The organism is Mesorhizobium yinganensis, from assembly GCF_040081985.1.
Taxonomy (GTDB): Bacteria; Pseudomonadota; Alphaproteobacteria; order Rhizobiales; family Rhizobiaceae; genus Kumtagia; species Kumtagia yinganensis.
In genome coordinates, this window is the sequence record NZ_JBEBMH010000023.1 from 1 (window position 1) to 54,587 (window position 54,587).

The window sequence follows — 54,587 nt, forward strand, 5'->3', positions numbered from 1 at the left end:
TCGCCGACGTCCTGGCTCGTATCGCCGATCTTCCTGCCTCTCGTCTGTACGAATTGCTGCCCTGGGAGTGGGAGCGTCTGCGCCGAGCCGATGTGGTCGTCGATCAACAAGCCGCCTGACCTTCACGCAACACCATCATAGCTTCGGCACCGCTCGCGCCAGCCAGCATCTTCTGCGGTCCTCAGCGTATGCGTACTCCATAGCCGCGATCTCGGCGTCTGTAACGCCCAACAGGCGCAGGCTCCGTTCCACTTCTCGCACGATATCGGCATGAGCGTTCATACCCCCGGCCTGCTCGTTTGGGCCTTGAGCTTCTCTGCCTCGCGCTCGATCACGTCACGGTCGTTGCCGAAACGCTCAATTAGATCGCGCACTTGGTCGGTGGACAGGCCAAACTTGCTGGCAACGTACCCAACCTCCCATTCCTGATCGCCTGCCACCTGCGATCGGTCGCGGTTGTCCTGCTTACGGGGGTCATCTGACATCGTGTTCCTCCTGAGACCGGGAAAAACTGTCAGGTTCGAGGGAGGTTCCGTCTGCTCCGCTCTGGCCGCCGGGTGAACAGGCGAGATGATGGCCCTTGTCGAGCCATGTTGATTCCCTCTTACAGAACGATGAAGCGCTTATAGTGGCGCTGTTGCATCCGTAAGAATCTCACTGCCGCTTCAGTCGCCCATATCTCGTCAATCCGCATGGGTTTGTGTGTCCGATAGCTACACTCAACAAAGCCACGTTTGCGAAGTCGCTCGGTCGTGGTTGGACCAGCTCCCCTAACTTCATTTATGGAAAAGCGCTTGCCTTCGTTTGCTGCAATGAAGCTGAGGACTTGCTCCTCATATCTGCTCAACGGCTCATCCATCCCCTGAGCCTTTTTTAGTTCGTGCAAACTTTCCTGATAAAGTCCGTCGTCGAATTCGGGCACGTGTTCTCGGGAAAGGGGGCCGTCGTCAGGAACCAAACGCACCACCACTTCACCAATCTTGATCTCAGCGAGAAACCCGGCTTTCGCAGCGCCTTTGCAGATTGCTGTTACTTGGCGAGCAGAAATATTCAGCTTTCGGGTCATGGGAAGGCGTTGGTCAAGGGCTAGGTTCAGTTCCCATCCTTCATCGCGACTGGCCTGGGCCGTCCGTGCCGAAAATGATAGCTAGAGATGAAGTATTGCCGCCGGCCGACCCTCGAAAGCGCCAAATCAAGCTGTCGGTAATGATCCCCTGAGAACATCGAAACGACCGTATGCATCACGGTGTTCGGCACGACGATGACGCCTTCAAAACCACCTTTGATCCGCCATAGTTCACCAACGTGCTCCAATTGCAATTTTGGTGGAGGCACCGTCAAGCACCGTACCGTTATATCTAAAGGGGCTGTCGCTGGCTTTAGCAGCGTCGTCCCAAATAAGGAAAGCCCGTCATCTTCTGAAGCCGGTTCTGTCCCTTCAAACAGGGGCACCGAGAGATAATATTCCCACTCCCATCTCGTCAGCTCGACCTCTAACCATAAGTCTGGGTCAGGCCGTTTCCTGATCTTCGGAATTTCCCGTGTCATGATCTATTCGCCAGTCTGAGCGTTCGACGCAGCTTGGAAGCGCATTCGCGCCCGTCCCGCTTTACCTGGTACCGATCGCACAAGCCATCTTCCCCTTCGGGGAAGGTGCTTGACGTTTTCAGCGAACAGGAACAGCATGTCCGTGGGCGTGATAACCCGGACCGAGATAGACCGCATATTCCCTGGCAGGAATTGCCCTGGCGCCTGGCAGCGTTGGGCAGCGGTTGAATGAACGTGCGACTTGGCGGTCGCGCGTCCCGACCAATATGGCCGGGGGCGAACGCCATGTCCAGAGCCGCGAGGCTTAAAATCGTTCGGCCTGTCTCTCGGCAGGTTATCACCCCCCGGCTGTCGGTCCGCCACCGATGAAAGGCGCATAATTCCACACCAGAATTTTGCTCCGCCGGCCGTGATAAGCCGGTTCGAACCGAGAGAGACCAACATGACTATCGGAGGACAACTCACCCGGCGCGCTATGCTCGCCAGCACGCCCGCCCTGGCCGTGGCCGCAGCTACGCCTGCCATCGCTGTAGGGGATGCAGCGGAAAACTTTTCCGCCGCGCCTTCCACACATGCCGTGGCGGAGGCCAATCCACTTGATCGTGTCACCCGCATATCGCGGGAACTGTCGTATGCGCTCGCCGATTGGAACGACGCCCTAGAGGGCAGTGGGCCTTGGGTGGCGCGGATTTATCCGGCGGGGAGCCGGGAATATCCCATAGGGTTCGAGGACAGCAGCAGATGCGGCCCGTCGCCCGCGATCATGAAACTTTTCGAGGAGTGGGATGAGCTTCATCGGCATACCTGCAACCTCGAATGCTCCGACGAGGAAATGGACGGCTATACGCGCCGGTCGAGTGAACTTGAACGCCAGATGGTAGCGTTGCCGAGCACGACCATTATGGACCTCGCCGCGAAGATAATAGCCGTCACGGGTTACGGTGCCTATGAATTCTCACGCGACGCGAAGCCTAATGCGGAAATTTGGGCCGAACTGGATCTGCTCGTCGGTCGCAACCTGCGTGGTGTGTCATGAGCGACAAGCCTAAGCCGCTGGAACATGCACGACTTTATCTCGACGTACCTCCGCCGGGCTGGCACGCCCTTGGCCCGCACCCTGCCGGCAACGGCGAGCCGAAAGGGCAATGGTTGGTGTTGATGGTGGACGTTCCTTACGAGGAACTGAAAACCTGCATCTGCCGAACCGCTTGGCTGTTCGTCCATCCGAACGAATACAAGCCGCAATGGGGACGGATTGCGCAAGAGGCGTGGGTGCGCATCCCCGGCAAGCACCGAAGCGAAAAGTCAGCGTGGAAGGCGTTCAACGCCATGCTCCCCGACGACGAGCCTGCGGTCGAGGTGGCGGCTTGACCTACCTCGCCATCGCCGCCGGCATCGTCCTGGCCTTCGCCTTCGGCTTCCTTCTGGGCGACAGGCGCGGCGTGCAGCAGGCAAACGAGGGGCTGGACCACAATAACCGGGTGCTGTTGCAGGCGATCAGTGACAGCGTGAGGGCGCCTGCCGAGGGCGAGGAGGAGCGGCGGACGGTGCTGCACTAAACCTTCGCGCCGGCGGGAAATTTCATGGCCCGGACGCGTTGGAACCTCTCGCCGGCATCCTCGTTCAACGAATAAGTTCGAGCCGCGATCTTTCCTTCCTTCCATCGCGGTTCCAGAGAAGGCCCGTCGCAACCGGCGGGCCTTTCCTGTCGTGGAGACCAGGTGGTGGAATGGTTGCCGTTTATCGCAATCGTCTTGGCCCTGTGGGCCTTCCTGTTTTTGCTTTACTGGTTCGGGGGCGGGCGACACTAGAACCTCCCGCCGGCGGGAGGTTGGCCAGGCTGCGGCGACGTGGCCGGGCTTGTCATTGTTAATAGCCTACCGTACCGAACACGCTTACAACTATCGAGTCGCCGCCACTCCTGCACGGCAAGGGGCGCTTGAAAGAGTCTATCATGCTTTCGCCCAAACCACGGGAAATTGGCATGTCAGACCGTCATGGTTTCGTAACTCCTGCTGAACTTGCAGTCCTCACAACAGCGCTGGAGGATTATTGCGCCAGGCACGACCTATCTGGCCTCGATCGAGAAAGGGCCGCGCTGCGAGTGATCAGCCTGTTTCGGCAGGGTATCATCGATCCGACGGCACTAGCAGATCGGCTCGAAGGTATTGTTGGCCGGATAGCGCCGGCCTCAAAATCCATCCCGGTTGAGCGTGAGCCGCTGCTAGATAGTAGCGTTGCGGACAATATCGAAAAACGCCACGGCTCCTAGCGCGAGAATGAGGAGCGTCGCGATCACAAGATCCGCAGTTATGATGGGCGTGTCTTCCATGCTGGCGTCCTGGCTGGCGGAGAACCCGACCGGATTAGCAGGGGCATAGAAGCTGAAGCCTGCCGGGGCGGCCCACTCTGGAGTGAATGGAGCCACTGCGAGCTATCCCAAAAAGAAACTGCGGGTTGCAACTGAGAAGATTGCGTCAAAACGCAAAACGCCGGTAGTGCGGCACTTTAGCAACGGTTTGGCGGAAGTGACATTCCGTCACCCGCGCTGATTGAAATGTCTGCCACATCGCCTTTATCAGAAAGACTTTGAGGGACCACTGAAAGCATGATGGGTAGAGAGGATGTGGCTTCAGCTTACCAAAAATAACCAACCTTTTTTGATTAACCTAAAATGGGTTGCGGATGTTTTCCCCCGTGGCGAGGGGTCTTTGCTGGTCTTTGATAATTCTCTAGGCGAGAACCGGAAAGTCGCAGTTGAGGAAACCGTAGACGAGATCGGTGAATATCTTGGCGTGCCGACATCTGGTAAGCGCCCGCGAGGCTGACGGCTGAAAGGCAGGGCAGGGAGGAACATTAGCACGATCGGCATGTTGATTCAGAGCCCGCTACGATCGATCTGTGTGCCCACTCCAGATCGTAGCAACTGGCCGCCGATGCTTCCCCTGTCAGTCGGCGGCCCTTTTTCGAGAGATCGGGAACACGGCGCCTGATTAGCAGTTTGACGAAATCTGAGGCGAGCCGACACCCTCGCCAAAGTCAAGCCTGCCGCGTGGCGCGCCCTCAATCCGCGCGGCGGGCTGCCTATTTTGTAAGGAGTGGGAATGCAGGCGGGTGATTGGGTCAGCGGCGAAGTTAGGCGCCTGCTTGTAAAGCGTCTGGTGAAAGAGGCCGGCATCAGCGAGGCGCGTGCCAGCGAACTTATCGATATGCTCGGGCCGGATTGGTCATCGCTCATCCGCGAGGCGAGGAACCTTCAGCGCGGTGCGTAGCTGCCATCCGCAGAAGCCCGCCGCCGTGACAGCAGCGGCGGGCCTTTGCCGGATCATCCGCTGATGAAGAGAGAGGGAAATCAGCGCCATCCGACCAGCCGAGACAATCACTAACGCGTTGGCGGTGCATTACCATTTGATACTGCAACGACTCACCGGCTAGCGCATTGATCCGCCTGAGCCGAGTTGAGCGTTGTGCCATGGCTGCGCGTGGTTGGTGGGATAGTCCGGTGCCGGTGATGCTGCGAAACAGCGTGACGGTCATCCATGTGAACAACAATCTCCAGGCTGCCGATATCCTCTTGTACAAGTGGCCTACGAAGGGCGGTGCAAAGCAGCGGGCGGCACGCGAGGCGGTCATGGAAGCCATCGAGCATGCGAACGACCGGATGGCGCTCGCCAAGGCTCAGAAGGCGTTCGCCGAGGCAGCAAAAGAGGCCGACATCCTGATTGAGTGAATGACAGGAGACGCCTGAACATCACGAGAACACGCTGCTACCATTTTGCTACCGAACGCGGTAGCACGCAACGGGACGAAGCGGGACAGAAACGCCAGCCCCGTCCCTAACCCTTTGACGAGAAACCACTTGTAGGGACTGAGTGGGACAAGCCGGCACGGCTCTAACCGCATTTCGAGTGCGGTGCATTCAACCACTCTGCCACCTCTCCGCGGGGCGTGGTCCGCCTTTCGGCGCGGCACTAGATAACGGCAGGTCTTCGAGGTTACAAGGCCCTATCTGCGGCATTGCACCCAGCCGGCGCAGTATTTGCGACCGGCACGGAACGCACCGTTTCCTCATCCGGGCTTGAAAGAAAGCGTTCGCCCTTCGGCGGAACCGGTGACGCCGCGGGAAACTGAAGCAGAGACGCGAAGTTCGGCGCTCCGCCTTGACTCCATGTGACGGTTCGGTTACGGACGGACCAATTCCGGCGCGGGGTCTTCTCCGCGCTGGTTTTCGTTTGAACCCTCAAGACTGATAAAAAGACGGCCAGACCGCCCCGCGGCGTTCGAAAGGCCGGACCGAACAGCGAAAGGCTAAAAATGTTCGCAGTCATCAAGACGGGTGGCAAGCAGTATCGCGTTGCCGCCAATGACGTCATCAAGATCGACAAGCTCGACGGCAACGCCGGCGATATCGTGGAATTCGGCCAGGTCCTGGCTTTCGGCGAAGGCGAAAGCGCCACCTTCGGGGCTCCCTTCGTGGAGGGCGCCACGGTCACCGCGGAAGTGCTCAAGCAGGGTCGCGCCGCCACTGTCATCGCCTTCAAGAAGCGGCGTCGCCAGAACTCGCGCCGCAAGCGCGGCCAGCGCCAGCACGAGACGACCGTGCGCATCGCCGAGATCCTGACCGGCGGCGCCAAGCCGTCGAAGAAGGCCGTTGAGGCAAAGGCAGAGACGGCTCCGGCTGCCGTGCCGTTGTTCACCGCGCCGGCAGGCAAGGGCGACGACATCGAGGTGATCAAGGGCATCGGCCCGGTGGCCGCCGCCCAGCTCAAGGAACAGGGCATCACCACCTTCGCCCAGATCGCGGCCTTTACCGATGAGGACATCGCCCGCATCGATGCGGCCATGCCCTTCAGCGCCGAGCAGATCGGCGACTGGCGCGAGCAGGCCAAGGAACTGGCGAAGTAATCGCCAAAAAAAGCTTTCGGCGGCGCGGCAAGCGCCCTAGAATGAGATCAGGCGCTTCGAACGGGCGCAAAGGAGTTTGAAATGGCACACAAAAAGGCTGGCGGTTCGACGCGCAACGGTCGCGATTCGGAATCCAAGCGCCTCGGCGTGAAAAAGTTCGGCAGCGAATCCGTCATTGCCGGCAACATCATCGTGCGTCAGCGCGGCACCCAGTGGCATCCGGGCGTCAATGTCGGCATGGGCACCGATCATACGCTTTTTGCGCTGCAAGCCGGCGTGGTCGCTTTCAACAAAAAAGCCAACGGACGAACCTACGTATCGGTCAATCCGATCGCCGACGCCGCGGAATAGCCGGATCCGCACCACAACACCGGCGCCCCATCTCGGGAACCGGTGTCTGGCGCAGCCAGCAAAAGGATCAGGGGAGATGGGCCGCCATCTCCCCTTTTTCTTTGCCTGGAGGACTGACATGGTTGCCGAAAAGGAAGACTGCGAAGACGAAAGCCTGGCGATAGACCGTTCGATCCTGGTCACTGAGCGCCTCGTAATGCGCCGGCCGCGCGAGAGCGACGTTGCCGCGCTCGCCGCGCACGCCGATAACCGGCGTGTCGCCGAGATGCTGGCGCGCATGCCGCATCCCTATGGCGAGGCCGAGGCCCGCGCTTTCATCGCCGTGGAGGCGAGCCGCCGCTCCGGCGCCGCCTATGCACTGACGCTTGCCGGCACCGGCAGCTTCATCGGTTGCGCCGGCCTCAACGTGACCGACCGCGGGTTGGAACTCGGTTACTGGATCGGCGAGCCGTTCTGGAAGCAGGGTTTCGCCACCGAGGCGGCACACGCGCTGGTCGATCTCGCCTTCGAAGCGACCTCGATCAATGTGCTGCACGCCTCATGCCGGGTGATCAACCCGTCGTCGCGCCGCGTCATCCACAAATGCGGCTTCCAATATGCCGGCCAGGGAATGATGTTTTCGCTGGTCGCAGGCCAGGTGCCGATCGAGCGCTACCGGCTCGACCGGCGAACCTGGGCGAGTTTGCGGAGTTGGGGGCGGAACTGAGCCGGCCTTACGCTCCCCCTTGCGGGGAGGGTCGGTGAGCCGACGAAACGAAGTGAAGTAGGGCGAGACGGGGTGGGGTCGCTTCAGCTTGGCGCACCTCACAAGCTACCCCACCCCGCTTCAAAAACCTCGCGTGCCGCCAGGTTTTCTCCGCGACCCTCCCCGCAAGGGGGAGGGTTCGCCTATCGCCATCGTTTCCGCCCTCGCGCCCGACAAAACTTTCCGCTAGAGCAGGCGCTTCGTCAGACGCGACAAAACAAGAAAATGAAATTTCTCGACCAAGCCAAAGTCTACATCCGCTCCGGCGACGGCGGCGCCGGTGCGCTGTCGTTCCGGCGTGAAAAATTCATCGAGTTCGGCGGGCCGGACGGCGGCGACGGCGGACGTGGCGGCGATGTCTGGCTGGAAGCGGTCGACGGGCTGAACACGCTGATCGACTACCGTTATCAGCAGCATTTTCGTGCCAAGACCGGCGTGCACGGCATGGGGCGCAACATGACCGGCGCCAAGGGCGCCGACGTGACGCTGAAAGTGCCTGCGGGCACGCAGGTTTTCGAGGAGGACAACGAGACGCTGATCTGCGACCTGACGATCGTCGGCCAGCGCTTTCTCCTGGCTAAGGGCGGCAATGGCGGCTTCGGCAACCAGCATTTCAAGACCTCGACCAACCAGGCGCCGCGCCGCGCCAATCCTGGCCTGCCCGGCGAGGAACGCACCATCTGGCTGAGGTTGAAACTGATCGCCGATGCCGGCCTGGTCGGCCTGCCCAATGCCGGCAAGTCGACGTTTCTGGCGGCCGTCACCGCGGCAAAACCCAAGATCGCCGACTATCCCTTCACCACGCTTCATCCGGGCCTTGGCGTCGCGCGCATCGACGCGCGCGAATTCGTCATCGCCGACATTCCCGGCCTGATCGAGGGCGCGCATGAAGGCGTCGGCATCGGCGACCGGTTTCTCGGCCATGTCGAGCGCACGCGGGTGTTGCTGCATCTGGTCTCGGCGCAGGAGGAGCATCCCGGAAAAGCCTATAAGACGGTGCGCGGCGAGCTAGCCGCCTATGGCAACGGCCTAGCCGAGAAACCCGAGATCGTGGCGCTGAGCCAGGCCGACACGCTGGATGCGGGTACGCGCAAGAAGAAAGTCGCCGCGCTGAAGCGGGCGGCCGGCCGCGCGCCGCTGGTGATTTCCGCCGTCACCGGCGAGGGCGTCGAGGCGGCGCTGCGGGCGCTGATGGTGGAGATCGAGCGAGCCCGGGAGGCCGGCACACCGGCTGTGCTGGATGCGCGGTGGCAGGATTAGGCTTGCAGAATGTCAGCCGTGCCGTTCTACGTTGCCCCTCTCTGTCCTGCCGGACTGCCTGGCCCGCTGCCGTGGCGACTTTCGCCAATCGCCAACTTCGCAGGACGAGTGTCATCGAAGCGGCCGGCAAATCTCCCGCCTTTTGGGGGGTCTGAAGGACGGGCCGAGACCCGTGGCTCGTGCCAGGCAGTCCGGCAGGACAGAGAGGGGCAACGTAGGGCGCTAACCGTTGTGTCCTCCAGTGTTGCGAGGACCGCATGACCCTCTCCCTAAAATCCTACCGCCGCATTACCGTGAAAATTGGCTCTGCCCTGCTGGTCGACCGCGAGACGGGGCTGAAGCGCGGATGGCTGGACTCGCTCGCCGACGACGTCGCCGACCTTGCCAAAGGTGGCGCTGAAATCCTCGTCGTCTCCTCCGGCGCAATAGCGCTGGGCCGCACCATCCTGTCATTGGGAAAGCGCTTGCTGAAACTGGAAGAAAGCCAGGCGGCCGCCGCCGTCGGCCAGATCGCGCTGGCCAGCGCCTGGTCGGAGGCGCTTGGGCGCCACAACCTCCGATCGGGACAAATCCTGTTGACGCTGGGCGACACCGAGGAGCGCCGCCGCTACCTCAATGCCCGCGCCACCATCTCAAAACTGCTGGAATTCAAGGCGATCCCGGTCATCAACGAGAACGACACGGTCGCCACCACGGAGATCCGCTACGGCGACAACGACCGGTTGGCCGCGCGAGTCGCGACAATGATGGGCGGCGACCTGCTGGTACTGTTGTCCGACATAGACGGACTTTATACCGCGCCCCCTGCCCGCAACCCCAGCGCACAATTCATCCCGGTCGTCGACCGCATCACGCCGGAGATCGAAGCCATGGCGGGCGCGGCGGCCAGCGAACTGTCGCGCGGCGGCATGCGCACGAAACTCGACGCCGGCAAGATCGCGACGCTCGCCGGCACCGCGATGATCATCACGGCCGGCACACGGCAGAACCCATTGGCGGCAATCGAGCTTGGCGAACGCGCCACCTTCTTCCGGCCGAGCGCGAACCCGGTGAAAGGTTACAAGACCTGGATCGCCGGGCAGTTGGAGCCGGCCGGACGGCTCACCATCGACGCCGGCGCGGTCGGCGCGCTGCTGTCGGGGAAATCGCTGCTGCCAGCCGGTGTGAAACTGGTGAGCGGCGCCTTTTCGCGTGGGGACACGGTCGCCATCCTCGATCCGGACGGCCGCGAGATCGCGCGAGGGCTAGTCGCCTATGATGCTTCGGACGCTATCCGCATCGCTGGGCTGAAGACCGCCGAGATTGCCGAGCGCCTCGGCCACGAGGCGCGCTCAGCCATGGTGCATCGCGACGATCTGGTGATTTCGATGGCGCGAGCGGCCGCCAATTGATTTGTCCGAAAGATCCCTTTCGAACAAAACCGCGTCCCTATTGGCTGTATCTTTTCAGGACCTCCTGACGCTCTTTCAGCAAATCGGAGCATCCCCCAAGCTCTTTCTCCATGATCGTCACCACCTCTGGTTTCGAAAGAGACTTTATTTCAGGAAAAATGATCTCGAGAAATTCTTGCCGCTGTTTTGGGTCGGCAATTTGGCGCTCCTTTAATCCGGCCTCAGCTTCAAGCTTGGACCGAGGTCCGCATCCGTGAGCCAACTCGACCACCACGAACACTTTCGCCAGCGGCTCGGGTTTGGCTCCGCAGAATTCTTCGGCCAACAGATGCCTGGCGATCATTGACATCATCGTCATGACTTTGCCGTCCGGGCTTTCGCCAGGTTCGATCTCGTCGTCGCAATAATTTTGGCCTGCCGCCAGGCTTGGTGCCAGAACATGAGCCGCGGCCAGGCCAACTGCGAATATTTGTGCCTTGAGCATGCTGCCCCTCGACAACAACCGCATTGGAATTCCGTTGCCCCGCCAATGCCGCTAGTGTTACAGCCGCATCTATTGTCGGAATGACGGCTATGCTGAACAAGGCGGACAACAGCCAATCGGTGCAAGAAACCATGGCCGATATCGGCCGCAACGCGCGCGCCGCGGCGCGCCCGCTGGCGATCGCCCCGGCGGACCAGAAGAACCAGGCCCTGGTTGCCATGGCGGACGCCATCCTGCGCGACGAGCAGAAAATCCTCGACGCCAACGCGATTGACATGAAAAACGGCGAGGAATCAAAGCTTTCGCCGGCGATGATGGATCGCCTCAAGCTGACTTCGGCCCGCATCCGCGGCATGGCCGACGGCGTTCGGGCCATCGCCGACCTGCGCGACCCCGTGGGCGACGTGATCGCCGAGTGGGACCGGCCCAACGGCCTCCATATCGAACGGGTGCGCACGCCGCTCGGCGTCATCGGCGTGATCTACGAGAGCCGGCCCAATGTGACGGCCGACGCCGGCGCTTTGTGCCTGAAGGCAGGGAATCCGGTGGTTTTGCGAGGCGGTTCGGATTCGCTGAACTCTTCCGCCGCGATACATGCCGCTATGGCCGAGGGGCTGAAATCAGTCGGCCTGCCAGAGGAGGCGATCCAACTGGTGCCGGTGGCGGATCGGGCCGCTGTCGGTGAGATGTTGAAAGGGCTTTCCGGAAATCTCGACGTGATCGTACCGCGCGGCGGCAAGAGCCTGGTGGCGCGGGTTCAGTCGGAAGCGAGGGTTCCGGTGTTCGCGCATCTGGAAGGACTTTGCCATGTCTATGTCGACAAGTCGGCAAATCTCGACATGGCTATATCCTTGGTTGTAAACGCGAAAATGCGACGTACCGGCATCTGCGGCTCGGCCGAGACGCTTTTGATCGACCGCGCGGCGGCACAGACGCATGCCGTGCCGATCCTCGCCGCGTTGGCCGAGGCAGGCTGTGAGATCCGTGCGGATTCAGAGACTTGCGTGCTGTTTCCCGCTGCGAAGCCGGCGACCGAGCAGGATTGGGCGACCGAATATCTGGACGCGATCATTTCAGTGAAACTCGTCGATGGAATTTCCGGGGCGATCGAGCATATCGAAAAATGGTCGTCGCATCACACTGAAGCGGTGATTGCGGAGGATAATCAGGTAGTTGAGCGGTTCTTCAATGAGGTCGACTCGGCTATCCTGCTGCACAATGCCTCGACACAGTTCGCCGATGGCGGCGAGTTCGGCTTCGGCGGCGAGATCGGGATTTCGACCGGAAAAATGCATGCGCGCGGGCCGGTGGGCGTTGAACAGCTCACTTCGTTCAAATACCGCGTGCGCGGGACCGGCCAGCTAAGATCTTGATCGCAAAAGAAAATTGAACATCGCTTCGCACCCCTCTCTAGCGCCTGCCGGCCATCTCCCCAGCGAGGGAGCGACGGTTGCGGAAAACTATCTCCGAATGCCGCATGCCGAGAAAGGCATGCAGGTCGGATTGTTCGGGGGATCGTTCAATCCACCCCATGCCGGCCACGCGCTGGTCGCCGAGATTGCCCTTCGGAGGTTGGCGCTCGATCAGCTCTGGTGGCTGGTGACGCCCGGCAACCCATTGAAAAACAAGAACGAACTTCTGCCGCTCGGCGAACGGATCGCGCTGTCCGAAAGGGTTGCCGGCAACCCCAGGGTCAAGGTGACCGCGTTCGAGGCCCGACAGAATTTCCGCTACACCGCCGACACCCTGGCCTACATCAAGGCACGCAATCCGGGCATCGATTTCGTCTGGATCATGGGTGCCGACAATCTGCGCGACTTCCACCGCTGGCAACGCTGGCGGCAAATTGTCCTTACTTTTCCGATAGCTGTGGTCGACCGGCCGGGATCGACGCTGGCGTTCCTGTCGTCGGTGGTCGCAAAAACCTTCGACCATGCGCGCGTCGACGAAGCCGACGCGCCGCGGCTGGCTGGCATGAAAGCGCCGGCGTGGACCTTCATCCACGGTCCACGCTCATTGCTGTCGTCGACGGCGATCCGAGCCGGAAAAACCGAGCAAAAACAATAGGTCGTCTTTCTGAAGGAAGCTGCGGCAAGTTCGTAAAATAGAACGAAATCAGCATCTTGTCGGAGTTTCACACCGTTGAGTCGTCAAATAACCTGACGCAAGGCCCTCGCGGACTTGCCCAAGCGGCCAATTTCGCTGCCAAGCCGCTGCCGCACCCGCGCAATCGGCCGACGGGCTTGCATCGTCTGACTGCGACAGAGAACGCGCGATCGCCCCGCTGACCGCCGCCGGCCTCCGGCGCCTTCGAACGAGACGACGCTCAGTCTGTGGCGACCTCGTCGCCGGCTGCCTCGGATCACCAAAAATCCACCACGACGATCATCCGACGGTCAAACGTTGGCCCTGCTATTTCGCCGCAAGCACCTGCTTGTCCATCAGCCACTTCACGCCACGCGGCCAGGCATAGTTGGCGCCCATGCGCAGGTTGGTGAAGTTATTCGATACCTGCTCGCCGCTACGCGCGTCGAGGACGCGGATGAAAAGTGTGTATTCGGTGCGGTTGACACGGGTGACGACCCCGAGCATCGCCTGGTCGCCGCCCAGCTTCAGCGCGGCCGGCGCTTCGCATCCGCCGCAATTGCGGATGCCGAATTTCTTTGCCGCGTCGAGATCGGCACCCTTGGTGTCGACGATCGTGTAGCCGGCCGCGGACAGCATGTCCCGGGCCTTCTGGGTGGCTTCGGCCAGATATTTGGTATCGTGTTCGTCCTGGGCGATTATGCCGGCGCCGGCGCTCTTATCCTCCAGTTCGAAATCGAACACCGCAATCCTCACCGGCGGTCCGCTGCCCGCCTGCTGGGCATGCGCAGCGGCAGTCAGCGGCGGCGACAGCAGCAACAGGGTGCCGGCGAGCGGCCCCAGAACCCGTGACCTGGCAACGTCCATGGCCTCCTCCCGTTGGGTTGACCATACCGTCGAGGTTACAGCAGATGGCCTCGCCGCGCCATCGTGCTTTGGGCCAGATCAACGGCCCACTCGCCCCCATGCGACAGTAAATTGACCGACAGACTACTTCGCAAAACAGAACACAGGCATCGTCGCAGTTGGATGCGGCGTCTTCATTGCCGCGTCGGGCGCTGCGGGTCGCCCGGTTTCCTTCCCACCTCGTCAAAGTCCCGATCGGTTGCCGCCGCCGGTGCGGGATAGGGATCCGGAAAGCCCATGCCCTTGACGGCGAGCCTCGTGCGGGCAAGCTTGGTCAGATCGAGTTTGGTGCGGAAGAAATCCGTGTCCGAGGTCCAGTAGCGCAAAGTCATCTGCACGGAGGCGTCATTGAGCACGTTGACAAAGGCAAGCGGAGCCGGCTGCTTTTTCACACGCTGGTCGGAATTGGCGAGGTCGGTCAAGATACGCTGGGCGTTGTCGATGTCGTCTGTGTAGCGGATGTTTACCGCGATGTCGTTGCGGCGAACATGGTTGCGGCTGGAGTTGCGGACCGGCTCGTTCCATAGCTTCGAGTTGGGAGCGAGGATGTAGATGCCATCGGCGGCCCGCAGTTTTGTCGCGAACAGCCCCACTTCCTCGACCTCGCCGGCGATCGACCCGACCTCGATCTGCTCGCCGATGCGAAAAGGGCGGAGCACCAGAAGCATGATGCCGGCCGCAATGTTCTGCAGCGTGCCCTGCAGCGCCAGCCCGATGGCCAGCCCGATGGCGCCGATGGCCGCGATGATGGAGGCCGTCTGAACGCCGAACTGGCCGAGCACCATGACCACCACCAGGACCAGAACCGCATAACGCGCCGCGGTCGCGAAGAAATGGCGCAAAGTGCTGTCGAAGCCGGGCAACCGGGAGAGTCCGGCCGAAATGCCGCGCTCCACCAGGCCGGCGACGATATAACCCATGATGATGAGCACCACCGCGCCGAGCACGGAGAAGGAATAGGCTATCGCAAGGGCCCAGACGGCGCCGAAGCCCGTTCCGATCGTCGTCAATGCTTCCTGCGCCATGCCATCCATCATCCCGTCTCCGATTTGCTGCAATGCGACCGAAACTTGTGGGCGGCGGATGCGTTCCCTGGACGGCATTGTCTGCGCACCCACCGGCATACCCCATGACGCACCGCAAAAATGAGGAGGCGAAGGTGTCTTGAAACCTTCACCCTGCTGCGCCTATCTTCAAGGTGTCCGCTGATTTGGCGGATGATTTGGTTGTTCTTGTCGCGAAAGGAAAGACACTGAGAACAGCACTACGGAAGAAGGCATATCCAATGCCTTCGCCGGCCGGGATCAGCGGATATGACTCCGTGTCCCGCGCCCTTGAAACAGTCCTTGCCAGTCTTGACGACTCCAAGGCAGAAAACATCGTCTCAATCGACATTCAGGGAAAGTCCAGCCTCGCCGACCACATGGTCGTGGCGTCGGGGCGTTCGCACCGCCATGTGGCGGCCGTCGCGGACCACCTGCTGACGGCGCTCAAGGACGCCGGCTTCGGCAATGCCCGCGTCGAGGGCCTGGCCGGCGCCGACTGGGTGCTGATCGATTCGGGCGATATCATCGTGCATGTCTTCCGCCCCGAAGTCCGCGAATTCTACAATCTCGAAAAGATGTGGCAGACGCCGGATCTGGGTGACGAGACCCTGCACTGACGCCGCGGGTGGGCTTGCGCTCATGACCTGACGCAGCCTGGCGGCGAGCAGCTTTCGCCTGTAAGGCGGATGCGATGAAGATATCGATCCATGCCGTGGGCCGCATGAAGGCCGGCCCCGAGAAGGAATTGGCCGCGCGCTATCTCGACCGCTTCGCAAAGAGCGGGCCGGGGATCGGTCTCGAATTCTCCGGTTTGACCGAAATCGCCGAAAGCCGCGCGGTGAGTGCGGCCGAGCGTGGCCGCGAGGAAGCCGATCGGCTGCTTGCTTTCCTTGACGACAAGGCGGCGCTGATCCTGCTCGACGAGCGTGGCAGGAATTTCTCTTCGCCTCAGTTTGCCGAAAAACTCGGAGCACTGCGCGACGAGGGACGGCGCCAGTCGGTCTTCGCCATAGGCGGGCCGGACGGCCACGACGAACGCCTGCGCGATAGGGCGGCACTTGTGTGGTCGTTTGGCGCGCTGACCTGGCCGCACCAGATGGCGCGCATCATGCTCGCCGAGCAACTGTACCGCGCGACGACGATTCTATCGGGGCACCCGTATCATCGGGTTTAGCTGCACCGCAAAGAGATATCGACCTTGCGTCGCAACGGCTGCGAAAATGAAAGGCGAACAATGAACGCAGAGACCTACGAGAGCGTGTGGGACGCACTTGCCGATACGGAGCAGGAGGCCGCAAACCTGAAGGCACGATCGGCGCTGCTCTATGAAATCCGCAAGGCGGTAGAGAAATGGGCGGTGCCACAGGAGGAAGCCGCAAGGCGCCTCGGTCTGACGCGCCCCCGCACCAACGATCTGTTGCGTGGCAAGCTCGCGAAATTCTCGCCCGACGCGCTGGTCAACATTGCAGCATCGGCCCATTTGGAGATAGAGATCCGGGTGAAGGACGCAGCTTGACCGGGTCCAGTGCGAGAAACAGGCTCACTCTCGAAGTGAGCGGGCCTGTCGCACGGAATGTAAATCGGCACGGCTTTTTGATCTCGGACAATCCGAACCAAAAAGGTAATCGTCTCGCTTCAAGCCGCCAGGCGACTGCGGCTACTTGTCCAGATACACCCGGTGGAACCGGTGGCCGAAACCGGTCAGGACCTCATAGCCGATCGTTCCGGCCTGGGTCGCTACCTCGTCGACGCTCTGGTGCGGGCCGATGAGTTCGACAAGCGTGCCGGGCGCGAGCGAGCCGGGCGGCAGCGCGGAAATGTCGAGAATGATCGAATCCATCGACACGCGGCCGACGAAGGGAAGTCTTTTGCCGGCAAAGAATGCGAACGATGTGGCGCGGCGGTGCCATCCGTCGGCATAACCGAGCGAGATTGTCGCGAGCCGCATCGGCTCGAGAGCCTTGGCGGCGTGGCCGTAGCCGATGCCCGTGCCGGCTGGGACCTCGCGGGTCTGGATGACCTTTGCCTCGAGCTTGACCACCGGACGCATCGGATTTCGCCCGCCGGGCTGAGGATTGATGCCGTAGAGCGCGCAGCCCGGCCTCGCCAGGTCGAAATGGCGGCCGGCATCGAGGAAAATGCCTGGCGAATTGTCGAGCGCGCGCGGCGCCGGCGGGAGTTTTTGCGCGAGCGCCTCGAAAGCTGACCGCTGTTCGGCATTGGACGCTTCATGGGGTTCGTCGGCGCGGGCAAAATGGCTCATCACCAGTTTCAGCTCGATGCCGTCGAAGGCATGCGGATCGGCGGCGACCCGGTCGACCTCCTCGGGCGGCATGCCGAGCCGGGCCATGCCGCTGTCGACCTGCACCGCCGCCGGCAGGGTTTTTCCAGCACGCGACGCATGTTCCCGCCAGGCCGCAAGCTGCGCTTCGCTGTTGAGAACAGGCACGAGCCCCGCCGCCGCGCAAAATTCCTCTGAGCCCGGCGGCAGGCCGTTGAGCACGAAGATTTCCGGCAACGCGCCGAGGATTTTCCGCAGCGCGATGCCTTCGCCGAGATGCGCGACGAAGAAGGTATCACAGCCTTCCCTGGCCAGCGCCGGCGCGACTTTTTCCGCGCCGAGCCCGTAGGCGTCGGCCTTGACCACCGCTGCGCAGCGCCCGCCGCCGAGCCGCTCGCAGAGCAGTCGGTAGTTGGCACGGATCGCGCCGAGATCGATGGTCAGCACAGCGCCGGCGGCGGCAAGACCGGTCGACCCATCTTCAGCGGCGCAAGCTTGGAGATCAGTGCGATCGCCGTTCTGTATCCGTGCATTCGAAGACATAGGACGACCCAAATCCGCTCCTCGACCTCATGGGGGATGAGTAGCCGTGACAGCGTGTCTCCGCAATGCTCCGAGGCCAGACGCGGACAGCGCTCGCGTCACGTGGTCAGGTGCCGGAAGGCGGAGACCACCTCGACATAGGTATGCCGCTTGAACGGCACGATCAGGTCGGGAAGCTCGGCCATCGGCTTCCACGCCCATGCGTCGAATTCCGGCTCGTGGCCGCCGGGCGGAGGGTTGATGGCGATCTCGCGCTCATCGCCGGTGAAGCGCAGAGCGAACCATTTTTGCGTCTGGCCGCGGTATTTTCCCTTGAAGGCGACGCCGACAAGATTCTCCGGCAGATCGTATTTGATCCAGTAGGGCGCCTCGGCCAGCAGCGACACGGAGCGCATGCCGGTCTCCTCATAGAGTTCGCGCAGGGCCGCCGGATAGGGCTCCTCGCCCTTGTCGATGCCGCCCTGCGGCATCTGCCAGAGCATCGGCGTGCCGGCGAATTCGCTGTCCGGCTGGGCGATGCGGTGGCCGGTCCAGACCAGCCCTTCGGCGTTCAGCACCATGACGCCGACGCAGGGCCGATAAGGCAGGGATTCGGGGTCGACGGGTTTTTTCTGTTTGGGCATCGCAATGGTCCTTGGGCATTCGGCCGAGATCGTGACCTATACCCTCAATCTCGGAATTTTATGAACGGGCGCCAAAGACGGTCAAACGCCACGCCTGCCCTACCGTTCCGGGTCGCTCGCCAGCGCGGAGATCGGCACGATCTCGATGCCGCGCTTCTTGGCCTCATTGGCCCAGCTTGCAACCGCATCGACGGTGGAATCGAAGGCGAAGCCGGTGCCGATCGCATAACCCTTGGCGCGGGCGGTGCGCTCCAGCTCGTCAAGCTTCTTCAGGATCGCGCCGCGGTCGCGGTCGGTGTCGAGCGTCGCGTCGCCGGCGGCGAAGGGCACGCCGTTCTTCAGCGCAAGTTCCGGCGCGGCGCTGCGGGCCGACGAGCCGTCGTCGAGGTAGAGCAGGCCGCGCTTGCCGAGTTCGGCCAACATCGGTTGCATGGCCTCGCCATCGGCCGAGAAGCGGGCCCCCATGAAATTCATCACGCCGGTGTAGTTGGTGGTGCGCGAAAGCGCCCAGCGCAGATTCTTGATGTTCTCGTCGGCCGAGGCGTCGACCGTCAGCGTGTTGCGGCCGGGATCGACGTTCGGATAGTCGAACGGCTCCAGCGGCACCTGCATGACGATCTCATGGCCCTTCTGCCGTGCGGCCTGCATCCAACGGCCGATGCTGTTTCCCTGCGGCGAAAACGCGATGGTGATCTCCGCCGGCAGACGCTCGATCGCCGCCTGCGTGCCGGTCTGCGAGATGCCGAAGCCGCCGAGCACGATGGCAACCCGCGCGCCCCGCGCACCGGACCATGGCCGCGCATAGACGTCGAAGGGCCTTCTTCCGTCGGCTGCGCGGATCGGCAGCGGACCGACATCGGTGCGCTCGATCAGCGCCGGATCAGGCAAATGCGCGACGCGCAGGTTCTGTCCGATCGCTGACGGATCGCGGATCACCACGACGCCGCTATTCGCCGGCCTGTCGGCCGGGTCGACCTGGATGATCTTTGCGCCGCCGCTGGGCTGAGCGGTGGAGTTGGCTGGCCCGGTCGCATCGGCGGCGGAAGCCGCGACGTCCGGCGTCGTCGTCACGACCGGAGCAGGCGTCCGGAACGGACGCTCGCGCAGAGCGATCGAACCGGCAACGGCGATGACGGCGAGAACGGCAAGGCCGGAGGTGATGGCGCCCGTGGTGAGGCGTCCCGTGGTGGAACCGGCGGGCGCAAGGCCCTGCCCCAGCGGACGTTCGATTTCCCTCTGCGTGACCGACAAACCGCACCCCTTTGCCGAATATCAGGCAAATCCCGTCGGCTGCACCGTGCCATCGGAAGCTTGCGGCAGCCTTTCGTGGGGGCTACCGAAGCCAAATCCAATTCGCACGCGCTGCGGCGGATACGCTTCGCCGATGGAAAAGGCGGCGAAGATTTCTCTTCGCCGCCTTTTTCGGAACGCTTACTGGTTGAGGACAGCCTTGTCCGGGTTCGGCGGGAAGGCGGGATCGGTCTTGGTGCCGCGCAGAAGCTCGAGCGCATAGGACAACTGCACGTCGTCCTTCGGATCCGGCGGCACATAAGCGGCCGAGCCGGAACCCTGGTCGCTCTCGTCGGCGCCCTTGATGTGGCCCTTCAGATCCGACTCGCCGCGCGTCGTGTCGACATTCTTCAAATCCTCGGGCAGCGGCTGGTCGACCTTGATGTCTGGCGTGATGCCCTTGCCCTGGATCGATTTGCCGGACGGCGTGTAATAGAGCGCCGTGGTCAGGCGCAGCGCGCCGTTCTCGCCGAGCGGGATGATGGTCTGCACCGAGCCCTTGCCGAAGGACTGCGTGCCGACCACGGTGGCGCGGCGATGGTCCTGCAGGGCGCCGGCAACGATCTCCGAGGCGCTGGCCGAGCCGCCGTTGACGAGCACCACCACCGGCTTGCCGTCGATGTCGTCGCCGGGTCGCGAGTCGAAGCGGGTCACGTCCTTGGGGTCGCGGCCGCGCGTCGAGACGATCTCGCCGCGGTCGAGGAAGGCGTCGGACACGCTGACCGCCTGGTCGAGCAGGCCGCCCGGGTTGAGGCGCAGGTCGAGCACATAGCCCTTCAGCTTGTCGTCCGGCACCTGCTTCTTGATCGCCGCGATTGCGGCTTCCAAATCGTCGTAGGTCTTCTCGGTGAAGGAGGTGATCTTCATGTAGCCGACGTCGTTCTCGACCCGGTACTTGACCGCCTTGACCTTGATGATGTCGCGCACGATCGTGATGTCGAGCGGCTTGTCGGCGCCTTCGCGCAAAATGGTCAGCTTGATCGGCGTGTTGACGAGCCCGCGCATCTTCTCGACCGCGTCGTTCAGCGTCATGCCGCGCACCTCGTCGCCGTCAATGGCCGAGATGAAGTCGCCGGCGCGCACGCCCGCCTTGGCGGCAGGCGTATCGTCGATCGGCGTGATCACCTTGACCAGTTCGTTTTCCATGGTGACCTCGATGCCGAGGCCGCCGAACTCGCCCTTGGTCTGGACGCGCATGTCCTTCGCAGCTTCCGGATTCATGTAGGACGAATGCGGATCGAGCGATGTCAGCATGCCGTTGATGGCGCTTTCGACCAGCGCCTTCTCGTCGGGCGGCGTAACGTATTGGCCGCGCACCCGCTCGAAGATGTCGCCGAAGATGGCGAGCTGCTTGTAGGTATCCGATCCTGCCGCGTTCGCCGTCGTTCCGACGTTGCCGTAGACGAGGCTCATGGCGGACGCGCCCATCAACGCACCGGCAATCAGAAGCGACAATTTACGTACCATTTCCTGTCCTTCCAGAAAGACGCTCCGCCCACCAGGGAGACGGATCGACGGGTTTTCCATCCTTGCGGAACTCGACATAGAGTTCCGGTGCATCAGCCGCATTCTCTGCCAGAGTGCTCGCCACCCTGGCCTCTCCCATCGCACCGACCGGTTCCCCGGCCAGAACCGAACGCCCGAGCGCGACGGTGATTCTATCCATCCCTGCCAGAACGACATGATAACCGTCGCCCGCATCAAGGATCAAGAGTTGTCCATATGAGCGGAATGGCCCCGCATAGAGCACATTTCCATCGGCAGGAGCGGTGACGATGGCGCCCGATTGTGTCGCAACCGTGTCGCCCTGCATCACGCCGCCGTTATCGTCCTTCCCCCCGAAACGCCGCTTGAACCTGCCATTGACGGGTATTGCCAACTGGCCGCGCAACGCTTCGAACGGAAGTGCCGCGATGGTGCGGTTGTTTTCCGGCAAGGCGGCGATCTCGGCATCGCGGGCCAGCAGCTTCTCCTTGGCGGCGCGCGCCGCATCGGCCAGGGCCTTGTCCTTCTCCGCCTGCTTGTCGAGCGCGGCGATCAGTTCCTTGAGGCTGCCTGCCTTGGCGGCAAGCTCCTCGGCGCGCAGGCGCTCGGCGGTAAGTTCGGTCTCAGTCTCGCTCTGCAGCTTCTGCTTGGCCTCCAGCAGAAGGCTGAGCCGCCGCTGCTCCGCCAGTTGATCGGTGACGGAAGCGGTCAGCCGTCCGCGCTCGGCCTCGATCGAACCGGTGAGCCGTGACAGTTCGGCCATGTCGGCCATCAGAATCTCGGTCTCGTGCCTCAGTTCCGGCACCACGGCGCCGAGCAGGATGGCGCTGCGCACCGACGACAGCGCGTCATCCGGCTTCACCAGGATCGCCGGCGGCGGGTTCAGGCCCATGCGCTGCAAAGCGCCGAGCACTTCCGCCAGCACGCCGCGGCGCTCGGCAAGCGAGGCGCGCACGATATCGGCCTGGCCTTTCAACCCATCCAGCCGGCCGGTGATCTCCTCGATGTCCTGGCCGAGCTTCTTCTCGGTCTTTGCCGCCTGGATCAGCGCCGCCGTGATCGAGGCATAATCCTGCTTCACCCCGGCGATCTCGGCCGCGAGCTTTTCGACGCGGTCGGCGGAAAGCTCGATCTCCCGGTTGACGGTTTCGTATTCGGCGCGTTTTGCCTCCGCCTGGGGAGCGGCCGCCTGCGCGTCCTGACCCGACGCAGGCGTGGCCGAGGTCTGCTGGCCCGAAGCCGGCATAGAGGCGGCCAGCAGCATGGCAGCGCTTGCCAAGCCGCGGCAAAGCCTCTCCGCAATGCGTCTCGTCCTGTCAGCCATGGTCCCGGCATTGGGTTCGCAAGGACGGAAGTCTACACCCGCCTTTGTTAACGAACCATCAACCATAATCCCGACCCGCATCACTCAAATTCGGATAGCAATTTGTCGAAAATTCGCCGGGGTAAGGGCCCAGGCAGCGCTTGCACCGTATCTCAATTGAGATACAAGTTGATGTAGGAAGCATGGAGAACGAGGATGACCAATAAGACCTCGATTAAGACCTCGATGCTGCACGTCCGCGTCGATGAGGAATTGAAGTCAACTGCGTCGGAGACATTGGCCGGCGTTGGGCTGACCATATCCGACGCGGTGCGCATCCTTCTGACCCGCGTCGCCCAGGAAGGCGGCCTGCCTGCCGGCCTCGCATCGGACCCTGCGGTCTACGACCGCTGGTTTCGCGCCAAGGTAGACGAAGCCCTTGCGGACAAAAGACCTTCCGTTCCGCACCAGCAGGTGATGGATGAGGCCCAAGCGCGGATTGACAGGAAAATCCGTGCCCGGACCGGCGCCTGAGTGGAAGGCTACGGCGCGCGGCGGCCTCCTGTCGATCATCGACTACATTTCCGACGACAATCCCAGAGCCGCGCAGCCTCGCAAGAACGACATCGAAGCCAAGGTGGCGCGGCGGCCGGAGCACCCAAGGCTTTGTCGCCCAGGCCTAATTGGCCGGCACACGCGAGATGAACGTGCGGACCAACTTTGTGGTTGTCTACGCTGAGGACTTTCGCGCCGTGACAATCTTGCGGGCGCTGCACGCCGCCCAGCAATGGCCGCCAGTGGAATGAACGTCGGCAACACAAGAAGCTTCGGTGATCCTTGATAGCCGCCCCACATTGTCGTCCGGAAGTCTGCCCGGCCGACAAAGTCGTTGCCATTCCGGTACGTTCAGCCTCACATGGCAGCGCCACATTGAAGGGGTCAAATGCGAGGGGCGACGATGAAGATTCTTGTTCTCGGCAGCGGCGTGATCGGCGTGACGGCGGCGCATTACCTGGCCGAGGCCGGCCATGAGGTTACGGTGGTCGACCGACAGAGCGGGCCGGCGCTGGAGACAAGTTTCGCCAATGCGGGCGAAGTGTCGCCCGGCTATTCCTCGCCGTGGGCCGGCCCGGGCATCCCGGTCAAGGCGGTCAAATGGCTGCTGATGAAGCATGGCCCGCTGGTTATCCGCCCGCTGGTCGACCCGGCCATGTGGTCGTGGGTGTTCAAGATGCTCATGAACTGCAATTCGAAGAGCTATGCGGTCAACAAGGCGCGCATGGTGCCGATCGCCGAATATGCCCGCGACTGCCTGCGCGACCTGCGCGCCTCGGCCGGCATAAGTTATGACGAGCGCAGCCAGGGCACGCTGCAACTTTTCCGCACGCAGAAGCAGCTTGACGGGACCGGCGGCGATATAGAGGTGCTGAAACAATTCGGCGTTCCCTTCGAGGTGCTGGACCCCGCCGGCTGCATCGTCGTCGAGCCGGCGCTGGCCAAGGTGAAGGGGAAGTTCGTCGGCGGGCTGCGCCTGCCGGGCGACGAGACTGGTGACTGCCAGATGTTCACCGAGCGGCTGGCCTCGCATGTGGCGAGCCGCGGCGTCACCTTCAAATTCGGCACGACGATCGAGCGGATCGTCGCCGAGGGCGGGAAGATCACGGGCGTGGCCACCAGCGCCGGGCTTCTCACTGCTGACGCCTATGTCCTGGCGTTGGGCAGCTATTCGCCGATCATGGTGAAACCACTCGGCCTGTCGCTGCCGGTCTATCCGATCAAGGGCTATTCGATCACCGTGCCGATCAAGGACGAGGCCGGCGCGCCGCAATCGACGGTCATGGACGAGACCTACAAGGTTGCAATCACCCGGCTCGGCAGCCGCATCCGCGCCGGCGGGACGGCGGAGATTTCCGGCTACGATTTGCGCTTGCACGACGGGCGCAAGGCGACCCTGACGCATTCGGTCGGCGACCTGTTCCCGGCTGGCGCGGACCTGGAAGGCGCCAAATTCTGGTGCGGCCTGAGGCCGATGACGCCGGATGGCCCGCCGATCATCGGCGGCACGCGCTATCCCAACCTCTACCTCAGCACCGGTCACGGCACGCTGGGCTGGACCATGTCCTGCGGTTCCGGCCGCGTACTGGCCGACATCATTTCGGGCAGGAAGCCGGACATCGACGCGCGGGAACTGGCGCTGAGCCGCTATCGATGATCTGGAACGACGAGAGCCTGATCGCCGGTTTCATCTTCCTCGGGCTCGCCGGAGGCGGAATAGCAGCACATAGGAGGCTTGGCTGTTGCAAATATTTGCAGAAGGGAAGGCATCGGCTTGGTCGAAACGGCGAGCCGCCGTGAACAATCCAGTCGAAACCGTCGGTCCCCTCGACTGGATAAGAACTCCGCCGGGCGCTGTTTGACTTTCTCCCTCGCAAACCCTATGTATCTTGAATCGATGTTGCTAGCCGATTTTGTCTATCAAGCGCTGCAGAAGCGCGCTCTGGCGAATTCTTCTCCAAAATCGATCAAAAATAATCCGGCGTGCGTTTGCCCGCCGGACCATTTCACGAACGATTGAAAGGAATCGTCATGAGCACAGGTACGGTCAAGTGGTTCAACGGAACCAAGGGTTTCGGCTTCATTCAGCCTGATGAAGGCGGTGCGGACGTGTTCGTCCACATCTCCGCCGTCGAACGCGCCGGAATGCGCAGCCTCAACGAAGGCCAGAAGGTCGGCTACGAACTCGTTCGCGACCGCAAGTCCGGCAAAATGTCGGCGGACAGCCTGACGGCTGCCTAAATATCCCATCTCGCAACGGTGACCGATGAAGTATCGGCACCGAAGCGACAGGGAACGGGAGGGTCGGCTCGTCCGGCCCTTTTTTGTTTTCGGCTGGCAGCGCCGAACGCTGCCGGAGGCCAGGACCATGAGCCAGAAAGACAATCAGGATCGCGCGGCCCGCACCAATATGGCGGCCAGGACGATTACCGAGGCCGAAACCAAGGCCCGCGACGCCAAGACGGATCGCCTGCGCAAACTGCGCTTGGCTCAGGAAGCCGTGGCCGCGCCGGAAGCCAATCAGGCGACCAAGCCGGCGACAAGCCGCCGGCGCTCGAAATAACGCCTGGTCACGATGCCCGTCAGCGAACCAAACTTCACACGAACAGCGCCCTCTCCCGTTCCACCGCCTTGGTGATGAAGCCGGCGACCGCCTGGATGCGGCGCAGCGGCCGCACCGATTCATGATAGACCAGCCAATAGGCGCGGCGGATCGGCGGGATCGACGCGACGGCGAGCAACTCGGGCATGGCGCGGGCGACGAAGGTGTGCAGGATGCCTATGCCGGCGCCCGATCGCACCGCCTCGGCCTGGCCGAGGGCGGAAGAAATCATGAAGCCGGCGCTCCAGCCGGGGCTGAACTCGGCGGCGTAGTCGAGCGTCGGATTGATGACGAGGTCGGGCACGTAGCCGACGAGGCGATGAGCGGCGAGCTCGGCCGGAGACGCCGGCAGGCCATTGGCCTCCGCATAGGTTTTCGAGGCGAACAGGCCGAGCGTATAGTCCACCAGTTTCAACGCCACCAGGCGGCCCTCGCTCGGGCGCTCGGTGGTGATGGCGATGTCGGCCTCGCGCCGCGACAGCGAGAAGGAACGCGGCACCGGCACGAGCTGGATCTTGAGTTCTTGATGTAGCGCGGTAAGCGCGCCCAGGCGCGGCGCGAGGAAAGCGACGCCGAATCCGTCCGGCGCGCCGATGCGCACTGTGCCCGATACATCTTCGCCCTCCCCCGATATCTCGGAGCGCGCGACGAGCATCTCGGTTTCCATGCGCTCGGCGACGGCGAGGAACCGCTCCCCCGCCGGCGTCAGCTCGCTGCCGGTGGTCAGCCGGCGGAAGAGTTTTGTCCTTAGCGCCTCCTCGAGTGCTGCGACCCGCCGTGAGACGGTGGCGTGGTTGAGGTCGAGGCGCCGCGCCGCGCCGAGGATCTGCCCAGCGCGGGCAACTGCCAAAAAAATGCGGACGTCATCCCAGTTCATAGCGCGGCATCTATGCAGAATTTCGCATGACCGGCAATGTCGTTCTACATTTCCTGCACAACGGCTGCGATTTCCCTCGCGTTGCCATTTGCCCGCCGAAGCGGGAGAATGCAACGATACATCAGGGAGAGAAACCATGATCGAGTACGGGCATTTCATCGGCGGCAAGCGTGTCGCCGGAACCAGCGGCCGCAAGCAGGACGTCATGCAGCCGATGGACGGCACGGTGCGGGGCACCGTCGCGCTGGCCTCCAAGGCCGAACTGCGTGCCGCCGTCGAGAACGCCAAGGCAGCGCAGCCGGCCTGGGCCGCCACCAATCCGCAGCGCCGCGTGCGCGTGCTGATGAAGTTCCTCGAACTCGCCAATCGCGAATACGACTCGCTGGCCGACATCCTCGCCCGCGAGCACGGCAAGACCATCGCCGACGCCAAGGGCGACATCCAGCGCGGGCTGGAAGTGGTCGAGGTCTGCATCGGCGCGCCGCACATGATGAAGGGCGAGTTCACCGACGGCGCAGGCCCCGGCATCGACGTCTACTCCATGCGCCAGGCGCTGGGCGTGGTCGCCGGTATCACGCCGTTCAACTTCCCCGCCATGATCCCGCTGTGGAAGATCGCCCCGGCGATCGCCTGCGGCAACGCCTTCATCCTGAAGCCTTCGGAGCGCGACCCGGGCGTGCCGCTGCGCATCGCCGAACTGTTCATCGAAGCCGGCCTTCCGGCTGGTGTGCTCAACGTCGTCAACGGCGACAAGGAAGTGGTGGACGCCATCCTCGACGACCGCGACGTCAAGGCGGTCGGCTTTGTCGGCTCGACGCCGATCGCCGAATACATCTATTCGCGCGGCTGCGCCAACGGCAAGCGCGTGCAGTGCTTCGGCGGCGCCAAGAACCACATGATCATCATGCCCGACGCCGACATGGACCAGACCGTGGATGCCTTGATCGGCGCTGGATACGGCTCGGCCGGCGAGCGCTGCATGGCGATCTCGGTTGCCGTGCCGGTCGGCAAGGACACCGCCGACCGCCTGATGGAAAGGCTGATCCCGCGTGTCGAAAGCCTGAAGGTCGGTCCCTCCACCGACAGTTCCGCCGATTTCGGCCCTGTCGTCACCGCCCAGGCGCTGGAGCGCATCAAGGGCTACGTCGACACCGGCATCAAGGAAGGCGCGAAGCTGGTTGTCGACGGCCGTAAGTTCAAGATGCAGGGTTACGAGAACGGCTACTACATGGGCGGCTGCCTGTTCGACGACGTGACCGCCGACATGCGCATCTACAAGGAAGAGATTTTTGGGCCGGTCCTCTCCGTGGTCCGCGCCAAGAACTACGAAGAAGCACTGCGCCTGCCCAACGAGCACGAGATGGGCAATGGCGTCGCCATCTTCACCCGCGACGGCGACGCCGCCCGCGACTTCGCGTCCAAGGTTCAGGTCGGCATGGTCGGCATCAACGTGCCGATCCCGGTTCCGATCGCCTACTACACCTTCGGCGGCTGGAAGGGTTCCGGCTTCGGCGACCTGAACCAGCACGGCCCGGACGCCTTCCGCTTCTACACCAAGACCAAGACCGTCACCTCGCGCTGGCCGTCCGGCGTCAAGGAAGGCGCGGAGTTCGTCATTCCGACCATGAACTGAGGCCGGGTATAATCTCCAGCTTCGACGAAAGAGCGCGGCCGGCCGGCCGCGCTCTTTCGTTTCGAGCTTGAGCGCAAGGTACAGTTACACTATATATAGGCAATATCACTACATTGCGGTCGTGCCATGGACGAGATGATATCCGCTGCCGACGCCAACCGCGAATTCTCGAGACTTTTGCGCGGAGTCCGCGAAGGCAACAGCTATACCGTGACCAGCCATGGCCGGCCGGTTGCACGGATCGTGCCGGTCAATGAAGACCGCAATGCGCGCGAGGAGGCGAAGCGGAGGCTGATCGCGGAACTCCAGACCCGCCGCATCGTGCATGCCGAGCCCTGGACGCGTGACGATCTGTACGACGATTGATGAAAGTTGGCCTCGACACCAACGTCCTCGCTTGTGCCGAAGGCATCAATGACGAGGAACGCCATCGGCAGGCGCTCGGACTGATCGGCCAACTCGCTCCCGACGAGACTTTCGTTCCGGTCCAGGTTCTTGGAGAACTCTACGACGTCCTGACACGTCGTGGCGGCTATTCGAGGTCATATGCGCGTCAACGGGTTCGGAGATGGATTGAAACCTTTCCTGTTCTCGGAACGACGGCTGACGGATTTTCAGCCGCAGGCGACTTGGCGGCCGATCACAATCTCGCCATCTGGGATGCCGTGGTTCTCTGCACCGTGGCGCGGGCCGGCTGTCGGATGCTTCTGTCGGAGGATATGAAGGACGGGTTCAACTGGGGCGGTGCCACGGTTGTAAATCCGTTCGCGGCTTCCGAAAATCCGCTGTTGTCGGAATTGTTGGACCGGAGGTGATTTCCTGCCAAAGAGCCTTGGCGTCCGCGGGCTAAGATTCAGTTGGAAGCCGTAGCCTCCGCCCACACTCCGCTTTTCTTCCGCCGCGCCTCATCCTCCTCGACGCGGTAACGGTCCTTGCCAACGGGCGTCAGCGCGTAACCGGCGGCGGCCATCTGTCCGCCCAGATCTTTCTCGTTGCGCACGCATTCGACCAGCAGAAAGCCATCCTTCTCACCGAGCTGGGCGCAGCGGATCGGTTTCGCCCTGAGCAGCCGGCTCAATGCCACCCGTGATTTCAGCCCGCAGGCCCAGCGCAGCCCGTCCGGGTTCTTGCAGGTCTTGGCGGCCGGCACCGCGTCGAGATCGACCAGCCGGTATTTCTTGCCTTCCTGCATGAAGCTGACGCTGTCGATCACGATATAGGGAAGCGTACGTTTCAGATGCAGCGTATAACGTTCGGCCTTGGCATCGGCCTGCTCGGCGTTCGTCGGCGGCAGTCTTTCGAGGTCCTGCTTTTGCCGGTCGACGCGCTTCGGCGCATCCGACCAGAGCGTGTCGCCAGATTTGCCGCCCCCCTGCGCCAGCACTGGGCTGAGCAAAACGACAGTGAACATCGTAGCCAGCGCTTGTGCCCGGCAACCCGAAAAAACACGATGGCCCATTCCGCCGCTCCGCTCCATGACGCCGAGCCACCCGGCCGAAGCGCAATCGCAGGGAAACATCTTCCACAGACAGCCCAAACGGCTGGCGAGAGGCGACGGTGCGGGAGGACTCGGTGAAAATCTCCGGCATCGATTTTAATCCGTTGCACGCTGCCGAAAACCCCCTGGCGAACGTTTCGCCCCCACGGTCGCGGCGCCCGCGAAGCCACCACGCATCGAAGCCGCCTTGCCTAATCCGCCGAAAGGGATAGGTGTCGCACATTCGCAGCCGCAGGGAGCTACGTCATGAAGGAACGCATCGGTTTCATCGGCCTCGGCAACATGGGCGCCGGCATGGCCGCCAACATATTGAAGAAGGGCTGGCCGCTGACGGTCGTCGCACACAGCAGGCGCGAGGCGGTGGACCGCCTGGTCGCCGCCGGTGCATCCGAGGCAAGGACACTGCGCGAATTGGCCGAAGGCAGCGACATCGTCGTGCTTTGCGTCACCGGCTCGCCGCAGGTTGAACAGGCGATCAACGGTCCCGACGGGCTGGCCTCCGCCGGCAAAGACCTGATGATCATCGATTGCTCCACCTCCGATCCGGCCTCCACCGTGCGGCTTTCGGCGGAATTGAAAGGGCGCGGCATCACGCTGATCGACGCGCCGCTGGGACGCACACCGAAGGAGGCCGCCGAGGGCACGCTCGACGTCATGGCCGGTGGCACCGAGGAGGAACTCGCCCGCGCCCGGCCGGTGCTGGAAGCTTTTGCCGGCCGCGTCATCCACACCGGTCCGGTCGGCACCGGCCACACGATGAAACTGCTCAACAATTTCCTGTCGATGGGCTACGCCGCGCTCTATTCCGAAGCGCTGGCGCTGGGCGCCAAGGCGGGTCTGTCGCCCAAAACCTTCGACAGCGTGATCCGTGGCGGCCGCATGGATTGCGGTTTTTACCAGACCTTTTTCGACTATGTCGTAAACCGCAACGAGAACGCCCACCGCTTCGCGCTCGCCAACGGCCTCAAGGACATGACCTACCTCGCCTCCTTCGCGCAGTCGGCGAATTTCCCCAATCCGGTCGGCGCAGCCGTCCGCAACAGCTTTGCCACGGCGGTGTCGACCGGGCATGGCAGCGACTTCGTGCCGAAACTCTCCGACATTGTCGCCAGACTGAGCGGCGTCGACCTGGCCAAGGTTTGATCACGGTTTCCGGCAGCCCTCCGCGCAGTTCCTGCGGCAAGCCTTGGAGCGCGGCGGTGCGAGCCGCGAGGTTCAAACCCGTTTCCTTGCACCCCGTCCTGGGGCAAGGTCGGTAATCATGAAACAAGATTCGCGGCGCGGCGCGGTACCGGTCCTGGTGCCGATGCCGGCGGAAACGCCTTACACCTATGCAGTCCCGGACGGCATGAAGGTCGAGCCCGGGTCTATCGTGCGCGTGCCTCTCGGGCCGCGCATGGTCGCGGGTATCGTCTGGGACGGCGAGGGCGGCGCGGTCGATGCCAGGAAACTCCGGCCGATCGATCATGTGTTCGACTGTCCGCCTGTACCTGAACCGATGCGGCGCTTCGTCGACTGGGTTGCGAACTATACGCTTGCCGCCCCCGGCATGGTCGCCCGCATGATTCTTCGCGCGCCGGAGGCATTCGACCCCGAACCCTGGATCGAAGGACTGCGCAAGACCGGCAGCGAGCCCGACCGCGTGACCGAGGCGCGGGCGCGCGTGCTGGAACTGGCCGACGACGGGTTGGCCTGGACCCGCTCCGGGCTTGCCCACGCCGCCGGCGTGTCGTCGACCGTGATCGACGGGCTGAAGGCGCAGGGCGTGCTCGCCATGGAGATGATCCCGCCGCGCCCTGTCGTGCCGGCGCCCGACCCGTCCTACGGCTCCAACGAACTGAGCGCCGAACAGCAGCAGGCGGCGATGGAACTGCGTCGCGCCGTGGAGGCGAACAAATTCGGTGTGACGCTGATTGACGGCGTCACCGGCTCCGGCAAGACGGAAGTTTATTTTGAGGCCGTCGCTGCCGCGGTCGAGCGCGGAAAACAGGTCCTGATCCTGCTGCCCGAGATTGCGCTGACGCAAGCGTTTCTGGAGCGCTTCCAAGACCGCTTCGGCGCAAAGCCGGCGGAGTGGCACTCCGACGTTCCGCCGCGCATGCGCGAAAAGGTCTGGCGGCAGGTGGCGGAGGGACAGGTGCGCGTCGTCGCCGGGGCGCGCTCGGCGCTCTACCTGCCGTTCCCCAACCTTGGCCTGATCGTCGTCGACGAGGAGCACGACCCGGCCTACAAGCAGGAGGACCGCGTTTTCTACAGCGCCCGCGATATGGCTGTGGTCCGCGCCCATATCGGCGGCTTTCCGGTGGTTCTGGCCTCCGCCACACCGTCGGTCGAAAGCCGGGTGAACGCCAGCCAGGGGCGCTACGAGTGCATCGCGCTGTCGTCGCGTTATGCCGACGCTGCACTACCCGACATCCGCGCCATCGACCTGCGCCGCGCCGCGCCGGCGCGCGGCGGTTTCCTGTCGCCCGTACTGATCGACCAGGTGCGCGCCACGGTCGGGCGCGGCGAACAGGCGCTGCTTTTTTTGAACCGCCGGGGCTACGCGCCGCTGACGCTCTGCCGCGTCTGCGGCCACCGCTTCCAATGCCCGTCCTGCTCGGCCTGGCTTGTCGAGCACCGCTTTCGCGGCCAGCTTGTCTGCCACCATTGCGGCCATCACGAGCACCGCCCGGAAGCCTGCCCGGAATGCGGCACCTTCGACCATCTCGCCGCCTGCGGCCCGGGCGTCGAGCGCATCGCCGAGGAAGTGGTCGGGCATTTCCCCGACGCACGCACCATCGTGTTGTCCTCCGATATCCTTGGCGGCGTGAAGCGGCTCAGGCTGGAACTCGACGCTATCGCCAAGGGCGAGGCCGATATCGTCATCGGCACGCAACTGGTGGCCAAAGGCCACAATTTCCCCAACATGACGCTGGTCGGCGTGGTCGACGCCGATCTCGGCCTGGCGAACGGCGACCCGCGCGCCGCCGAGCGCACCTTCCAGCTTCTCAGCCAGGTGACCGGCCGCGCCGGACGAACCGGCAAGAAAAGCATCGGCCTGCTGCAGACCTTCCAGCCCGATCATCCGGTGATGCGCGCGCTGGTTTCGGGCGACGCGGAAGCCTTCTACGAACGCGAGATCGCCGAGCGCGAGCGCTCCGCCCTGCCGCCCTTCGGCCGGCTGGCCGGCATCGTCGTCAGCGCCGAAACCAAGGCAGACGCCGAATCGCACGCCCGCCAACTGCGCCGCGCCGCACCCCAGTCGAAGGACATCAGCCTGCTCGGCCCGGCCGAGGCACCGCTGTCGCTGGTTGCCGGCCGCCACCGTTTTCGCCTACTGGCCCATGGCGAGCGAAGATCCGACATGCAGGCTTTTCTGCGCGCGCTGCTGGCCGCTGGCCCAAAGCCGCGCGGCTCGATCAGGGTGCAGGTGGATATCGATCCGCAGAGTTTTTTGTGAAGGATGACAAACACGCCGCAGGAATTCGTCAGACTGTAAGCGGATTGAAATGCTCGATTCCGAGCGCTTCGAAATGCCGGCTGTTTGCGGTAAGGACGACAAGGTTGTGCCTGGCGGCGGTGGCCGCGATCAGAACGTCCGACAGGCCGGGATTGCGCCCGCGAGCCGTAGCCGAGTCCTCCATGTTCCCTGCGGTTCTGGCTGTAGTGGCATAGATCGGCAGCACCCTTTCGCCGAACTCGGACAGCAGATCCTCAAGCCATTGCTCGAGACGCGCCGCCCGCGCCGTTCCACCGGCGCGTCTGAACTTGGCTACTCCTTTCTGTATTTCGACGGCGGCAATCGCCGGAACGTACCAAGTCTGCCGTCTGCCGGTTGTGGAAAGCCACGCCTTGAAAGCCGGCGGCAGGCCGGGGCGATCCGGCGCAAACAGCGACAATACAGAAGTATGGAGCAGGTAGCTGCTCAAAACTCGAAATCTCGCGACGGCGTTTCGTTTCGCTCGAGTTCGATCCCGCCGGGATATGTCATCAGGAAATCGATGAACCGGTCATTGTCGTCAGGATAGAGTTTTCGCGCCGCTTCGATCGGCACGACCATGGCGGTGGGTTTGCCGTGTTTGGTGATAATAGTCGGCTCACCCTTCTCCGCGGCTTCAACGAGTGCGGAAAAGCTGGCCTTTGCCTCGCGCACCTGCATCGTCTTCATAGGCGCCATCCTTGTAGTCTCATGTGGTCATAATATAGAAAATTGGGCGGTACAGAACAGCTCTTCTGGAGGATCGCATTAGCAAATTTTGGCAAATGCCGGCTCTCAGCATTTCCATGACAATAGGACGCGAGGCGCGCTTCAACCGTGCAGGTCGTTGATCGTTGCATCGACCCTATCGCGGACACAGGAGATCGAGGGTCTGGTGGTTATCCCGGTGCGTGACCGTTGGGCAGGCTGCTCTTGCGTGATGCCATCGCGCGCACAGCGCATGATGTAATCCAGAATGATCTCGATTGCCGCCGTCGACGGCACTTCCACGAAATTGAACCTGTCGTCCCGCATCGGAAAGCCGCTGACGAAAGCCAAGCCGGCGAAGAGGCAACGGCGCACTTCTTGATCCGTCATCAAAATCACAGGGTCGGCAAGAACGGTCCCGTCGTCGTTCCACCCGAAGGGAGCATTCTTGCCGGCATGGCAACCGTCCTCAGGGCGCGTAAGACCTGACAGGGCGGCGAGCGTACGTGGAGGCACATCTGCGCCGGCCATAATCTCTCGTCGCTCGGCGGCCGAAGCATTCGAAAAACCCGGCAGGACGACAACATCTATGTTTTCTCCACGACCGGGAAACGGCCAGGATTCGTCCGCCGGACGCGCCCGAAAATCCTTGATCCCGCGTTTCGCGAGGTCACGTTCTCCATAGGAATGGAACGTCCGCAAATCCGTTGCGAACAGAGTTGGCGCGGCTGAGGCGGGCAATGCATCGACATACACACGTGCGGCAACCAGATCGGCCTCGGAATACGTCCGCAGCCAACGGCTTAGGTGGAGGCGCGTGATATCCAGCAAACCCACCGCAATGAGCGCCACCGCAGTTGCCACCGCAACGAAAGCGGGCCGCTTGATAAAATCGCGCGAGACCGTCCCGGATGCCGCCGACATCTGACTCTCATTCATTTACGAGTGGGATCAAGCGTAGCACACCTCCGCCGGCAATCGCTACATGGCCGACAGCACGGTCCGACAGATACTCTCAACCAACCCCTCGGCTCCGTCCGGCGCTTGACATCCGCCTCCCGCAATCTTCAATGCGCGAACGCGAAGCGGAGGGGGCAAAATGGAACTCGCATTCCCATGGCCGATGAGCAACGGCGAGTGGCTGGCGTGGTCGAGCGCCGCCCTCACCGTGCTGTTCGGCCTGCTGCTGTTCTTCGCGCCGCGGATTTCGATGCGCATTCTGCGCCTGCGGACCACCGAGGCGCATCCGGAAGCCGTGTCGGAGGCGCGCGCCACCATGGCCGGCTTCTATCTCGGCCTGGGCCTCTGCTGTCTGCTGCTCGGCGCACAGCCATTCCTCTATATGGCGCTCGGCGTCTCCTGGTTGTTCACAGCTTTCGGCCGCATCGTCTCGATGCTGTCGGACAGCGGCAACACGTTCTACAACTGGATTTCGCTGCTCGTCGAAGTGGCGCTCGCCGCGCTTCCGCTCGCTTTCGCATTCGGCCTGGTCCTGTAATCCGTCGCGGCTGGCAAACACTCCGCCCGGCTGCGACAATCTGTTCTGAACCTTGCCAGGCAACGTGTTGCGGTGTTCGTATGCGTATGCTAGACGGCGGACGACTGTCGGACGGGGGAGCGCCTTGCGCGGGGTCGGTCGACGGGAAAATGCAATAAGGCCAAAGATTTAGCCAGAGTCCAGCACTCGCGCCGATAATCTCGCGGCCTTTCAGACCAAGAGAAAAGACCATCCGTGGCAAAGTCCAGCTCGCCAGTCTCCGGTGTCGCCGAACGTTACGCCGCTTCCCTGCACGATCTCGCCGCCCAGGCGAACGCGGTACCGCAGGTTGAAGCCGATCTCGGGCGCTTCGAGGAGATGTTGTCGGGCAGCGAAGACCTGACCCGCATGATCAAAAGCCCGGTCTTCTCGGCCGACGAACAGTTCAAGGCAATCTCGGCGATCGTCGACAAGGCTGGCATTGCCGGCCTGGTCGGCAATTTCCTGAAGGTCGTCGCAAAAAACCGCCGGCTTTTCGCCGTTCCTGCCATGATAAAGGCATTCCGCCGCATCGCCGCCGAGGCGCGGGGCGAAATCGCCGCCGAAGTCACCTCGGCGCATGCGCTGACCGCCTCCCAGGAAACCGAGCTCAAGGCAGCGCTGAAGGGCGTCGCCGGCAAGGACGTCTCGATCGCCGTCACCGTCGATCCGACGCTGCTCGGCGGACTTGTCGTCAAGCTCGGCTCGCGCCAGATCGACACGTCGCTCAGAACAAAACTCAATTCGCTCAAGCTTGCACTGAAAGAGGTCGGCTGATGGACATCCGCGCCGCGGAAATCTCCGCAATCCTTAAGGACCAGATCAAGAATTTCGGCAAGGAAGCCGAGGTCTCCGAGGTCGGTCAGGTTCTGTCCGTCGGCGACGGCATCGCCCGCGTCTATGGCCTCGACAACGTCCAGGCCGGCGAGATGGTAGAATTTCCCGGCGGCATCCGCGGCATGGCGCTCAACCTCGAAGCCGACAATGTCGGCGTCGTCATCTTCGGCGCCGACCGCGACATCAAGGAAGGCGACACCGTCAAGCGCACCGGCGCCATCGTCGACACCCCGGTCGGCCCGGGCCTGCTCGGCCGCGTCGTCGACGCCCTCGGCAATCCGATCGACGGCAAGGGCCCGATCAAGTACACCGAGCGCAAGCGCGTCGACGTCAAGGCGCCCGGCATCATTCCGCGCAAGTCGGTGCATGAGCCGATGTCGACCGGCCTCAAGGCCATCGACGCGCTGATCCCGGTCGGCCGCGGCCAGCGCGAACTGGTCATCGGCGACCGTCAGACGGGCAAGACCGCCATCATCCTCGATACGATTCTGAACCAGAAGGCCATCCACCAGAGCGGCCCGGAGAAGGAAAAGCTCTATTGCGTCTACGTCGCCGTCGGCCAGAAGCGGTCGACCGTCGCGCAGTTCGTGAAGGTGCTGGAAGAGCGCGGCGCGCTTGAATATTCGATCATCGTCGCAGCCACCGCTTCGGACCCGGCTCCCATGCAGTTCCTGGCGCCGTTCACCGCCTGCACCATGGGTGAATATTTCCGCGACAACGGCCAGCATGCGCTGATCGGCTACGACGATCTGTCGAAGCAGGCCGTCGCCTACCGCCAGATGTCGCTGTTGCTGCGCCGCCCGCCGGGCCGCGAAGCCTATCCGGGCGACGTGTTCTACCTGCACAGCCGCCTGCTCGAGCGCGCCGCCAAGATGAACGACGAGGAGGGCGCCGGCTCGCTGACCGCGCTTCCCGTCATCGAGACCCAGGCCAACGACGTGTCGGCCTATATCCCGACCAACGTGATCTCGATCACCGACGGCCAGATCTTCCTCGAAACCAACCTGTTCTTCCAGGGCATACGCCCGGCCGTGAACGTCGGCCTGTCGGTGTCGCGCGTCGGCTCGGCCGCGCAGGTCAAGGCGATGAAGCAGGTTGCAGGTTCCATCAAGGGCGAACTCGCGCAGTATCGCGAGATGGCCGCCTTTGCGCAGTTCGGCTCCGACCTCGACGCCGCCACGCAGCGCCTGCTCAACCGCGGAGCTCGCCTGACCGAGCTGCTGAAGCAGCCGCAATTCTCGCCGTTGAAGACGGAAGAGCAGGTCGCGGTGATCTTCGCCGGCGTCAACGGCTATCTCGACAAGCTCGCCATCAATCAGGTGCGTAAGTTCGAAGACGGCTTGCTCGCGCATATGCGCTCCGACGGCAAGGCCGTGCTTGAGGCGATTCGCAACGAGAAGGCCCTTTCGGATGACCTTCGCGGAAAGCTCAAGGGCGAGATCGACAAGTTCTCCAAGACCTTCGCCTAAGACCGACGGGACTGGCTGAATGCCTTCGCTAAAAGACCTCCGCAACCGTATCGCCTCGGTCAAGGCGACGCAGAAGATCACCAAGGCGATGCAGATGGTCGCCGCGGCGAAGCTGCGCCGCGCCCAGGAGGCGGCCGAGGCCGCGCGCCCCTATTCGCAGCGCATGGCCACCGTGCTTGCCAACATCACTCAGGCGGTCGGCGGCGGTGGCGATGCCCCGGCGCTGATGACCGGCACCGGCAAGGACGACGTGCACCTGCTCATCGTCTGCACCGCAGAGCGCGGCCTGTGCGGCGGCTTCAACAGCCAGATCGCGCGTTTCGCGCGCGATCATATCCGCAAGCTCATCGCAGCCGGCAAGACGGTCAAGATCATCTGCGTCGGCAAAAAGGGTTTCGATATCCTTCGCCGCGACTACGGCAATCTGATCATCGACCGCGTGGACCTGCGCGAGGTCAAGACGCTGGGCTTCGTCAACGCCGACGCCATCGCCAAAAAGGTTATCCACCTTTTCCAGGAAGGCCAGTTCGACGTCGCCACGCTGTTCTATTCGCAGTTCAAGTCGGTGATCTCGCAGATCCCGACCGCGCAGCAGCTCATCCCGGCCGCGGCGCCCGCCAATGGCGGCAACGGCGACGCGGGCGCCGTCTACGAATACGAGCCGGAGCCGGGCGAAATCCTCTCCGACCTGATCCCGCGCAACATCGCGGTCCAGATCTTCCGTGCGTTGCTGGAGAACGCGGCGGGTGAAATGGGCGCCAAGATGAGCGCAATGGACAATGCGACGCGCAACGCCGGCGACATGATCAACAAGCTGTCGATCACCTACAATCGCCAGCGGCAGGCGCAGATCACCAAGGAACTTATCGAGATCATTTCGGGCGCCGAGGCGCTCTAGGCATCTTAGCCGGCCTTAGCCGGTAAGGTGCGGACCACATTCGAACGAAAAGGGTAACGAAAATGGCGAAAGCAGCGACCCCCAAGGAACCGGCCGCGGCGAAGGCTCCGGCAAAGGCGGCTGCGCCCAAGGCCGCGACGAAGTCCGCCCCGGCGGCGGTGGCCAAGGCAACCGTCGGCGCGGCGGGCAAGGTCCGTCAGGTCATCGGCGCCGTCGTCGACGTGCAGTTCGAGGATCACCTGCCGGCGATTCTGAACGCGCTGGAGACCGAAAACGTCGGCAACCGCCTTGTGCTCGAAGTCGCCCAGCATCTCGGCGAGAACACCGTGCGCTGCATCGCCATGGACTCCACCGAGGGCCTGGTGCGCGGCCAGCCCGTCAGTGATACCGGAGGCCCGATTTCCGTTCCGGTCGGCCCTGAAATGCTCGGCCGCATCATCAACGTCATCGGTGAGCCGGTCGACGAGGCCGGGCCGGTCAAGGCAACCGAGTTCCGCGCCATCCACCAGCCGGCTCCTGCCTATGTCGACCAGTCGACCGAAGCGCAGATCCTGGTGACTGGCATCAAGGTTCTCGACCTGCTGGCGCCCTACGCCAGGGGCGGCAAGATCGGCCTGTTCGGCGGCGCCGGCGTGGGCAAGACCGTGCTGATCCAGGAACTGATCAACAACGTCGCGAAGGCCCACGGCGGCTTCTCGGTGTTCGCCGGCGTCGGCGAGCGCACCCGCGAAGGCAACGATCTCTATCACGAATTCATCGAATCTGGCGTCAACAAGAAGGGCGGCGGCGACGGCTCCAAGGCCGCGCTGGTCTATGGCCAGATGAACGAGCCGCCGGGCGCCCGCGCCCGCGTCGGCCTCACCGGCCTCACCGTCGCCGAATATTTCCGCGACCAGGGTCAGGACGTGCTGTTCTTCGTCGACAACATCTTCCGTTTCACCCAGGCGGGTTCGGAAGTGTCGGCGCTGCTCGGCCGTATCCCTTCGGCGGTGGGCTATCAGCCGACGCTCGCCACCGACATGGGCGCCCTGCAGGAGCGCATCACCACCACGACGACGGGTTCGATCACCTCCGTGCAGGCCATCTACGTGCCCGCCGACGACTTGACCGACCCGGCGCCTGCCACCTCCTTCGCCCACCTCGACGCGACGACCGTGCTCAACCGCGCCATCGCCGAGAAGGGCATCTACCCGGCGGTCGACCCGCTCGACTCGACCTCGCGCATGCTCGACCCGATGGTCGTCGGCGAAGAACATTACCAGGTCGCCCGCCAGGTGCAGCAGACCTTGCAGCGCTACAAGTCGCTGCAGGACATCATCGCCATCCTGGGCATGGACGAGCTTTCGGAAGAGGACAAGCTGACCGTGGCACGCGCCCGCAAGGTCGAGCGCTTCCTGTCGCAGCCCTTCTTCGTGGCCGAAGTGTTCACCGGTTCGCCGGGCAAACTGGTCGACCTCGCCGACACCATCAAGGGCTTCAAGGGCCTTGTGAACGGCGAATACGACCACCTCCCGGAGGCCGCCTTCTACATGGTCGGCGCCATCGAGGAAGCGGTCCAGAAGGCACAGAAGCTGGCGGCTGAAGCCGCCTGAGGCAGTGGGCAATAGGGAGTAGGCAGTAGGGAACAAAGGGCATGGTTGGCGCGACTGCCGACTGCCCATTGCCTACTGCCTGATTGAAAATGGCTGAACCTTTCCAATTCGAACTCGTCTCCCCCGAGCGCCTGCTTGTCTCGGAAAAGGTCGACTCCGTCGTCATTCCGGGAACGGAAGGCGAGATGACCGTCATGGCCAACCATGCGCCTGTGATGACCACCATCAAGCCGGGCGTCGTGACAGTGAACGCGGCATCCGGCGAAAAGGAACGCTACGTCGTGTTCGGCGGCTTCGCCGACATCCTGCCCACCGGCTGCACGCTGCTTGCCGAATCGGCTGTTTCGGTGAAGAACATCGACAAGTCCGAGATCGCCCGCCGCATTCAGGAAGCGCGCGAGGATTTGGCCGACGCCAAGGACCACGCCACCCGCACCAAGGCCGAGGAATTCCTGCACCAGTTGACCACGCTGGAAGGCGCGATCATGCCCGGTTAAACGGCGGCAAATTCAAACTATCTCGAAAGCGGGGCAATTTGCTCCGCTTTTTTCTTTGTGAGGTTTGCACGAACGACGGCTGGAGAAATCACGGCAACATGCACTGCCTCGCTCAAGCCGATGCCTTCTCGCTTAACAGCGCGCGCACCTCCCCACTCTCGCGAAACCTCGCCGCTTCCACCGGTTCCTGTTTGCCGGGCAGCATGACGGCGGAGAAGTCGGGCAGCCCGTCGCCGTCGATCACCATCAGCACCGCTTCCTTCGAGGCCACCAGCGTGGCGTCGAGCCGCTTCGTCTGTGCCTCCAGCCGGGCCGCGACATTGCCTGTGTCGCCGAGAAACGGCATATCCTCCATGGCACCGGTCCATTCGACGCCGACCACCGCGACGCCGACATGCAGGCCTATGCCGACACGCAGGGGTTCCGAAAGTTCCTGCCCCAGTTCCCGGTTGAGCGCGTCAATGCCGTCCCAGATCCGGAGCGCCGCGCGAAAGGCGTCGCGCGCCGCGCCCTTGGCGGACCCGTCGACACCAAACACGCTCATGATGCCGTCGCCGGCCACATTGGTGACCCGGCCCCGGCACTCGCGCACCGCGGCTGACACGCTCTTGATGTAGCGCTCGACGATGAACAGCGTGTCGTAGGGCAGCCGGTCGTCGGCAAGCCGTGTCGACTGGCGCAAGTCGACGAACAGCGCCGCCACCTCCGTCTCGCGCCGGCCGCCGGTCGGCAGGCCGGGCGTGCCTCCGCGCGGCTGGGCAGCGGTTGCCGAATGGACCAGCGGCACCACGGCGAGGTCGCTTTCCGGACGGATCTGGCAGGCGAGCCGCACCGAAGGCGGCGCGCCGATGCGTGACAGCAGCCGCTGCTCGTCCGGTCCTGGCGGCGGCAGGGCGTCACCGCCGGCCATCACGTCGACACGGCAGGTCGAGCAGCGCCCCCTGCCCCCGCAGACGGCGGCATGCGGAACGCCGCCCCATCGGCTCGCTTCCAGCACACTATATCCGGCCGGCACAGTGACCACGCGGCCGCCGGGATAGGTGATCCGCACCGAGCGGAAGCGCGCTGCATGCCAGTCGCGCACTGCGCGCAAACCGATCACGCCGGCGAGAAGGAGGGCGTAGCCGAGCGTCAAGCGATCGACGAGCCGGCCGACCGAGGCAGCCTTCTCCGCCTGCACCGACCCCGGCACATAGGCAACGTCGGCGGAAAGAACCGGTGGGCTGGCGGCGGCGAGATCGCGCATATCCAGCCCGGCATTGATGAAACCGAGGAGCGCCAAAACCGGGACGAGTGTGGCGGCCGCCGTCAGCGCCGGCACGGCGCGGCCATACCACGGCTTGGTTCGCAGCCAGGAGCGTATGCCGATGCAGCCATGTATCCAGACGGCGAACAGCAGCAGCAGTTGGCGCGGCAGGCCAAACACCGTATCGGCGACCCAATAGGCGTAGATCACGCGCGCATAGTCTATCCTCAGACCCTCGACGTTTTCCGCATAGCTGACGCCCGCGGCATGGGCGATCAGCAGCAGGGGTATAGCCAGGCCGAGCGAGAGCTGGATCGCCTCCACCGTGGGAATGCGCAGATGCCGGCGACGATAGAAGGCGCGCAGGCCAAGACCGGCATGGATCAGCAGCGACCCGTAGAGCAGAATCCGTCCTGGGAGCGTTTGCCACGGATCGAGCAGAACCTTCGAAGCCCACTCCATCGCTTCGATCGAACGGATGCCGAAGGCGTGGTTCATAAAATGCGAGAGTGCGTATACGAACAGGATCTGGCCGGTCCACAGGCGAAGCTTCCGCAGGAAGCCGCGCTGCGAAGCTGATCGGTCGAGGGGGCGTACGGACGCTGTATCGGCGGTGCTCAAGCGGCAGTCTCCGGCCGGCGCGCAATTTTGCTGCACCGGGCCACAGGGACTCCAATCGCAAATTGCCGAGAAGGCGCCATCATTGAAAAGAACTTTCCGCCAGAATCAAATAACTTGGGGTCAGATAAAGTTCCGACCATCGTTCGCAATCCGAATTCGACGTCCGCGTTGCAATTCCCGGTGATCTGCGCACAGGTTAAGGTAACGAGCCTTTATGCGTTGGGGAGGACGGGTCATGGCGGAAAGCGCTCCACTCAGCCTGCATGTGCCGGAACCCGAGGTCCGGCCGGGCGGCACGCCTGATTTTTCCAACGTGCCGATTCCCAAGGCGGGCTCCGTCCCGCGTCCCGAGATCGACGTCGACCCGAAGGACATCCGCGACCTCGCCTACTCGATCATTCGCGTGCTGAACCGGGACGGCGAAGCGGTCGGCCCATGGGCGGACACGCTGAGTGATGCCGAACTGCTGGAAGGCCTGCGCCACATGATGACGCTGCGCACCTTCGACGCGCGCATGCAGATGGCACAGCGGCAGGGCAAGACCTCCTTCTACATGCAGCACATGGGCGAGGAGGCCGTTAGCTGCGCCTTCCGCAAGGCGCTCGCGCCCGGCGACATGAATTTCCCGACCTACCGCCAGGCCGGCCTGCTGATCGCCGGCGAGTATCCGATGGTCGAGATGATGAACCAGATCTATTCGAACGAGCGCGACCCGCTGAAGGGCCGGCAATTGCCGATCATGTATTCGGCGAAGGATTTCGGTTTCTTTTCGATCTCCGGCAACCTTGCAACTCAGTTCATCCAGGCGGTGGGCTGGGCGATGGCCTCGGCTATCCGCAACGACACGAAAATCGCCGCCGGCTGGGTCGGCGACGGCTCGACCGCCGAGAGCGATTTCCACGCCGCCCTCGTCTTCGCCTCGACCTACCGCGCACCCGTCGTGCTCAACATCGTCAACAACCAGTGGGCGATCTCGACCTTCCAGGGCATCGCCCGCGGCGGCTCCGGCACGTTTGCCGCGCGCGGGCTGGGTTTCGGCATTCCCGCGCTGCGCGTGGACGGCAACGACTATCTCGCGGTCCACGCCGTCGCCAAATGGGCGGCGGAGCGCGCGCGAAGAAATCTCGGGCCGACGCTGGTCGAATACGTTACCTACCGCGTCGGCGCGCATTCGACCTCGGACGATCCTTCCGCCTACCGGCCCAAGGAAGAATCCTCCGCCTGGCCGCTCGGCGACCCTGTGCTGCGGTTGAAGGCGCACCTCATTCTCAAAGGCGTATGGTCGGAGGAGCGGCACAAGCAGACCGAAGCGGAGATTTTGGACACGGTCATTTCGGCCCAGAAGGAAGCGGAAAGCCACGGCACATTGCATGCCGGTGGCAAACCATCGGTGCGCGACATGTTCGAGGGCGTCTATGCTGAGATGCCGCCGCATCTCAGGCGTCAGCGCCAGCAGGCAGGGGTGTAATCCAATGCCTCGCAAAACCATGATCGAGGCGATCCGCGACGCCATGGACGTGTCGATGGGCCGCGACGAGCGCGTCGTCGTCTTCGGCGAGGATGTCGGCTATTTCGGCGGCGTCTTCCGCTGCACGGCGGGCCTGCAGCAGAAATACGGGCGCACCCGCTGCTTCGACGCGCCGATCAGCGAACTCGGCATCGTCGGCGCGGCGATCGGCATGGCGGCCTACGGCCTTCGCCCCTGCGTGGAGGTGCAATTCGCCGATTATGTTTATCCGGCCTACGACCAGATCGTCTCCGAGGCTGCGCGACTGCGCTACCGCTCAAACGGCGAGTTCACCTGCCCGATCGTCATCCGCATGCCGACCGGCGGCGGCATCTTCGGGGGCCAGACCCACAGCCAGAGCCCGGAAGCCCTGTTCACCCATGTGTCCGGCCTGAAGGTCGTCGTGCCCTCCAATCCGCACGACGCGAAAGGCCTGCTGATCTCCGCGATCGAGGACCCCGATCCGGTGATCTTCCTCGAACCCAAGCGGCTCTACAACGGACCGTTCGACGGCCATCACGAGCGTCCGGTGACGCCGTGGTCGAAACACACGCTGGGCGAAGTGCAGGACGGCCATTATACGACCCCGCTCGGCAAGGCGGCGATACGGCGCGAAGGTTCTCAACTCACCGTGCTTGCCTACGGCACCATGGTCTATGTCGCGGAGGCCGCGGCTGATGAAACCGGCATCGACGCCGAGATCATCGACCTGCGCACGCTTCTGCCGCTCGACCTCGATGCCATCGTCAATTCCGTGAAGAAGACGGGCCGGTGCACCGTCGTGCACGAGGCCACGTTAACCTCCGGTTTCGGCGCGGAACTGGCGGCGTTGGTGCAACGTCACTGCTTCTACAATCTCGAGGCGCCGGTGATGCGGGTGACGGGTTGGGACACGCCCTATCCGCACGCGCAGGAATGGGACTATTTCCCCGGCCCGGCGCGCGTCGGCCGCGCCTTCGTAGAAACGATGGAGGCCTGATCATGGCCGAGCATACGATAAAACTCCCCGACGTGGGCGAGGGCGTGGCCGAGGCCGAGCTAGTCGAGTGGCACGTGAAGATCGGCGACCTGGTGCGCGAGGATTCGTTGCTCGCCGCCGTCATGACCGACAAGGCGACAGTCGAAATCCCCTCCCCCGTCGAAGGCGAGATCGTCTGGCTGGGCGGCGAGATCGGCGAGACGATTGCGGTCGGCTCGCCGATCGTTCGGATCAAGGTAGCAGGCGGCGAGGCTGGCGCTGAAGCCAACGTCAAATCTGAAACCGGAGCACAGGCAAACGATTCCCCAGCCGGAAAATCGCCGGCTAATGAAAGCGTTTCTACCGCAGCGGCCGCATTGGCGACCTCCCATGCTGAAGCGAGATCGGCCGCGTCGGCCGCCTCTTCTGCCTCATCGTCGAAACCATCTTCAGCCACGAAGGCCGATGTGCGAAGCGGGAATTCGGCGGGCACGCCTGCCCCTGTCGCGCCCGCCGCTGCCCCCAGGCCGGCCGGCGAAAAGCCGCTGGCCTCCCCAGCCGTGCGCCTGCGCGCCAAGGAAGCCGGCATAGACCTGCGCCAGGTGGCCAGCTCCGGCCCGGCAGGACGCATCTCCCATGAGGATATCGACGCCTTCCTGTCGCGCGGGCCGCAGCCGTCGCGCCCGGCCGGCCTGGCGCCGGACGATTCCGTTCAGGAGATCAAGGTGGTCGGCCTGCGCCGGAAAATCGCCGAGAAGATGCGGCTGGCGAAATCGCGCATCCCGCACATCACCTATGTCGAGGAAATCGACGTCACCGCGCTGGAGGAGTTGCGGGCAAAACTCAACGCCGAGAAGAAGGCGGACCGGACCAAGCTGACGATCCTGCCCTTCCTGATGCGCGCAATGGTTAAGGCGATCAAGGAACAGCCGGGCGTCAACGCGCTGTTCGACGATGAGGCGGGCGTAATCTACCGCCACGGCGCCGTGCATATCGGCATCGCCGCGCAGACGCCGTCAGGTCTCGTGGTCCCGGTCGTCCGCCACGCCGAGGCGCGCGACCTGTTCGACTGCGCGGCCGAGGTCAACCGGCTCGCGGACGCGGCCAAGACCGGCACGGCGACGCGCGAGGAATTGTCCGGCTCGACCATTACCATCACCTCCCTCGGTGCCATGGGCGGCGTTGCCACCACGCCGGTCATCAATCATCCAGAGGTGGCGATCGTCGGCGTCAACAAGATCATGGTGCGCCCGGTGTGGGACGGCTCGCAGTTCATCCCGCGCAAGATGATGAATCTTTCGTCTTCCTTCGACCATCGTGTCGTCGACGGGTGGGACGCAGCGGTCTTCATCCAGCGCATCAAGACGCTGCTGGAAACCCCGGCTCTGATTTTCGTGGATTGAGCGATGAAAGAAATCTCCTGCAAGCTCCTCGTCGTCGGTGCTGGCCCGGGCGGTTATGTCTGCGCCATCCGCGCCGGCCAGCTCGGCATCGACACGGTCATCGTCGAGGCAAAGAAGCCGGGCGGCACCTGCCTCACCATCGGCTGCATCCCATCCAAGGCGTTGATCCACGCAGCGGAAGAGTTCGAGGCGGCAAGGCTGGCAGCGGAAGGCAAGAGCGCCGTCGGCATATCGTTGTCTGCCGCGGCGATCGACCTGTCGAAGACGGTCGCCTGGAAGGACCGCATCGTCGGGCGGCTGACCAACGGCGTCGCCGGCCTGCTGAAAAAGGCCAATGTCAAATCCGTGCACGGCTTCGCGAAATTCCGCGACGGCAAGACGGTCGAGGTCGAGACCGAAACCGGTACGCAGGTGATCCGCGCCGAGACGGTGGTCATCGCCACGGGCTCGGCCCCGGTCGAGCTGCCCCCGGTCCCGTTCGGCGGCCCGGTGATCTCATCCACCGAGGCGCTGTCGCTCAAATCCGTACCGGAAACACTCGCCGTGGTCGGCGCCGGTTACATCGGGCTGGAACTCGGCATCGCCTTCGCCAAGCTTGGCGCGAAGGTGACGGTGGTCGAGGCCACCGACCGCATCCTGCCGCTCTACGATGCGGAACTGACCAAGTCCGTCGGCAAGCAACTGGCCGCCCTTGGCATTGAGGTGCTGCTCGGCGCCAAGGCGCAGGGACTGGACTCCGGCCAGCTCGTCGTCGCGACTGCCGACGGCGCAACCCGAAAAATTGCTGCGGAAAAAATCCTCGTCGCCGTCGGCCGGAAACCCGCTATCGAGGACTGGGGCCTGGAAGAACTCGACCTCGACCGCGCCGGCCGCTTTATCAGGATCGACGACCAGTGCCGCACGTCGATGCGCGGCGTCTTCGCCATCGGCGACGTCACCGGCGAGCCGATGCTGGCGCATCGCGCCATGGCGCAGGGCGAGATGGTGGCCGAGATCGTCGCCGGCCACAAGCGAAGCTGGGACAAGCGCTGCATCCCCGCCGTCTGCTTCACCGACCCGGAAATCGTCAGCGCCGGCCTCACGCCGGACGAAGCGAAGGCGGGCGGACGCGAAGTGAAGACCGGCGTGTTCCCGTTCGCTGCCAACGGCCGCGCCATGACCAAACATGGCGAGGACGGGTTCGTCCGCGTCGTCGCCCGCGCCGACAACCATCTGGTACTGGGCATCCAGGCCGTCGGCCAGGGTGTGTCGGAACTGTCGGCGGCGTTCGGACTGGCGATCGAGATGGGCGCGCGGCTGGAGGACATTGCCGGCACGATCCATTCGCATCCGACGCAGGGCGAGGCGTTCCAGGAGGCGGCGCTCAAGGCGCTCGGCCAGGCGCTGCACATCTGAAAGAGGCAACCCTCGGCTGCCCGCCGCCGCGATATCCGCAGATGACCGGCGGACTTATGCCGCCGGAAGCTTTGCGAGTTTCTGGCCGATGTCCAGGCGCAGCAGTTCAGCAAGTTCTCGGGCCGCTCGGTCCTCGGCGTCGCGCCGCGCCCTCAGATTGGCGAATTCCTGCGTCGGCTGGTCGTAGGAAGCCGGAATGGTGCGCGATCCCTTGGCGACGGGCTTGCCGGTCGAGAGGTCGATCAGCACATAGCTGCCGGTCATGTGCAATGTCGCGGCCGTCGGGCGGGTATCATTGTCCACCTCCACCTCCGCCTCGTCGAGAACCAGTATGGAGGCGGCCAGCGTCATCTTGTATTTCGCCTGCGCCGGCTGGCCGGCGCCGCCGTTCAGCAGGAAAATCAAATCGTTGCGCAACTGCTGACCATAGCGCGTGTCGACCGCGTCGATGGATATCTGCTTGAACCCCGCCGCCGCGCCGGGCACGGCGCCGGTCTCGATGCTCGTATCCGAGTAAAGCGGCCGCACTGTGCAGGCCGATGCCAGCGCCATCGCCGCAAGCAGAGCGGCGATGCCGGCATGGCGAAAGCGACGGGCGGACAGGCGATCAGGCAACGACATTGACGATCCTTTGCGGCACCACGATCACTTTGCGCGGCGGCTTGCCATCAAGCGCTTTCTGGACAACCTCGAGCGCAAGCGTCGCCCTTTCAACCGCAGCTTGATCCGCGTCGCGCGCAATCGTCAAGTCGCCGCGTTTCTTGCCGTTGATCTGCACAGGGTAGACAATCTCATTATCCACCGTCAGCGACGGGTCGAATACAGGCCAGGCCCGCTCGGCGATCAGTCCGTCACCGCCCAGTTCCACCCAGCATTGCTCGGCCAGATGCGGCATCATCGGCGCGATCATTGACAGCAGGAACTCCACCGCCTCGCGCAGCGCACCTTTCAGCACCTCGTCCGCATCGCCAGCCGAAGCCGCCGCCAGCGGCGCCTGCAGCGCATTGGTCAGTTCGTAGATGCGCGCCACGGCCTTGTTGAAGCCGAGCTTGCCGATGTCCTCACCGACGGCCTTGAGTGCCTTGTGCGCGGCCTTGGAGACCGTGCCCGCCTCGCCCTCGGCCGCATGCGCCGGCTTGACGCCGGAGAGCACCGGCGCCGCCTCCGAAACCAGCCGCCAGACACGCTGCACGAAGCGGTGCGCGCCCTCGACGCCGGCTTCCGTCCAGATCACGTCGCGCTCCGGCGGTGAGTCCGACAGCATGAACCAGCGCGCCGTATCGGCGCCGTAGCTGGCGATGATGTCGTCGGGGTCGACCACATTCTTCTTCGACTTCGACATCTTTTCGATCGCGCCGATCTCGACCGGCGTACCATCCTTGATCAGTACCGCGCGACGGACGCCGTCGATCTCCTCGATCTTGACCTCGGCCGGCGTGATCCAGCCTTCCGGCAGGCGGTAGGTCTCGTGCACGACCATGCCCTGCGTGAACAGGCCCTCGAAAGGCTCCTTCACGTCGTTGATATGGCCCGTTGCCTGCATCGCCCGCACGTAGAAACGCGAATAGAGCAGGTGCAGGATCGCGTGTTCGATGCCGCCGATATATTGGTTGACCGGCAGCCAGCCCTTCTTGCCATCGACCACCGGCAAGGTGGTTGGCGCCGCCTCGTTCCACGGATCGGTGAAGCGCGCAAAATACCAGGACGAATCGACGAACGTGTCCATCGTATCGGTGTCGCGCCGCGCCGCCTTGCCGCATTGCGGGCAAGTCGCGTGTTTCCACGTCGGATGATGGTCCAGCGGATTGCCCGGCTTTTCGAAGCTCACATCGTCGGGCAGTTTGATCGGCAATGCGCTGTCGGGCACAGGCAGCGAGCCGCAATCGTCGCAATGGATGACCGGGATCGGGCAGCCCCAATAGCGCTGGCGTGAGATCAGCCAGTCGCGCAGCCGGAACTGCACCTTTCGCTCGCCCATCGGCCGGTTGCCGATCGAGATATCCGCCAGCCGGTTCGCCACGTCGTCGAAAGCCTGCTTGGGTTTCATGCCGTCGAGGAAGCGCGAATTGATCATCACGCCATCGTCGACATAAGCTTCCTCGGTGATCTGGAAGGTCTTTTCTTCGGCGTCTTCGGGCATCACCACCGGCACCACCGGCAGGCCGTATTTGTTGGCGAAATCGAGGTCACGCTGGTCGCCCGACGGGCAGCCGAAGATCGCTCCCGTGCCATAGTCCATCAGCACGAAGTTCGCGACATAGACGGGCAGCGTCCAGCTCTGGTCGAACGGATGGACCACGCGGATGCCGGTATCAAAGCCCTTCTTCTCGGCGGTCTCGAGTGCTGCCACCGACGTGCCCATGCGCCGCACCTCCTCCATGAAGGCGGCCAGCTTCGGATTGTTCTCCGCCGCCATCTTCGCCAGCGGGTGGTCGGCCGCAATCGCCATGAAGGATGCGCCAAAAATCGTGTCCGGGCGGGTCGTGTAGACCTCCAACTCGCTCTCGCCGGCGGGCGCCGTGCCATCGGCCAGCGGCCAGCGGATCAGCAGGCCCTCGGAGCGGCCGATCCAGTTGGCCTGCATCAGCTTGACCTTGTCCGGCCAGCGATCCAGCGTATCCAGGCTGTCCAGCAGATCCTGCGACATCGACGTGATCTTGAAGAACCACTGCGTCAGGTCGCGCTGCTCGACCGGCGCGCCGGAGCGCCAGCCCTTGCCGTCGATAACCTGCTCGTTGGCGAGCACCGTCATGTCGACCGGGTCCCAGTTCACCTTGGCCGAGCGGCGCTCGACCAGCCCGGCCTCCCAGAAATCCAGGAACAGCTTTTGCTGATGCTTGTAATAGCTGGGGTCGCAGGTGGCGATCTCGCGCGCCCAGTCCAGCGACAGGCCCATGGTCTTCAACTGGCCCTTCATCGTCTCGATGTTGGCGTAGGTCCAGTCGCGCGGGTTGACCTTGTTGTCACGCGCGGCGTTCTCGGCGGGCAGTCCGAAGGCGTCCCAGCCCATCGGATGCAGCACGTTCTTGCCGTTCGCCCGCTGGAAGCGCGCCACCACGTCGCCCATCGTGTAGTTGCGCACATGGCCCATATGGATGCGCCCGGACGGGTAGGGAAACATCTCCAGCACGTAGTATTTCTCGCGCGGGTCGTCGTTCTTCGTCTCGAAGAGTTTTGCCGCGTCCCAGGCCTTCTGCCATTTGGGCTCGGATGCGCGCGGATTGTATCGTTCGGTTGCCATTATCGGAAATTCACTGGATAAGACGGCGAAATGGGTTCGGCGGACCTTCACCATGGTTTGCCTAAGGCGTCAACTTTCAGAGTTGAAAGTCGAGTTTAACTCGAATCCATTTCTCCTTTGGGTGAGGCATGAGCGACGCAGTTTCCCGTCTGACTGATGTAAAGTCAAAAATCGCCGCGGCCGAGCGCGAGGCAAAACGCGCAGCCGGCAGCGTCACGCTGGTCGCGGTCTCGAAAACCTTCGAGGCGGCCGACATCCGCCCGGTCATCGAAGCCGGGCAGCGCGTCTTCGGCGAGAACCGCGTGCAGGAAGCGCAGGGCAAATGGCCGGCGCTGAAGCAGGAATGGCCGGATATCGAACTGCACCTCATCGGGCCGCTGCAATCCAACAAGGCGAAGGAAGCGGTGGCGCTGTTCGACGTGATCGAAACGGTCGACCGCGAGAAGATCGCCGCCGAACTGGCCAAGGAAATTACCAGGCAGGGCAAGGCGCCAAAACTCTATGTGCAGGTCAACACAGGCTCGGAGCAGCAAAAAGCCGGTATAGGGCCGCGCGACGCCGTCGCCTTCGTCAAACGCTGCCGCGAGGTCCATGGGCTCACCGTCGAGGGGCTGATGTGCATCCCGCCGGTCGATGAGAATCCCGGCCCGCATTTCGCGCTGCTGGAAAAGCTGGCACGCGAGGCCGGCGTCGAAAAGCTGTCTATGGGCATGTCCAGCGACTATGAGATCGCCGTCGCCTTCGGTGCCACTAGCGTCCGCGTCGGCTCGGCAATCTTCGGGTCGCGGTGACTGTCCCTTTGAACGAAGCACCGGCCGTGCTATATAGCTAGCCAAGCTGGCTAGGTGGCGAATATGAACTGGCATCTGCAGGACGCGAAGAACAATTTCTCAAAAGTGGTCCACAAGGCGCGCACGGAAGGACCGCAGACCGTGACGTTGCGCGGGGAGCCCGCGGTCATGGTGATCGCCATAGACGAGTACAAGCGGTTGCTGGAGCAACGGCCTTCCCTGGCCGAATTCCTGCTGACGGGACCTGCATGGGACGACGAATTTGTCGAGGACGTCAACCGCCGCAACAAGTCCGGCCCTCGGGATGTCGATCTCGACTAGATGTTTCTGCTTGATACCAATGTCGTATCGGCAGCGCGCAAGAATGAGCCGGCCGTCGTCAGGTGGCTCGTGGCGCATGAGCACGACGGCCTGTGGCTGAGTGTCATCACGCTCGGCGAAATAGCGAGCGGCGTACACAAGAAGCGGCGACGCGATCCTGTCGCTGCCCGCCATCTCGAGCGATGGCTCGAGAGTCTGCGGCAACGGTATCGTGACCGAATACTGGACGTCGACGATCAGATTGCGGCGGAATGGGGCCGTATCAACGCAATACGCACGCGCGGCTCGGCGGACGGATTGATTGCCGCGACGGCCGTCATCCACCACCTGACAGTGGTGACGCGCAACGTCGCCGATTTCCACGACACAGGCGTCACTATCCACAATCCGTGGCAGGTCTGAAGCGGCGTTCAATCCGGTCGAACGTTGCTCTAAGGGTCCACGATATCCGCGTTGCCGCGCTTCAACTGATGCTCGCGGAAGAAGATGAACAGCCCCGACGCCACGATGATCGTCGCGCCAATCATCATGTTGAGGCGAGGCACATCGGAAAACACCAGCCAGCCGAACAGGATGGCCCAGAAAAGCTGCGTGTACTGAAATGGCACCACGGTGGCCGCGTCTGCAAGCTTCAGCGCGCGGTTGATGCAGACATGCGCGCCCATCGCCACCACGCCCAGTAGGGCCAGCAGCAGGAAATCGCGGAGGTCCGGCGTCACCCAGCCGAACGGCGCGGTGGCCAACCCCACCACCGCGGCGCCGATCATCTGCCAGAACACGAGCGTGACATCAGGGGTGCCGCGCAATATGCGGCTGGAAATCAGCATGAAGGTAAAGGCCAGGCTGCCGAGGATCGAGATGATCGCCGCCGGCGTCAGCGTAGCCGAGGAGGGCTCCAGGGCGATCAGCACGCCGCAGAAACCGAGGAAGATCGCGGTCCAGCGTCGCCAGCCGACCTTTTCGCCGAGCAGGAAAGGCGACAACGCCGCCACATAGATCGGCGCCGCCAGCCAGTAGGTCATGGCGTCGGCGAGCGGCAGGTAGATCACGGCGAAATAGAAGGCATAGACCTCGCCGGAAGCCAGCAGCACGCGCAGCGCCTGCATGCCCGGCCGCTCGACCTTGAACAGCGGCGTCAATCCGCCTCGCCACAAGAAAGGCGCCAGTACCAGAATCGCCGCGCCGCTGCGGATCAAAAGCAGCTGGCCGACCGAATAGGTCGACACCAGCCATTTGCCGACAGTGTCGTTCAGCGTGAACAGCAGCGCGCCCAAAAGCATCAGCACGATGCCAAGCCGCGCCGCTGCGTTGCCGGTAGGGGAAAAATTCAAGGTTAGATGTTCCGTCCCACACCGACGACGGACACCAGTCAGTCCGCCGTCAGCACGACCTTTACGCTGCGGCTGCGGTCGAGCGCCAGCCGGAAAGCGTCTGGCGCATCACGTAGAGGCCGTCTGGCCGTGACCAGTTTTTCCACATCGACCGCTCCCGAGACGATGAGGTCCACGGCGCGCGAAAACTCGTCGCCGAACCGGAAGGTGCCCCTGACATCGAGCTCCTTGGCCATCATTGCGTTGGCCGGCGCCGGCACGTCGCCACCGGGCAGATTACCGACCAGCACCACCGTGCCGCCGCGACGTACGGAGCGGACCGCCGAGCCAAGCCCGGCCGGCGTGCCGGAAATCTCGAATGCGGCGTCGACCGGGTCACCGGCCACCACCTCTTCCAGCGGGCCGGTCCCGCCGCTGATGTCGACGACACGATCGGCGCCGAGCGTCTCGGCGAAGGCGAGTGGCGCGGCGGCTATGTCGATCATGGTGATCCTGCCGGCGCCCGCCAGCCGCGCGGCCAGCATGACCAGCAGGCCGATCGGCCCGGCACCGAACAGCGCCACGTGCCGGCCCACAATGTCCCCGGCGCGCGCAACTGCATGGAGGCCAACCGCCAGCGGCTCCGCAAGCGCTGCGGAAGACAGGGCAAGGTCTTTCGGCACCTTCACGCATTGCGCCGGCACCGCATCGAAAAGACTGGCAAAGCCGCCTTGCATATGCGGCGTCCTCGATGCCGAACCCATGAAATAGATGTTTTCGCAAAGGTTAGGCCGTCCCTCGCGGCAGCGCGCGCAATGCCGGCACCAGCGCGAGGGATTGACGGCGACATGGTCGCCGACGACAAGGCCCGGCGCATCGCCGGCGATCTCGACGATCTCGCCTGCCACCTCGTGCCCGAGCACAAGCGGCGAGGTCACGACGAAATCGCCAGTGCGCGCATGCCGGAAATAATGCATGTCAGACCCGCATATGCCGCCTGCCCCGAGCCTTACCCGCACCATGCCTGGCGAAAGCGGACCGATGTCCCGGTCGACGACGCGCAGATCCTCCGGACCGAACAGCGTTGCGGCGATGGCGACAGTGTTCATCGGATCAGCCCCATCTGTTGCGGCAGCCAAAGCGTGATGTCGGGCACGAAGGTGATGAGCAGCAGCGCCACCAGCAACGGCACCAGCCAGGGCAGGATCGCCATGGTGGTGCGCTCGACCGAGAGTTTCGCCACCCGCGACAGCACGAACAGCACCATGCCGAGCGGGGGATGCAGCAGGCCGATCATCAAATTCAGCGTCATGATCAGCCCGAAATGCACCGGATCGACGCCATATTTCGCCGCCACCGGCAGCAGGATCGGCACCAATATGGTGATCGCCGCGATGGTGTCGAGG

Annotated in this window: 59 protein-coding genes and 1 pseudogene (1 of these 60 running past the window's edge); 38 read left to right on the forward strand and 22 right to left on the reverse strand. The window is 63.5% G+C overall.

All coding sequences use genetic code 11. The features are described 5' to 3' along the window. Positions 1-278: 278 nt before the first annotated feature. The 3 genes from ABMA59_RS27970 to ABMA59_RS27980 form a co-directional block, all read right to left on the reverse strand. Complete coding sequence (locus ABMA59_RS27970; protein ID WP_349008658.1) at positions 279-485, reverse strand: DUF3606 domain-containing protein; 207 nt, start codon at positions 483-485, stop codon at positions 279-281. A gap of 119 nt (positions 486-604) precedes the next feature. Continuing rightward, positions 605-1,066 carry a hypothetical protein gene (locus ABMA59_RS27975; protein WP_349008659.1) on the reverse strand — a complete coding sequence of 154 codons (462 nt, stop codon included), beginning with the start codon at positions 1,064-1,066 and terminating at the stop codon, positions 605-607. Positions 1,067-1,092: 26 nt separating this feature from the next. Further along, positions 1,093-1,548, reverse strand: coding sequence for a hypothetical protein (locus ABMA59_RS27980; protein ID WP_349008660.1), 456 nt, complete (start codon positions 1,546-1,548; stop codon positions 1,093-1,095). 442 nt (positions 1,549-1,990) lie between these two features. Between ABMA59_RS27980 and ABMA59_RS27985 the strand changes: the two genes are divergently transcribed. From ABMA59_RS27985 to proB, 11 genes are all read left to right on the forward strand, one after another. After that, on the forward strand, positions 1,991-2,584 hold the full coding sequence (locus ABMA59_RS27985) for a hypothetical protein (protein WP_349008661.1): 594 nt from the start codon (positions 1,991-1,993) through the stop codon (positions 2,582-2,584). After that, the gene (locus tag ABMA59_RS27990) at positions 2,581-2,919 is read left to right on the forward strand and encodes a hypothetical protein (RefSeq protein WP_349008662.1); all 339 of its coding nucleotides are present in this window, start codon (positions 2,581-2,583) and stop codon (positions 2,917-2,919) included. Before ABMA59_RS27985 ends, ABMA59_RS27990 begins: the two co-directional genes overlap by 4 nt. Then, on the forward strand, positions 2,916-3,107 hold the full coding sequence (locus ABMA59_RS27995; protein WP_349008663.1) for a hypothetical protein: 192 nt from the start codon (positions 2,916-2,918) through the stop codon (positions 3,105-3,107). The genes ABMA59_RS27990 and ABMA59_RS27995 overlap by 4 nt, the downstream gene beginning before the upstream one ends. Positions 3,108-3,502: 395 nt before the next feature. Further along, the gene (locus tag ABMA59_RS28000) at positions 3,503-3,820 is read left to right on the forward strand and encodes a hypothetical protein (protein ID WP_349008664.1); all 318 of its coding nucleotides are present in this window, start codon (positions 3,503-3,505) and stop codon (positions 3,818-3,820) included. 832 nt (positions 3,821-4,652) lie between these two features. Next, positions 4,653-4,820, forward strand: coding sequence for a hypothetical protein (locus ABMA59_RS28005; RefSeq protein WP_349008665.1), 168 nt, complete (start codon positions 4,653-4,655; stop codon positions 4,818-4,820). Between the two features lie 239 nt (positions 4,821-5,059). Continuing rightward, on the forward strand, positions 5,060-5,278 hold the full coding sequence (locus tag ABMA59_RS28010) for a DUF982 domain-containing protein (RefSeq protein WP_349008754.1): 219 nt from the start codon (positions 5,060-5,062) through the stop codon (positions 5,276-5,278). Between the two features lie 584 nt (positions 5,279-5,862). After that, complete coding sequence (gene rplU, locus ABMA59_RS28015; protein WP_349008666.1) at positions 5,863-6,453, forward strand: 50S ribosomal protein L21; 591 nt, start codon at positions 5,863-5,865, stop codon at positions 6,451-6,453. A gap of 81 nt (positions 6,454-6,534) precedes the next feature. Further along, the gene (gene rpmA / locus ABMA59_RS28020) at positions 6,535-6,804 is read left to right on the forward strand and encodes a 50S ribosomal protein L27 (protein ID WP_349008667.1); all 270 of its coding nucleotides are present in this window, start codon (positions 6,535-6,537) and stop codon (positions 6,802-6,804) included. Positions 6,805-6,922: 118 nt separating this feature from the next. Next, positions 6,923-7,510 (forward strand): GNAT family N-acetyltransferase, encoded by a 588-nt coding sequence (locus tag ABMA59_RS28025; RefSeq protein ID WP_349008668.1) that lies wholly within the window; start codon positions 6,923-6,925, stop codon positions 7,508-7,510. A 264-nt stretch (positions 7,511-7,774) separates the two neighbouring features. Beyond that, entirely contained in the window at positions 7,775-8,809 is a 1,035-nt protein-coding gene (gene obgE, locus ABMA59_RS28030; RefSeq protein ID WP_349008669.1) for a GTPase ObgE, read from the forward strand. A 257-nt stretch (positions 8,810-9,066) separates the two neighbouring features. Then, the gene (gene proB / locus ABMA59_RS28035; protein ID WP_349008670.1) at positions 9,067-10,200 is read left to right on the forward strand and encodes a glutamate 5-kinase; all 1,134 of its coding nucleotides are present in this window, start codon (positions 9,067-9,069) and stop codon (positions 10,198-10,200) included. Positions 10,201-10,237: 37 nt separating this feature from the next. On the opposite strand, the gene ABMA59_RS28040 is transcribed toward proB, so the two are convergent. Next, on the reverse strand, positions 10,238-10,684 hold the full coding sequence (locus tag ABMA59_RS28040) for a hypothetical protein (RefSeq protein WP_349008671.1): 447 nt from the start codon (positions 10,682-10,684) through the stop codon (positions 10,238-10,240). 89 nt (positions 10,685-10,773) lie between these two features. Here ABMA59_RS28040 and ABMA59_RS28045 point away from each other — a divergent pair, with 89 nt between their 5' ends. After that, positions 10,774-12,057 carry a glutamate-5-semialdehyde dehydrogenase gene (locus ABMA59_RS28045; protein ID WP_349008672.1) on the forward strand — a complete coding sequence of 428 codons (1,284 nt, stop codon included), beginning with the start codon at positions 10,774-10,776 and terminating at the stop codon, positions 12,055-12,057. A gap of 97 nt (positions 12,058-12,154) precedes the next feature. After that, on the forward strand, positions 12,155-12,751 hold the full coding sequence (locus tag ABMA59_RS28050) for a nicotinate-nucleotide adenylyltransferase (protein WP_349008673.1): 597 nt from the start codon (positions 12,155-12,157) through the stop codon (positions 12,749-12,751). Between the two features lie 345 nt (positions 12,752-13,096). Here the strand turns inward: ABMA59_RS28050 and ABMA59_RS28055 are convergent, their stop codons facing one another. Continuing rightward, positions 13,097-13,636, reverse strand: a complete 540-nt coding sequence (locus ABMA59_RS28055; protein WP_349008674.1) for a DUF2380 domain-containing protein — start codon at positions 13,634-13,636, stop codon at positions 13,097-13,099. Positions 13,637-13,809: 173 nt separating this feature from the next. Further along, the gene (locus ABMA59_RS28060) at positions 13,810-14,709 is read right to left on the reverse strand and encodes a mechanosensitive ion channel family protein (protein ID WP_425475996.1); all 900 of its coding nucleotides are present in this window, start codon (positions 14,707-14,709) and stop codon (positions 13,810-13,812) included. Between the two features lie 251 nt (positions 14,710-14,960). Here ABMA59_RS28060 and rsfS point away from each other — a divergent pair, with 251 nt between their 5' ends. From rsfS to ABMA59_RS28075, 3 genes are all read left to right on the forward strand, one after another. Continuing rightward, positions 14,961-15,338 carry a ribosome silencing factor gene (rsfS, locus tag ABMA59_RS28065; protein ID WP_349008756.1) on the forward strand — a complete coding sequence of 126 codons (378 nt, stop codon included), beginning with the start codon at positions 14,961-14,963 and terminating at the stop codon, positions 15,336-15,338. A 74-nt stretch (positions 15,339-15,412) separates the two neighbouring features. Further along, positions 15,413-15,895, forward strand: coding sequence for a 23S rRNA (pseudouridine(1915)-N(3))-methyltransferase RlmH (gene rlmH / locus ABMA59_RS28070; RefSeq protein WP_349008675.1), 483 nt, complete (start codon positions 15,413-15,415; stop codon positions 15,893-15,895). A gap of 60 nt (positions 15,896-15,955) precedes the next feature. Continuing rightward, positions 15,956-16,237: a helix-turn-helix domain-containing protein gene (locus tag ABMA59_RS28075; protein WP_349008676.1), complete on the forward strand. Its 282-nt coding sequence runs from the start codon at positions 15,956-15,958 to the stop codon at positions 16,235-16,237. 141 nt (positions 16,238-16,378) lie between these two features. Here ABMA59_RS28075 and alr read toward each other — a convergent pair whose 3' ends face one another. The 5 genes from alr to ABMA59_RS28100 all read right to left on the reverse strand — a co-directional run bounded on the left by alr (position 16,379) and on the right by ABMA59_RS28100 (position 22,267). After that, positions 16,379-17,545, reverse strand: coding sequence for an alanine racemase (gene alr / locus ABMA59_RS28080; protein WP_349008677.1), 1,167 nt, complete (start codon positions 17,543-17,545; stop codon positions 16,379-16,381). Positions 17,546-17,643: 98 nt separating this feature from the next. Then, on the reverse strand, positions 17,644-18,168 hold the full coding sequence (locus tag ABMA59_RS28085; RefSeq protein ID WP_349008678.1) for an RNA pyrophosphohydrolase: 525 nt from the start codon (positions 18,166-18,168) through the stop codon (positions 17,644-17,646). A gap of 99 nt (positions 18,169-18,267) precedes the next feature. After that, positions 18,268-19,419 (reverse strand): divergent polysaccharide deacetylase family protein, encoded by a 1,152-nt coding sequence (locus tag ABMA59_RS28090; protein ID WP_349008679.1) that lies wholly within the window; start codon positions 19,417-19,419, stop codon positions 18,268-18,270. A 180-nt stretch (positions 19,420-19,599) separates the two neighbouring features. Further along, on the reverse strand, positions 19,600-20,925 hold the full coding sequence (locus ABMA59_RS28095) for a S41 family peptidase (protein WP_349008680.1): 1,326 nt from the start codon (positions 20,923-20,925) through the stop codon (positions 19,600-19,602). Beyond that, a complete protein-coding gene (locus tag ABMA59_RS28100) occupies positions 20,915-22,267 on the reverse strand; it encodes a murein hydrolase activator EnvC family protein (protein WP_349008681.1) in 1,353 nt (450 codons plus the stop codon). The genes ABMA59_RS28095 and ABMA59_RS28100 overlap by 11 nt, the downstream gene beginning before the upstream one ends. Positions 22,268-22,462: 195 nt before the next feature. Between ABMA59_RS28100 and relB the strand changes: the two genes are divergently transcribed. The 4 genes from relB (at position 22,463) to ABMA59_RS28120 (ending at position 25,364) form a co-directional block, all read left to right on the forward strand. After that, the gene (gene relB / locus ABMA59_RS28105; protein ID WP_349008682.1) at positions 22,463-22,780 is read left to right on the forward strand and encodes a type II toxin-antitoxin system RelB family antitoxin; all 318 of its coding nucleotides are present in this window, start codon (positions 22,463-22,465) and stop codon (positions 22,778-22,780) included. Positions 22,781-23,204: 424 nt separating this feature from the next. After that, on the forward strand, positions 23,205-24,458 hold the full coding sequence (locus tag ABMA59_RS28110; RefSeq protein ID WP_349008683.1) for a D-amino acid dehydrogenase: 1,254 nt from the start codon (positions 23,205-23,207) through the stop codon (positions 24,456-24,458). 374 nt (positions 24,459-24,832) lie between these two features. Beyond that, entirely contained in the window at positions 24,833-25,042 is a 210-nt protein-coding gene (locus ABMA59_RS28115) for a cold-shock protein (RefSeq protein WP_349008684.1), read from the forward strand. 127 nt (positions 25,043-25,169) lie between these two features. Next, on the forward strand, positions 25,170-25,364 hold the full coding sequence (locus ABMA59_RS28120; protein ID WP_349008685.1) for a hypothetical protein: 195 nt from the start codon (positions 25,170-25,172) through the stop codon (positions 25,362-25,364). A 34-nt stretch (positions 25,365-25,398) separates the two neighbouring features. On the opposite strand, the gene ABMA59_RS28125 is transcribed toward ABMA59_RS28120, so the two are convergent. Further along, positions 25,399-26,280 carry a LysR family transcriptional regulator gene (locus ABMA59_RS28125; RefSeq protein ID WP_349008686.1) on the reverse strand — a complete coding sequence of 294 codons (882 nt, stop codon included), beginning with the start codon at positions 26,278-26,280 and terminating at the stop codon, positions 25,399-25,401. Positions 26,281-26,416: 136 nt separating this feature from the next. Between ABMA59_RS28125 and ABMA59_RS28130 the strand changes: the two genes are divergently transcribed. The 3 genes from ABMA59_RS28130 (at position 26,417) to ABMA59_RS28140 (ending at position 28,728) form a co-directional block, all read left to right on the forward strand. After that, positions 26,417-27,913 (forward strand): CoA-acylating methylmalonate-semialdehyde dehydrogenase, encoded by a 1,497-nt coding sequence (locus tag ABMA59_RS28130; RefSeq protein WP_349008687.1) that lies wholly within the window; start codon positions 26,417-26,419, stop codon positions 27,911-27,913. A gap of 126 nt (positions 27,914-28,039) precedes the next feature. Further along, positions 28,040-28,279, forward strand: coding sequence for a type II toxin-antitoxin system Phd/YefM family antitoxin (locus ABMA59_RS28135; RefSeq protein WP_349008688.1), 240 nt, complete (start codon positions 28,040-28,042; stop codon positions 28,277-28,279). Then, on the forward strand, positions 28,279-28,728 hold the full coding sequence (locus tag ABMA59_RS28140) for a PIN domain-containing protein (protein WP_349008689.1): 450 nt from the start codon (positions 28,279-28,281) through the stop codon (positions 28,726-28,728). The genes ABMA59_RS28135 and ABMA59_RS28140 overlap by 1 nt, the downstream gene beginning before the upstream one ends. Positions 28,729-28,766: 38 nt before the next feature. Here the strand turns inward: ABMA59_RS28140 and ABMA59_RS28145 are convergent, their stop codons facing one another. Then, positions 28,767-29,372: a thermonuclease family protein gene (locus ABMA59_RS28145; RefSeq protein ID WP_349008690.1), complete on the reverse strand. Its 606-nt coding sequence runs from the start codon at positions 29,370-29,372 to the stop codon at positions 28,767-28,769. Between the two features lie 282 nt (positions 29,373-29,654). Between ABMA59_RS28145 and ABMA59_RS28150 the strand changes: the two are divergent. Then, positions 29,655-30,554, forward strand: a pseudogene (locus ABMA59_RS28150) (NAD(P)-dependent oxidoreductase); the annotation flags it as partial. Between the two features lie 118 nt (positions 30,555-30,672). Beyond that, on the forward strand, positions 30,673-32,853 hold the full coding sequence (locus tag ABMA59_RS28155) for a primosomal protein N' (protein WP_349008691.1): 2,181 nt from the start codon (positions 30,673-30,675) through the stop codon (positions 32,851-32,853). A 28-nt stretch (positions 32,854-32,881) separates the two neighbouring features. On the opposite strand, the gene ABMA59_RS28160 is transcribed toward ABMA59_RS28155, so the two are convergent. The 3 genes from ABMA59_RS28160 to ABMA59_RS28170 form a co-directional block, all read right to left on the reverse strand. Beyond that, positions 32,882-33,322: a type II toxin-antitoxin system VapC family toxin gene (locus tag ABMA59_RS28160; protein ID WP_349008692.1), complete on the reverse strand. Its 441-nt coding sequence runs from the start codon at positions 33,320-33,322 to the stop codon at positions 32,882-32,884. Then, positions 33,319-33,561: a type II toxin-antitoxin system Phd/YefM family antitoxin gene (locus tag ABMA59_RS28165; RefSeq protein ID WP_349008693.1), complete on the reverse strand. Its 243-nt coding sequence runs from the start codon at positions 33,559-33,561 to the stop codon at positions 33,319-33,321. The genes ABMA59_RS28160 and ABMA59_RS28165 overlap by 4 nt, the downstream gene beginning before the upstream one ends. A 141-nt stretch (positions 33,562-33,702) precedes the next feature. Beyond that, the gene (locus ABMA59_RS28170) at positions 33,703-34,503 is read right to left on the reverse strand and encodes a hypothetical protein (RefSeq protein ID WP_349008694.1); all 801 of its coding nucleotides are present in this window, start codon (positions 34,501-34,503) and stop codon (positions 33,703-33,705) included. Positions 34,504-34,678: 175 nt separating this feature from the next. Here ABMA59_RS28170 and ABMA59_RS28175 point away from each other — a divergent pair, with 175 nt between their 5' ends. The 6 genes from ABMA59_RS28175 to ABMA59_RS28200 all read left to right on the forward strand — a co-directional run bounded on the left by ABMA59_RS28175 (position 34,679) and on the right by ABMA59_RS28200 (position 40,388). Beyond that, on the forward strand, positions 34,679-35,077 hold the full coding sequence (locus ABMA59_RS28175) for an AGROH133_08824 family phage infection protein (protein ID WP_349008695.1): 399 nt from the start codon (positions 34,679-34,681) through the stop codon (positions 35,075-35,077). A 234-nt stretch (positions 35,078-35,311) separates the two neighbouring features. Further along, on the forward strand, positions 35,312-35,872 hold the full coding sequence (locus ABMA59_RS28180) for a F0F1 ATP synthase subunit delta (RefSeq protein WP_349008697.1): 561 nt from the start codon (positions 35,312-35,314) through the stop codon (positions 35,870-35,872). Then, positions 35,872-37,401, forward strand: coding sequence for a F0F1 ATP synthase subunit alpha (gene atpA, locus ABMA59_RS28185; RefSeq protein ID WP_349008698.1), 1,530 nt, complete (start codon positions 35,872-35,874; stop codon positions 37,399-37,401). The genes ABMA59_RS28180 and atpA overlap by 1 nt, the downstream gene beginning before the upstream one ends. 19 nt (positions 37,402-37,420) lie before the next feature. Beyond that, entirely contained in the window at positions 37,421-38,299 is an 879-nt protein-coding gene (locus ABMA59_RS28190; protein ID WP_349008699.1) for a F0F1 ATP synthase subunit gamma, read from the forward strand. A 62-nt stretch (positions 38,300-38,361) separates the two neighbouring features. Then, a complete protein-coding gene (atpD, locus tag ABMA59_RS28195) occupies positions 38,362-39,891 on the forward strand; it encodes a F0F1 ATP synthase subunit beta (RefSeq protein WP_349008700.1) in 1,530 nt (509 codons plus the stop codon). 89 nt (positions 39,892-39,980) lie between these two features. Continuing rightward, the gene (locus tag ABMA59_RS28200) at positions 39,981-40,388 is read left to right on the forward strand and encodes a F0F1 ATP synthase subunit epsilon (protein ID WP_349008702.1); all 408 of its coding nucleotides are present in this window, start codon (positions 39,981-39,983) and stop codon (positions 40,386-40,388) included. A 112-nt stretch (positions 40,389-40,500) separates the two neighbouring features. Here the strand turns inward: ABMA59_RS28200 and ABMA59_RS28205 are convergent, their stop codons facing one another. After that, positions 40,501-42,255 (reverse strand): adenylate/guanylate cyclase domain-containing protein, encoded by a 1,755-nt coding sequence (locus tag ABMA59_RS28205; protein WP_349008703.1) that lies wholly within the window; start codon positions 42,253-42,255, stop codon positions 40,501-40,503. 235 nt (positions 42,256-42,490) lie between these two features. Here ABMA59_RS28205 and ABMA59_RS28210 point away from each other — a divergent pair, with 235 nt between their 5' ends. The 4 genes from ABMA59_RS28210 to lpdA are packed head-to-tail and all read left to right on the forward strand — an operon-like array spanning position 42,491 to position 47,518. Continuing rightward, entirely contained in the window at positions 42,491-43,723 is a 1,233-nt protein-coding gene (locus ABMA59_RS28210; RefSeq protein ID WP_349008704.1) for a 3-methyl-2-oxobutanoate dehydrogenase (2-methylpropanoyl-transferring) subunit alpha, read from the forward strand. Between the two features lie 4 nt (positions 43,724-43,727). Beyond that, on the forward strand, positions 43,728-44,741 hold the full coding sequence (locus ABMA59_RS28215) for an alpha-ketoacid dehydrogenase subunit beta (RefSeq protein ID WP_349008705.1): 1,014 nt from the start codon (positions 43,728-43,730) through the stop codon (positions 44,739-44,741). 2 nt (positions 44,742-44,743) lie between these two features. Beyond that, the gene (locus ABMA59_RS28220; RefSeq protein WP_349008706.1) at positions 44,744-46,123 is read left to right on the forward strand and encodes a dihydrolipoamide acetyltransferase family protein; all 1,380 of its coding nucleotides are present in this window, start codon (positions 44,744-44,746) and stop codon (positions 46,121-46,123) included. Positions 46,124-46,126: 3 nt separating this feature from the next. Continuing rightward, positions 46,127-47,518: a dihydrolipoyl dehydrogenase gene (gene lpdA, locus ABMA59_RS28225; RefSeq protein ID WP_349008707.1), complete on the forward strand. Its 1,392-nt coding sequence runs from the start codon at positions 46,127-46,129 to the stop codon at positions 47,516-47,518. A 54-nt stretch (positions 47,519-47,572) separates the two neighbouring features. Here the strand turns inward: lpdA and lptE are convergent, their stop codons facing one another. Both lptE and leuS read right to left on the reverse strand, forming a co-directional pair. Continuing rightward, positions 47,573-48,139, reverse strand: a complete 567-nt coding sequence (lptE, locus tag ABMA59_RS28230) for an LPS assembly lipoprotein LptE (protein ID WP_349008708.1) — start codon at positions 48,137-48,139, stop codon at positions 47,573-47,575. Continuing rightward, on the reverse strand, positions 48,126-50,759 hold the full coding sequence (gene leuS / locus ABMA59_RS28235; RefSeq protein WP_349008709.1) for a leucine--tRNA ligase: 2,634 nt from the start codon (positions 50,757-50,759) through the stop codon (positions 48,126-48,128). The genes lptE and leuS overlap by 14 nt, the downstream gene beginning before the upstream one ends. A gap of 128 nt (positions 50,760-50,887) precedes the next feature. On the opposite strand from leuS, the gene ABMA59_RS28240 reads away from it, so the two are divergent. The 3 genes from ABMA59_RS28240 (at position 50,888) to ABMA59_RS28250 (ending at position 52,273) form a co-directional block, all read left to right on the forward strand. Further along, positions 50,888-51,550: a YggS family pyridoxal phosphate-dependent enzyme gene (locus ABMA59_RS28240; RefSeq protein ID WP_349008710.1), complete on the forward strand. Its 663-nt coding sequence runs from the start codon at positions 50,888-50,890 to the stop codon at positions 51,548-51,550. Positions 51,551-51,613: 63 nt separating this feature from the next. Beyond that, complete coding sequence (locus ABMA59_RS28245) at positions 51,614-51,871, forward strand: type II toxin-antitoxin system Phd/YefM family antitoxin (protein WP_349008712.1); 258 nt, start codon at positions 51,614-51,616, stop codon at positions 51,869-51,871. Beyond that, positions 51,872-52,273 (forward strand): type II toxin-antitoxin system VapC family toxin, encoded by a 402-nt coding sequence (locus tag ABMA59_RS28250; protein ID WP_349008713.1) that lies wholly within the window; start codon positions 51,872-51,874, stop codon positions 52,271-52,273. A 29-nt stretch (positions 52,274-52,302) separates the two neighbouring features. Here the strand turns inward: ABMA59_RS28250 and ABMA59_RS28255 are convergent, their stop codons facing one another. The 3 genes in view from ABMA59_RS28255 to ABMA59_RS28265 are tightly spaced (at most 38 nt apart) and all read right to left on the reverse strand, a layout consistent with a single transcriptional unit that may run on beyond the window. Next, complete coding sequence (locus ABMA59_RS28255; protein WP_349008714.1) at positions 52,303-53,202, reverse strand: DMT family transporter; 900 nt, start codon at positions 53,200-53,202, stop codon at positions 52,303-52,305. 38 nt (positions 53,203-53,240) lie between these two features. Then, a complete protein-coding gene (locus tag ABMA59_RS28260) occupies positions 53,241-54,290 on the reverse strand; it encodes an L-idonate 5-dehydrogenase (RefSeq protein WP_349008715.1) in 1,050 nt (349 codons plus the stop codon). Continuing rightward, positions 54,287-54,587 carry the 3' end of a TRAP transporter large permease gene (locus tag ABMA59_RS28265; RefSeq protein WP_349008716.1) on the reverse strand. The gene runs 1,106 nt beyond the window's last position, so 301 of the gene's 1,407 nt are visible here — the last part of the coding sequence; the start codon falls outside the window, past its right edge — the gene reads right to left on this strand; it ends in the stop codon at positions 54,287-54,289. Before ABMA59_RS28265 ends, ABMA59_RS28260 begins: the two co-directional genes overlap by 4 nt.

Bases quoted from the DNA above. Each gene is read 5' to 3' on its own strand.
- lpdA (WP_349008707.1), top strand. From the start codon at position 46,127: ATGAAAGAAATCTCCTGCAAGCTCCTCGTCGTCGGTGCTGGCCCGGGC.
- rlmH (WP_349008675.1), top strand. From the start codon at position 15,413: ATGAAGATATCGATCCATGCCGTGGGCCGCATGAAGGCCGGCCCCGAG.
- alr (WP_349008677.1), bottom strand. From the start codon at position 17,545: ATGTCTTCGAATGCACGGATACAGAACGGCGATCGCACTGATCTCCAA.
- ABMA59_RS28115 (WP_349008684.1), top strand. From the start codon at position 24,833: ATGAGCACAGGTACGGTCAAGTGGTTCAACGGAACCAAGGGTTTCGGC.
- ABMA59_RS28060 (WP_425475996.1), bottom strand. From the start codon at position 14,709: ATGGATGGCATGGCGCAGGAAGCATTGACGACGATCGGAACGGGCTTC.
- rpmA (WP_349008667.1), top strand. From the start codon at position 6,535: ATGGCACACAAAAAGGCTGGCGGTTCGACGCGCAACGGTCGCGATTCG.
- ABMA59_RS28045 (WP_349008672.1), top strand. From the start codon at position 10,774: ATGCTGAACAAGGCGGACAACAGCCAATCGGTGCAAGAAACCATGGCC.
- ABMA59_RS28175 (WP_349008695.1), top strand. From the start codon at position 34,679: ATGGAACTCGCATTCCCATGGCCGATGAGCAACGGCGAGTGGCTGGCG.
- ABMA59_RS28245 (WP_349008712.1), top strand. From the start codon at position 51,614: ATGAACTGGCATCTGCAGGACGCGAAGAACAATTTCTCAAAAGTGGTC.
- ABMA59_RS28055 (WP_349008674.1), bottom strand. From the start codon at position 13,636: ATGGACGTTGCCAGGTCACGGGTTCTGGGGCCGCTCGCCGGCACCCTG.
- ABMA59_RS28215 (WP_349008705.1), top strand. From the start codon at position 43,728: ATGCCTCGCAAAACCATGATCGAGGCGATCCGCGACGCCATGGACGTG.
- ABMA59_RS28025 (WP_349008668.1), top strand. From the start codon at position 6,923: ATGGTTGCCGAAAAGGAAGACTGCGAAGACGAAAGCCTGGCGATAGAC.
- ABMA59_RS28220 (WP_349008706.1), top strand. From the start codon at position 44,744: ATGGCCGAGCATACGATAAAACTCCCCGACGTGGGCGAGGGCGTGGCC.
- ABMA59_RS28110 (WP_349008683.1), top strand. From the start codon at position 23,205: ATGAAGATTCTTGTTCTCGGCAGCGGCGTGATCGGCGTGACGGCGGCG.
- ABMA59_RS28135 (WP_349008688.1), top strand. From the start codon at position 28,040: ATGGACGAGATGATATCCGCTGCCGACGCCAACCGCGAATTCTCGAGA.
- atpA (WP_349008698.1), top strand. From the start codon at position 35,872: ATGGACATCCGCGCCGCGGAAATCTCCGCAATCCTTAAGGACCAGATC.
- ABMA59_RS28010 (WP_349008754.1), top strand. From the start codon at position 5,060: ATGCTGCGAAACAGCGTGACGGTCATCCATGTGAACAACAATCTCCAG.
- leuS (WP_349008709.1), bottom strand. From the start codon at position 50,759: ATGGCAACCGAACGATACAATCCGCGCGCATCCGAGCCCAAATGGCAG.
- ABMA59_RS27990 (WP_349008662.1), top strand. From the start codon at position 2,581: ATGAGCGACAAGCCTAAGCCGCTGGAACATGCACGACTTTATCTCGAC.
- ABMA59_RS27980 (WP_349008660.1), bottom strand. From the start codon at position 1,548: ATGACACGGGAAATTCCGAAGATCAGGAAACGGCCTGACCCAGACTTA.
- lptE (WP_349008708.1), bottom strand. From the start codon at position 48,139: ATGTCGTTGCCTGATCGCCTGTCCGCCCGTCGCTTTCGCCATGCCGGC.
- ABMA59_RS28120 (WP_349008685.1), top strand. From the start codon at position 25,170: ATGAGCCAGAAAGACAATCAGGATCGCGCGGCCCGCACCAATATGGCG.
- ABMA59_RS27985 (WP_349008661.1), top strand. From the start codon at position 1,991: ATGACTATCGGAGGACAACTCACCCGGCGCGCTATGCTCGCCAGCACG.
- ABMA59_RS28165 (WP_349008693.1), bottom strand. From the start codon at position 33,561: ATGAAGACGATGCAGGTGCGCGAGGCAAAGGCCAGCTTTTCCGCACTC.
- rplU (WP_349008666.1), top strand. From the start codon at position 5,863: ATGTTCGCAGTCATCAAGACGGGTGGCAAGCAGTATCGCGTTGCCGCC.
- ABMA59_RS28125 (WP_349008686.1), bottom strand. From the start codon at position 26,280: ATGAACTGGGATGACGTCCGCATTTTTTTGGCAGTTGCCCGCGCTGGG.
- ABMA59_RS28155 (WP_349008691.1), top strand. From the start codon at position 30,673: ATGAAACAAGATTCGCGGCGCGGCGCGGTACCGGTCCTGGTGCCGATG.
- obgE (WP_349008669.1), top strand. From the start codon at position 7,775: ATGAAATTTCTCGACCAAGCCAAAGTCTACATCCGCTCCGGCGACGGC.
- ABMA59_RS28005 (WP_349008665.1), top strand. From the start codon at position 4,653: ATGCAGGCGGGTGATTGGGTCAGCGGCGAAGTTAGGCGCCTGCTTGTA.
- relB (WP_349008682.1), top strand. From the start codon at position 22,463: ATGACCAATAAGACCTCGATTAAGACCTCGATGCTGCACGTCCGCGTC.
- ABMA59_RS28075 (WP_349008676.1), top strand. From the start codon at position 15,956: ATGAACGCAGAGACCTACGAGAGCGTGTGGGACGCACTTGCCGATACG.
- ABMA59_RS28190 (WP_349008699.1), top strand. From the start codon at position 37,421: ATGCCTTCGCTAAAAGACCTCCGCAACCGTATCGCCTCGGTCAAGGCG.
- ABMA59_RS28095 (WP_349008680.1), bottom strand. From the start codon at position 20,925: ATGGTACGTAAATTGTCGCTTCTGATTGCCGGTGCGTTGATGGGCGCG.
- ABMA59_RS28260 (WP_349008715.1), bottom strand. From the start codon at position 54,290: ATGAACACTGTCGCCATCGCCGCAACGCTGTTCGGTCCGGAGGATCTG.
- ABMA59_RS28130 (WP_349008687.1), top strand. From the start codon at position 26,417: ATGATCGAGTACGGGCATTTCATCGGCGGCAAGCGTGTCGCCGGAACC.
- ABMA59_RS28000 (WP_349008664.1), top strand. From the start codon at position 3,503: ATGCTTTCGCCCAAACCACGGGAAATTGGCATGTCAGACCGTCATGGT.
- ABMA59_RS28250 (WP_349008713.1), top strand. From the start codon at position 51,872: ATGTTTCTGCTTGATACCAATGTCGTATCGGCAGCGCGCAAGAATGAG.
- ABMA59_RS28170 (WP_349008694.1), bottom strand. From the start codon at position 34,503: ATGTCGGCGGCATCCGGGACGGTCTCGCGCGATTTTATCAAGCGGCCC.
- atpD (WP_349008700.1), top strand. From the start codon at position 38,362: ATGGCGAAAGCAGCGACCCCCAAGGAACCGGCCGCGGCGAAGGCTCCG.
- ABMA59_RS28240 (WP_349008710.1), top strand. From the start codon at position 50,888: ATGAGCGACGCAGTTTCCCGTCTGACTGATGTAAAGTCAAAAATCGCC.
- ABMA59_RS28140 (WP_349008689.1), top strand. From the start codon at position 28,279: ATGAAAGTTGGCCTCGACACCAACGTCCTCGCTTGTGCCGAAGGCATC.
- ABMA59_RS28040 (WP_349008671.1), bottom strand. From the start codon at position 10,684: ATGCTCAAGGCACAAATATTCGCAGTTGGCCTGGCCGCGGCTCATGTT.
- rsfS (WP_349008756.1), top strand. From the start codon at position 14,961: ATGCCTTCGCCGGCCGGGATCAGCGGATATGACTCCGTGTCCCGCGCC.
- ABMA59_RS28050 (WP_349008673.1), top strand. From the start codon at position 12,155: ATGCCGCATGCCGAGAAAGGCATGCAGGTCGGATTGTTCGGGGGATCG.
- ABMA59_RS28200 (WP_349008702.1), top strand. From the start codon at position 39,981: ATGGCTGAACCTTTCCAATTCGAACTCGTCTCCCCCGAGCGCCTGCTT.
- ABMA59_RS28210 (WP_349008704.1), top strand. From the start codon at position 42,491: ATGGCGGAAAGCGCTCCACTCAGCCTGCATGTGCCGGAACCCGAGGTC.
- proB (WP_349008670.1), top strand. From the start codon at position 9,067: ATGACCCTCTCCCTAAAATCCTACCGCCGCATTACCGTGAAAATTGGC.
- ABMA59_RS28085 (WP_349008678.1), bottom strand. From the start codon at position 18,168: ATGCCCAAACAGAAAAAACCCGTCGACCCCGAATCCCTGCCTTATCGG.
- ABMA59_RS27970 (WP_349008658.1), bottom strand. From the start codon at position 485: ATGTCAGATGACCCCCGTAAGCAGGACAACCGCGACCGATCGCAGGTG.
- ABMA59_RS28100 (WP_349008681.1), bottom strand. From the start codon at position 22,267: ATGGCTGACAGGACGAGACGCATTGCGGAGAGGCTTTGCCGCGGCTTG.
- ABMA59_RS28145 (WP_349008690.1), bottom strand. From the start codon at position 29,372: ATGGGCCATCGTGTTTTTTCGGGTTGCCGGGCACAAGCGCTGGCTACG.
- ABMA59_RS27975 (WP_349008659.1), bottom strand. From the start codon at position 1,066: ATGACCCGAAAGCTGAATATTTCTGCTCGCCAAGTAACAGCAATCTGC.